Origin of the sequence: Actinoallomurus sp. CA-150999 (assembly GCF_050942425.1) — a bacterium.
Classification (GTDB): domain Bacteria; phylum Actinomycetota; class Actinomycetes; order Streptosporangiales; family Streptosporangiaceae; genus Actinoallomurus.
Genome location: NZ_CP192063.1, coordinates 614,255 through 670,179 on the forward strand (window position 1 = coordinate 614,255; position 55,925 = coordinate 670,179).

The 55,925-nt window shown below is 67.8% G+C and carries 52 protein-coding genes, 2 tRNA genes, 1 pseudogene and 1 riboswitch (2 of these 56 running past the window's edge); of the genes and pseudogenes, 18 read left to right on the plus strand and 37 right to left on the minus strand.

Annotated elements, in window-relative coordinates; translation table 11 throughout:
- The 4 genes from ACQP2O_RS03055 to ACQP2O_RS03070 all read right to left on the minus strand — a co-directional run.
- Positions 1-674: the 5' portion of an MBL fold metallo-hydrolase gene (locus ACQP2O_RS03055; protein ID WP_433179670.1), read on the minus strand. 205 nt of this gene lie to the left of the window's left edge; 674 of the gene's 879 nt are visible here — the first part of the coding sequence; its start codon is at positions 672-674; its stop codon lies off the left edge, out of view.
- Positions 675-686: 12 nt separating this feature from the next.
- A riboswitch (guanidine-III (ykkC-III) riboswitch) is annotated at positions 687-754 on the minus strand.
- A gap of 154 nt (positions 755-908) precedes the next feature.
- Entirely contained in the window at positions 909-1,640 is a 732-nt protein-coding gene (locus ACQP2O_RS03060; protein ID WP_433179671.1) for a S1 family peptidase, read from the minus strand.
- A gap of 308 nt (positions 1,641-1,948) precedes the next feature.
- Positions 1,949-2,626, minus strand: coding sequence for a DUF4232 domain-containing protein (locus tag ACQP2O_RS03065; RefSeq protein ID WP_433179614.1), 678 nt, complete (start codon positions 2,624-2,626; stop codon positions 1,949-1,951).
- Between the two features lie 927 nt (positions 2,627-3,553).
- Entirely contained in the window at positions 3,554-5,224 is a 1,671-nt protein-coding gene (locus ACQP2O_RS03070) for a RecQ family ATP-dependent DNA helicase (RefSeq protein ID WP_433179672.1), read from the minus strand.
- Between the two features lie 284 nt (positions 5,225-5,508).
- On the opposite strand from ACQP2O_RS03070, the gene ACQP2O_RS03075 reads away from it, so the two are divergent.
- From ACQP2O_RS03075 to ACQP2O_RS03090, 4 genes are read left to right on the plus strand one after another with little or no spacing between them, the layout of a single operon-like run.
- Positions 5,509-5,901, plus strand: coding sequence for a dihydrofolate reductase family protein (locus tag ACQP2O_RS03075; protein ID WP_433179673.1), 393 nt, complete (start codon positions 5,509-5,511; stop codon positions 5,899-5,901).
- Positions 5,902-5,908: 7 nt separating this feature from the next.
- Positions 5,909-6,133, plus strand: coding sequence for a dihydrofolate reductase family protein (locus ACQP2O_RS03080; protein ID WP_433179674.1), 225 nt, complete (start codon positions 5,909-5,911; stop codon positions 6,131-6,133).
- A gap of 53 nt (positions 6,134-6,186) precedes the next feature.
- A complete protein-coding gene (locus ACQP2O_RS03085; protein WP_433179675.1) occupies positions 6,187-6,510 on the plus strand; it encodes a YciI family protein in 324 nt (107 codons plus the stop codon).
- The gene (locus tag ACQP2O_RS03090) at positions 6,507-7,748 is read left to right on the plus strand and encodes an RNA polymerase sigma factor (RefSeq protein WP_433179676.1); all 1,242 of its coding nucleotides are present in this window, start codon (positions 6,507-6,509) and stop codon (positions 7,746-7,748) included. Before ACQP2O_RS03085 ends, ACQP2O_RS03090 begins: the two co-directional genes overlap by 4 nt.
- 146 nt (positions 7,749-7,894) lie before the next feature.
- Here ACQP2O_RS03090 and ACQP2O_RS03095 read toward each other — a convergent pair whose 3' ends face one another.
- Positions 7,895-8,779: a hypothetical protein gene (locus tag ACQP2O_RS03095; RefSeq protein ID WP_433179677.1), complete on the minus strand. Its 885-nt coding sequence runs from the start codon at positions 8,777-8,779 to the stop codon at positions 7,895-7,897.
- Positions 8,780-9,155: 376 nt separating this feature from the next.
- Here ACQP2O_RS03095 and ACQP2O_RS03100 point away from each other — a divergent pair, with 376 nt between their 5' ends.
- Positions 9,156-10,487 (plus strand): esterase/lipase family protein, encoded by a 1,332-nt coding sequence (locus tag ACQP2O_RS03100; RefSeq protein ID WP_433179678.1) that lies wholly within the window; start codon positions 9,156-9,158, stop codon positions 10,485-10,487.
- Between the two features lie 89 nt (positions 10,488-10,576).
- On the opposite strand, the gene ACQP2O_RS03105 is transcribed toward ACQP2O_RS03100, so the two are convergent.
- Both ACQP2O_RS03105 and ACQP2O_RS03110 read right to left on the minus strand, forming a co-directional pair.
- Entirely contained in the window at positions 10,577-11,686 is a 1,110-nt protein-coding gene (locus tag ACQP2O_RS03105; protein WP_433179679.1) for a hypothetical protein, read from the minus strand.
- A 151-nt stretch (positions 11,687-11,837) separates the two neighbouring features.
- A complete protein-coding gene (locus tag ACQP2O_RS03110) occupies positions 11,838-14,285 on the minus strand; it encodes an SdrD B-like domain-containing protein (protein ID WP_433179680.1) in 2,448 nt (815 codons plus the stop codon).
- A gap of 654 nt (positions 14,286-14,939) precedes the next feature.
- Here ACQP2O_RS03110 and ACQP2O_RS03115 point away from each other — a divergent pair.
- A complete protein-coding gene (locus tag ACQP2O_RS03115) occupies positions 14,940-15,797 on the plus strand; it encodes a hypothetical protein (protein WP_433179681.1) in 858 nt (285 codons plus the stop codon).
- A 7-nt stretch (positions 15,798-15,804) separates the two neighbouring features.
- Here the strand turns inward: ACQP2O_RS03115 and ACQP2O_RS03120 are convergent, their stop codons facing one another.
- On the minus strand, positions 15,805-17,028 hold the full coding sequence (locus ACQP2O_RS03120) for a right-handed parallel beta-helix repeat-containing protein (protein ID WP_433179682.1): 1,224 nt from the start codon (positions 17,026-17,028) through the stop codon (positions 15,805-15,807).
- Positions 17,029-17,357: 329 nt separating this feature from the next.
- Between ACQP2O_RS03120 and ACQP2O_RS03125 the strand changes: the two genes are divergently transcribed.
- Positions 17,358-18,368 carry a Dyp-type peroxidase gene (locus ACQP2O_RS03125; RefSeq protein WP_433179683.1) on the plus strand — a complete coding sequence of 337 codons (1,011 nt, stop codon included), beginning with the start codon at positions 17,358-17,360 and terminating at the stop codon, positions 18,366-18,368.
- 137 nt (positions 18,369-18,505) lie between these two features.
- Here the strand turns inward: ACQP2O_RS03125 and ACQP2O_RS03130 are convergent, their stop codons facing one another.
- A complete protein-coding gene (locus ACQP2O_RS03130; protein ID WP_433179684.1) occupies positions 18,506-19,066 on the minus strand; it encodes a hypothetical protein in 561 nt (186 codons plus the stop codon).
- 188 nt (positions 19,067-19,254) lie between these two features.
- Between ACQP2O_RS03130 and ACQP2O_RS03135 the strand changes: the two genes are divergently transcribed.
- Complete coding sequence (locus tag ACQP2O_RS03135) at positions 19,255-19,929, plus strand: TetR/AcrR family transcriptional regulator (protein ID WP_433179685.1); 675 nt, start codon at positions 19,255-19,257, stop codon at positions 19,927-19,929.
- A 129-nt stretch (positions 19,930-20,058) separates the two neighbouring features.
- Here ACQP2O_RS03135 and ACQP2O_RS03140 read toward each other — a convergent pair.
- From ACQP2O_RS03140 to ACQP2O_RS03175, 8 genes and pseudogenes are all read right to left on the minus strand, one after another.
- Positions 20,059-20,146: transfer RNA gene (locus tag ACQP2O_RS03140), tRNA-Lys, on the minus strand.
- 415 nt (positions 20,147-20,561) lie between these two features.
- On the minus strand, positions 20,562-21,401 hold the full coding sequence (locus ACQP2O_RS03145; RefSeq protein WP_433179686.1) for a GH25 family lysozyme: 840 nt from the start codon (positions 21,399-21,401) through the stop codon (positions 20,562-20,564).
- A gap of 83 nt (positions 21,402-21,484) precedes the next feature.
- Positions 21,485-21,988: a hypothetical protein gene (locus tag ACQP2O_RS03150; protein ID WP_433179687.1), complete on the minus strand. Its 504-nt coding sequence runs from the start codon at positions 21,986-21,988 to the stop codon at positions 21,485-21,487.
- Positions 21,989-22,147: 159 nt separating this feature from the next.
- On the minus strand, positions 22,148-23,290 hold the full coding sequence (locus tag ACQP2O_RS03155; RefSeq protein ID WP_433179688.1) for an Ig-like domain-containing protein: 1,143 nt from the start codon (positions 23,288-23,290) through the stop codon (positions 22,148-22,150).
- A gap of 136 nt (positions 23,291-23,426) precedes the next feature.
- On the minus strand, positions 23,427-24,524 hold the full coding sequence (locus tag ACQP2O_RS03160) for a CU044_5270 family protein (RefSeq protein ID WP_433179689.1): 1,098 nt from the start codon (positions 24,522-24,524) through the stop codon (positions 23,427-23,429).
- Positions 24,521-25,126 (minus strand): RNA polymerase sigma factor, encoded by a 606-nt coding sequence (locus ACQP2O_RS03165; RefSeq protein ID WP_433179690.1) that lies wholly within the window; start codon positions 25,124-25,126, stop codon positions 24,521-24,523. The genes ACQP2O_RS03160 and ACQP2O_RS03165 overlap by 4 nt, the downstream gene beginning before the upstream one ends.
- Positions 25,127-25,267: 141 nt before the next feature.
- Positions 25,268-25,426 (minus strand): annotated as a pseudogene (locus ACQP2O_RS03170) (response regulator transcription factor); the annotation flags it as partial.
- 288 nt (positions 25,427-25,714) lie between these two features.
- Positions 25,715-25,789, minus strand: a tRNA-Lys gene (locus ACQP2O_RS03175).
- A gap of 917 nt (positions 25,790-26,706) precedes the next feature.
- Between ACQP2O_RS03175 and ACQP2O_RS03180 the strand changes: the two genes are divergently transcribed.
- The 3 genes from ACQP2O_RS03180 to ACQP2O_RS03190 all read left to right on the plus strand — a co-directional run bounded on the left by ACQP2O_RS03180 (position 26,707) and on the right by ACQP2O_RS03190 (position 28,899).
- On the plus strand, positions 26,707-27,159 hold the full coding sequence (locus ACQP2O_RS03180; protein ID WP_433179691.1) for a Fur family transcriptional regulator: 453 nt from the start codon (positions 26,707-26,709) through the stop codon (positions 27,157-27,159).
- A 115-nt stretch (positions 27,160-27,274) separates the two neighbouring features.
- Positions 27,275-28,285, plus strand: a complete 1,011-nt coding sequence (locus ACQP2O_RS03185; protein WP_433179692.1) for an LLM class flavin-dependent oxidoreductase — start codon at positions 27,275-27,277, stop codon at positions 28,283-28,285.
- A 236-nt stretch (positions 28,286-28,521) separates the two neighbouring features.
- A complete protein-coding gene (locus ACQP2O_RS03190; protein ID WP_433179693.1) occupies positions 28,522-28,899 on the plus strand; it encodes a hypothetical protein in 378 nt (125 codons plus the stop codon).
- On the opposite strand, the gene ACQP2O_RS03195 is transcribed toward ACQP2O_RS03190, so the two are convergent.
- Positions 28,874-30,706, minus strand: a complete 1,833-nt coding sequence (locus ACQP2O_RS03195; RefSeq protein ID WP_433179694.1) for a glycoside hydrolase family 15 protein — start codon at positions 30,704-30,706, stop codon at positions 28,874-28,876. The genes ACQP2O_RS03190 and ACQP2O_RS03195 overlap by 26 nt on opposite strands.
- Before the next feature lie 92 nt (positions 30,707-30,798).
- Complete coding sequence (locus ACQP2O_RS03200) at positions 30,799-31,473, minus strand: TetR family transcriptional regulator (RefSeq protein ID WP_433179695.1); 675 nt, start codon at positions 31,471-31,473, stop codon at positions 30,799-30,801.
- Positions 31,474-31,586: 113 nt separating this feature from the next.
- On the opposite strand from ACQP2O_RS03200, the gene ACQP2O_RS03205 reads away from it, so the two are divergent.
- Positions 31,587-32,501 carry an SDR family NAD(P)-dependent oxidoreductase gene (locus ACQP2O_RS03205; RefSeq protein ID WP_433179696.1) on the plus strand — a complete coding sequence of 305 codons (915 nt, stop codon included), beginning with the start codon at positions 31,587-31,589 and terminating at the stop codon, positions 32,499-32,501.
- Positions 32,502-32,507: 6 nt separating this feature from the next.
- On the opposite strand, the gene ACQP2O_RS03210 is transcribed toward ACQP2O_RS03205, so the two are convergent.
- Together ACQP2O_RS03210 and ACQP2O_RS03215 are read right to left on the minus strand one after the other, a co-directional pair.
- Complete coding sequence (locus tag ACQP2O_RS03210; RefSeq protein ID WP_433179697.1) at positions 32,508-33,083, minus strand: snapalysin family zinc-dependent metalloprotease; 576 nt, start codon at positions 33,081-33,083, stop codon at positions 32,508-32,510.
- 108 nt (positions 33,084-33,191) lie between these two features.
- Positions 33,192-34,157: an alpha/beta hydrolase gene (locus ACQP2O_RS03215; RefSeq protein ID WP_433179698.1), complete on the minus strand. Its 966-nt coding sequence runs from the start codon at positions 34,155-34,157 to the stop codon at positions 33,192-33,194.
- 348 nt (positions 34,158-34,505) lie between these two features.
- On the opposite strand from ACQP2O_RS03215, the gene ACQP2O_RS03220 reads away from it, so the two are divergent.
- Entirely contained in the window at positions 34,506-35,006 is a 501-nt protein-coding gene (locus ACQP2O_RS03220) for a ricin-type beta-trefoil lectin domain protein (protein WP_433179699.1), read from the plus strand.
- A gap of 66 nt (positions 35,007-35,072) precedes the next feature.
- Here ACQP2O_RS03220 and ACQP2O_RS03225 read toward each other — a convergent pair whose 3' ends face one another.
- From ACQP2O_RS03225 to ACQP2O_RS03240, 4 genes are read right to left on the minus strand one after another with little or no spacing between them, the layout of a single operon-like run.
- Complete coding sequence (locus tag ACQP2O_RS03225; protein WP_433179700.1) at positions 35,073-37,922, minus strand: ATP-binding protein; 2,850 nt, start codon at positions 37,920-37,922, stop codon at positions 35,073-35,075.
- Between the two features lie 3 nt (positions 37,923-37,925).
- Positions 37,926-38,780 (minus strand): PHP domain-containing protein, encoded by an 855-nt coding sequence (locus tag ACQP2O_RS03230; protein WP_433179701.1) that lies wholly within the window; start codon positions 38,778-38,780, stop codon positions 37,926-37,928.
- Between the two features lie 36 nt (positions 38,781-38,816).
- Complete coding sequence (locus tag ACQP2O_RS03235) at positions 38,817-39,101, minus strand: hypothetical protein (RefSeq protein WP_433179702.1); 285 nt, start codon at positions 39,099-39,101, stop codon at positions 38,817-38,819.
- A complete protein-coding gene (locus tag ACQP2O_RS03240; protein ID WP_433179703.1) occupies positions 39,094-40,566 on the minus strand; it encodes a zeta toxin family protein in 1,473 nt (490 codons plus the stop codon). The genes ACQP2O_RS03235 and ACQP2O_RS03240 overlap by 8 nt, the downstream gene beginning before the upstream one ends.
- Positions 40,567-40,835: 269 nt before the next feature.
- On the opposite strand from ACQP2O_RS03240, the gene ACQP2O_RS03245 reads away from it, so the two are divergent.
- Positions 40,836-43,073 carry a hypothetical protein gene (locus ACQP2O_RS03245; protein ID WP_433179704.1) on the plus strand — a complete coding sequence of 746 codons (2,238 nt, stop codon included), beginning with the start codon at positions 40,836-40,838 and terminating at the stop codon, positions 43,071-43,073.
- A gap of 122 nt (positions 43,074-43,195) precedes the next feature.
- Here ACQP2O_RS03245 and ACQP2O_RS03250 read toward each other — a convergent pair whose 3' ends face one another.
- The 7 genes from ACQP2O_RS03250 to ACQP2O_RS03280 form a co-directional block, all read right to left on the minus strand.
- Complete coding sequence (locus ACQP2O_RS03250) at positions 43,196-44,131, minus strand: hypothetical protein (protein ID WP_433179705.1); 936 nt, start codon at positions 44,129-44,131, stop codon at positions 43,196-43,198.
- A 117-nt stretch (positions 44,132-44,248) separates the two neighbouring features.
- Entirely contained in the window at positions 44,249-45,214 is a 966-nt protein-coding gene (locus ACQP2O_RS03255; RefSeq protein WP_433179706.1) for an SEC-C metal-binding domain-containing protein, read from the minus strand.
- A 45-nt stretch (positions 45,215-45,259) separates the two neighbouring features.
- Positions 45,260-46,414, minus strand: coding sequence for a DUF2510 domain-containing protein (locus ACQP2O_RS03260; RefSeq protein WP_433179707.1), 1,155 nt, complete (start codon positions 46,412-46,414; stop codon positions 45,260-45,262).
- The gene (locus tag ACQP2O_RS03265) at positions 46,408-46,743 is read right to left on the minus strand and encodes a hypothetical protein (RefSeq protein WP_433179708.1); all 336 of its coding nucleotides are present in this window, start codon (positions 46,741-46,743) and stop codon (positions 46,408-46,410) included. The genes ACQP2O_RS03260 and ACQP2O_RS03265 overlap by 7 nt, the downstream gene beginning before the upstream one ends.
- A 68-nt stretch (positions 46,744-46,811) precedes the next feature.
- Positions 46,812-47,252 carry a hypothetical protein gene (locus tag ACQP2O_RS03270; RefSeq protein WP_433179709.1) on the minus strand — a complete coding sequence of 147 codons (441 nt, stop codon included), beginning with the start codon at positions 47,250-47,252 and terminating at the stop codon, positions 46,812-46,814.
- The gene (locus ACQP2O_RS03275; protein WP_433179711.1) at positions 47,236-48,252 is read right to left on the minus strand and encodes a hypothetical protein; all 1,017 of its coding nucleotides are present in this window, start codon (positions 48,250-48,252) and stop codon (positions 47,236-47,238) included. Before ACQP2O_RS03275 ends, ACQP2O_RS03270 begins: the two co-directional genes overlap by 17 nt.
- A 226-nt stretch (positions 48,253-48,478) precedes the next feature.
- The gene (locus tag ACQP2O_RS03280) at positions 48,479-49,327 is read right to left on the minus strand and encodes a helix-turn-helix domain-containing protein (RefSeq protein ID WP_433179713.1); all 849 of its coding nucleotides are present in this window, start codon (positions 49,325-49,327) and stop codon (positions 48,479-48,481) included.
- An 89-nt stretch (positions 49,328-49,416) separates the two neighbouring features.
- On the opposite strand from ACQP2O_RS03280, the gene ACQP2O_RS03285 reads away from it, so the two are divergent.
- The 4 genes from ACQP2O_RS03285 to ACQP2O_RS03300 all read left to right on the plus strand — a co-directional run bounded on the left by ACQP2O_RS03285 (position 49,417) and on the right by ACQP2O_RS03300 (position 51,793).
- The gene (locus ACQP2O_RS03285; protein ID WP_433179714.1) at positions 49,417-49,737 is read left to right on the plus strand and encodes a hypothetical protein; all 321 of its coding nucleotides are present in this window, start codon (positions 49,417-49,419) and stop codon (positions 49,735-49,737) included.
- Positions 49,738-49,812: 75 nt separating this feature from the next.
- On the plus strand, positions 49,813-50,235 hold the full coding sequence (locus ACQP2O_RS03290; protein WP_433179716.1) for an ATP-binding protein: 423 nt from the start codon (positions 49,813-49,815) through the stop codon (positions 50,233-50,235).
- A 77-nt stretch (positions 50,236-50,312) separates the two neighbouring features.
- Positions 50,313-50,897, plus strand: a complete 585-nt coding sequence (locus ACQP2O_RS03295; RefSeq protein WP_433179718.1) for a TIGR04222 domain-containing membrane protein — start codon at positions 50,313-50,315, stop codon at positions 50,895-50,897.
- Between the two features lie 290 nt (positions 50,898-51,187).
- The gene (locus ACQP2O_RS03300; RefSeq protein WP_433179720.1) at positions 51,188-51,793 is read left to right on the plus strand and encodes a hypothetical protein; all 606 of its coding nucleotides are present in this window, start codon (positions 51,188-51,190) and stop codon (positions 51,791-51,793) included.
- 68 nt (positions 51,794-51,861) lie between these two features.
- On the opposite strand, the gene ACQP2O_RS03305 is transcribed toward ACQP2O_RS03300, so the two are convergent.
- The 5 genes from ACQP2O_RS03305 to ACQP2O_RS03325 form a co-directional block, all read right to left on the minus strand.
- Entirely contained in the window at positions 51,862-52,188 is a 327-nt protein-coding gene (locus ACQP2O_RS03305) for a winged helix-turn-helix domain-containing protein (protein WP_433179722.1), read from the minus strand.
- Complete coding sequence (locus ACQP2O_RS03310; protein WP_433179724.1) at positions 52,185-52,637, minus strand: hypothetical protein; 453 nt, start codon at positions 52,635-52,637, stop codon at positions 52,185-52,187. Before ACQP2O_RS03310 ends, ACQP2O_RS03305 begins: the two co-directional genes overlap by 4 nt.
- Before the next feature lie 291 nt (positions 52,638-52,928).
- Positions 52,929-53,348 carry a hypothetical protein gene (locus tag ACQP2O_RS03315; protein ID WP_433179726.1) on the minus strand — a complete coding sequence of 140 codons (420 nt, stop codon included), beginning with the start codon at positions 53,346-53,348 and terminating at the stop codon, positions 52,929-52,931.
- Between the two features lie 257 nt (positions 53,349-53,605).
- The gene (locus tag ACQP2O_RS03320) at positions 53,606-55,897 is read right to left on the minus strand and encodes an NACHT domain-containing protein (RefSeq protein WP_433179728.1); all 2,292 of its coding nucleotides are present in this window, start codon (positions 55,895-55,897) and stop codon (positions 53,606-53,608) included.
- A protein-coding gene (locus ACQP2O_RS03325) for a hypothetical protein (RefSeq protein WP_433179730.1) crosses the window boundary here: on the minus strand, positions 55,887-55,925 show its 3' end. It continues 249 nt past the right edge of the window; 39 of the gene's 288 nt are visible here — the last part of the coding sequence; its start codon lies off the right edge, out of view; it ends in the stop codon at positions 55,887-55,889. Before ACQP2O_RS03325 ends, ACQP2O_RS03320 begins: the two co-directional genes overlap by 11 nt.

Below are 55,925 nucleotides of genomic sequence, written 5' to 3' on the forward strand. Positions count from 1 at the left end.
GTCCGGTGGCCGCAGAAGTCGATCAAGCGATCGATCGTCCGGGCGAATGCCTGCCAGTCCTTGATATAGAGCCGGCCGGGGTAGACCGTGTCGCCGGTGAGGAGGAACCCGGTCCACGGATCGTAGAACGTGACCGCCGCTTCGTGGTGGCCCGGGGTGGCCAGGCACTCCAGCACCCGGCCGCCCAGGTCGACCTGCGTCACGGCATCAAAGTCGTCGGCGAATCCGAAGTACGGCCAGGTGGTGTCCTGCTCCGCGCCGACCACCGTGGTGTCGGGACGATCGGTGAACTGGCCGTCGCCTGCGATGTGGTCACCGTGCGGATGGGTGTGGAGCACCAGCAGTTGGTACCCGTGCCGAGGGTGACGGGCGAGCCAGGAGTCAACGAGCTCGTCGACCACCCGGCGAAGGGGGAAGAACTCGGCGGATGCGGTGGCTCCGGTGTCGATCAGCACAGCCCGGGCGTTGCCGAAGAGCAGGAACAGGAACGGCGCCTCGTAGTCGATCGCCATGTTCTGCCGGAAGATGAACGTGTGCTCGTCGTAGGCGTGGACCTGGATGTCCGGGTCGGTGTTGTGCTTGGCCGACGGCGAGCCGTGAATCCATCGGACATCCAGCGCACGAGGCCGGGGAGTCGCTCCGGTGAAGTCGATCAGGGAGGTGCGGGCACCCATGACGTCTCCTCGAGTGCGTCGTCTTGGCGGGCCGGGTACGGCGCACATCTCGTCCGGGGCAGGCACGTACTAGCCTCCGCCGCGACGGTAGCACGGCACCGAGCGGCTGGACCTCGCTCCGTCGGGTCGGTCGGAGCGCCCATCACAGCCGCGAAACTCAGCGTCGACGGCGGATCGACCATGCGCTGAGGCCGGTCCCCGCGCGGGGACCGGCCTCGGGGGTTGCGCTCTGCCCTATCGCTTCGTGACTTTGTGGATCCAGGCGAGTTGCTGGGCGATCTCCCCGGCCCCGGCCATCTTCTCTCGGTCGGAGCCGTAGAAGACGCCGAGCAGGGTCTCCTTGCCGTGTGCGCCGATGCTCATCACCGGGGCTCCAGAGTCGCCGCCGGCGGGAATCCCGGACACCTTCTCCAGGCAGAAGTCCGTGCCGCCCGGTTCGGCGTAGCCCTCGCAGCGGCGCGCGTCGGACCGTACGACCCGCAGCGTCGACTGCTTGAGCACGGGCGACTGGCAGGTGTTCTCATCCTTGGTGCAGGTGGCACCCCACCCGTACTGCCGCACGATCTCACCGGGGTGGACATGGGCCTTGGCCAGGCGCACCGGGCGGATCTTCATCGGCGAGACCTTGATGAGCATCATGTCAGCGCGCGAGTTCCCCGCCCGCTTGCCCACCGGGCGGACAGTGGTGCCCTTACGCATGTCGAGGTTGCCGACCCGGAACGAGATCCGCTTGTCGGCGACCGCCTGCCCCTGCTCGAAGAAGCAGTGCGAGGCGCTGATGACCCACTGCTTCGTGACCGCCGTCCCGGTGCACACCGGTTTGCCGTCGATGAGCATGCGCACCGCCCATGGGCCGTAAGTGCTCTTTGACCCGCCGATGACAGCCGAGGCCGGCCCGGACGCCATCACCGAGCCCGTCACCAGCAACAACGCGGACACCAACAGCACACGAACGCGACGCGCCATCCGGAACAGCTCCTCTTCTCGGGGCATGGCCTTACTGGTGGTGTAGATACGCGGTCAGATCAAAAAGTTTCCGATTACGCGTAGTTCGTCCTCAACCGTGGGTGTCTGCAGCAGGTGCTACGGCGGCGGCCGGTATCGCCGGAGTCGGTCGCTTGCTCGGTGGGGGTGCGGCAGGCGCATCCGGCGGTGGCGCTCTTGCCGAGAGTGTCGGCGCCGGCGGGTGGCCCGCTCTGACGCGCGCAGGGAGTGGGACCCACGTTCCCGCTCCCTGCGTCCCCGTATGCCTGCCCCGTCCCGTTCAGGGTGGATCAGGTGAAGTTGACGCCGTTCATGGTGGGCTGGAGTGTCCCCAGGGTGAGGCTGTCGCAGATCGGCGGCTGGTAGCCGTCGTCGAGGCCGTGGTAGGTGAGCGGGATCCAGGTGCTGTGCCAGGCGACGCCGAGGTCGTCGGTGGTACCGCCGGGGCAGCCCTTTGTGGTGTGCCACTTGGTTCCGGCGAAGGCCGAACTCCCGGGCCGCAGCGTGATTCTCATACCCGCGCCGGGGAAGTTCACCTGAGTCGCGGGAATCGCGGTGTAGTTGTTCTCCCCGCCCTTCCCGAGCGGCGTCCAGCCGGCCGGCAGGTAGCAGGTTTCACTCGACCGGTTGGTGAGGATCAGCGTGGCAGTCGCCTTTTCCGCTGCCATTTCCCCTTCCAATCCGTTAAGGCCGGGATCTTGAAGCTGCAGTTCGGCTTTAAGCTCGGATCCCATGCAGCTCGGCGTGTCACTCTGACCGGCGGTCGTCGGCCTGCTGCGCGTGCCGCCGCTTCCGGTATTGCGGGAGGAGGAGGTCGGCGCCGACGACGCGGTCGGGGCGGACGACGACTCCGGCGAATTACCCGACGCCGACGCGCTTCCGTTGAAGTTGCAGGCGGTGAGCGAAAGAGCGACCATTCCGCCACCACAGGCGAGAACAGCGGCGGTACGCAGACGCTTGAGCTCCATCGGTAAAACCTCCCGGTTGCTTACTGACTCGGTTAATCAGTTCGATGCCCGGTAATGGCATGGAGGTTCGCCGGGAAAGCCGGATTCCCCGTTTTTTCCGCTGTGACGGATGTCACGCGAACCCGGGAGGCCGGCAAAGAATCTTATTAGCCTCGATGTTTCGTGAGGTCGGTTGGGTCGCGCGGCGGTCTGGACCGACGCTCAGATCACTGAGGAGACCCTTGGAGGCTTCTCGGCGTGGACGAAGCATCGCGGTAAGAACGCAGATGCGGCTGGCCGATGCACGGCCACGGGCTGCCGGCCGACGCGTTGTACCAACGCCAAGGCAGGATTTGAGGTGGCGCTAACCGGGTGTCGTGTGGGGTGATTCCCGGGCCGGACGTCGGGCCGGAGGACGATAACGGCTGGCTCATTAGCTCCGGATCGTCCTGGCTCGGCCGGACTCAGCGCCGGGCGCCTTCTCGGGGACCCGGTCTTCCATGATGGTCACGGCCTGGCCGCGAACGCGGTCCCCGCATGCCCGCATGGGCGTACGCGGGGACCAAAAGAAACGGAAGGGTTTGAGATTGAGATTCACGAATCTGCTGCGCCGGATCGAGGAGTGGCGGGTTCTGACGAGCATAGGTATGTCGTGGATTGCTGACCGCTACCGTCACCGACGGCGGCGGTCAAAGCAATAAGCGAACCTCCGCCTGCAAACGATTGGAGGAGACCGCCCGCCGCTGGCGGGACGAGCCCCGGCGGCAGACGGCCGGAGGTGAACCCTGTCCCGCTCGGAAAGGCGCGCGCCGATCCGCGCCAGATGATCTCCCGGGCGGTGCCGTGACTACTCAACGGCATCTGACCTGGCCTTCTATGCTCAGCGCTCGTGTTTCTGCACCTCCATCAATCCGCGATGGATGGCCGCCTCACTTCATGGCGGGCTGCTCACTGTTCGGCGCCGCTCTCCGATGCGAGTGTCAGCAGGGAGTCGCGCTTGATCGCGACCAGGGAAAGTGTCTTGTAGCCGATCTCCTCGAACAGCACGGTGATCCGGTCGGGTTCGGCGCGCATGACCGTTCCCGGGCCCCATGCCTTGTGCACCACCTCGGAGTGGACCGGGAATGGACCGTCGACCCGCGTCGTGTCGACCGCCCCCGCGACGCAGTTGTCGCAGTTGTCGCAGGTCTTCGTCGTACGGGGCTCGCCGAAGTACTCCAGCAGATAGCGGCGGCGGCACCCGGTGGTCTCGGCGTAGCCGCGCATCATGTCGATGCGCGAGTCGTCCACCCGGCGGCGGCTCTCGTCCAGCTCCATCGCATCGGCCGCGGCCTGCTTGGGAGCGGGCCCCCGCTCGGCGTACCGCAGGTCTCCCCGGCCGCTCACCTCCACCGCCTTGGTGTGCTGGAGCAGGTTCACGAGAGAGGTCAGCTTGGACGGGCCGATGCCCAGCGTCTCGCGTACGGCGTGGGGCTTCACGGTGCCGCCGTGCTCGTGGAGCAGGACGGCGAGCCGGAGCAGCATCTCCTCGTCCGGCCGGCCGCCCGCGAAGAATCGGCGCAGGCCGAGGTCCTCCGACCGGTAGTACAGGACCGCCTCGGACGGCTCGCCGTCGCGGCCGGCCCGGCCGATCTCCTGGTAGTAGGAGTCCGGCGACTCGGGTGGGGCACTGTGCAGGACGTAGCGCACATTCGGCTTGTCGATCCCCATGCCGAAGGCGGAGGTGGCCACGACGACGTCGAGCCCGCCCTCGGAGAACAACGTGTGCACCCGCTCGCGTTCGGACGCCTTCATCCCCGCGTGATATGCCTCCGCGTGCAGCCCGGCCTCGGTCAGCTCTTTGGCGTACGCCGTGGCGTCGCGGCGTGTCGCGACGTACACCAGGCCGAGCCCGGACCGTCCGGCGGCGTCCGCGACGAGCGCGCGCCTCTTGGTGCTCTCCTCGGCGAACCGGCGGACCCGCAGCGTGATGTTGGGCCGGTCGAAGCCCCGGATGACCTGGTGGACGTCGCGGAGGCCGAGCACCTCCACGATGTCCTCGCGTACGGGCGGCGACGCGGTCGCGGTCAGCGCGATCACCGGGGGGTGGCCGAGGCGTTCGATGACCCGGCCGAGCCCGAGGTAGTCGGGCCGGAAGTCATGTCCCCAGGCCGAGACGCAGTGCGCCTCGTCGATCGCGATCAGCGAGGGCCGCGCCGCGGCGAGCCGGTCCACGACATCGGGCTTGGCGAGCTGCTCGGGGGAGAGGAAGACGTACTCGGCCTTACCGGCCCGGATCTGCTCCAGAGAGGCCTCGCTCGAGCCCGCGCGCTGCGCGGAGTTGACGACGACGGCGCCGCCCGCGTTCCGCTCGGCGAGCGAGAGCATCTGGTCCCGCTGCAGGGCGATCAACGGCGAGATCACGATGGTCGGGCCGTCGAGCAACTGGGCCGGGACCTGATAGGTCGCGGACTTGCCGCTGCCGGTCGGCATGACGACGAGTACGTCGTGCCCCTGAAGGAGGGACTGCATCGCCTCCGTCTGCCCGGGCCGCAGCTGCCGCCAGTCGAAGACCTCCCTCGCCGTCCGCTGAAGACGCCGCCGAGCCCCAAGCCGGCTCAACCCATTGCGAATCCCCATCCAGCGCCCTCCCTGACGGCACTCGTCGTTCGGTCCCCAGGACCGAGGCTCGATCATCCAACCAGGTCCGTACGACGGCCGGCGCCGGCTTTGCCGGTGTATGTGCGTCTCAACCGCGCCGCGCGCCGTCGGGCCAGATGGTGCGAACCGGGACGCGGCGCCGACGGGCGTCCCGGAAAGTTCTTCAACGAAATCCGGGAGTCGGTGTCGGATCGGGGCGGTGGTGTTCGTAGCAGGGGTGAGGCCGCCCACAAGGGGCGGCGCCAAGGTAGGGGACCGCGATCATGAAGCTGACGACCATGACTCAGGTCACCATCGATGGAGTGACGCAGGGAAACGGCCACGCGTCGGATGAGGACCGTAGGAACGGATTCGAGCGCGGAGGATGGGCCCGGGGGAAGGGCGACAACGAGACCCACGTGTTCATCAACCAGGCCTACCAGCGCGCCGAGGCGTTCCTGTTCGGCCGGCGGACCTACGAGCTGTTCGCCGCCTCATGGGGGACCTTGACGGTCCAGGACGCCCCTGGCTGGGAGTCCGTCGTGGAAGCGTTGAACACACGGCCCAAGTACGTGGCGTCGACCACGCTCACCGATCCGGCGTGGCCGGACACGACCGTCCTGTCCGGAGACGTCGCGGCCGCCGTCCGAGCACTGAAGGCCCGGCCGGGGGGGTGAGCTGCAGGTGCACGGCAGTGGCATCCTGACCCGGTGGCTGCTGGACAACGATCTGGTCGACGAGATGACTCTGATCACCGTCCCGGTGGTCGTCGGCCAGGGTGCGCGGTTGTTCCCCGACGCGGGCCCGGATCTCGCGCTCGACCTGGTCGAGTCGCGCGTCGACTCCAAGGGCGTGACGATCCAGGTCTACCGGTCGGCCGGGCGCCCGCAGTATGCGCCAACGGCGTGAAGTCCCTGACCAGCGAACCACGCTGTCCCGACACCACAGGAGATGATCTTCAGATGCAGTACCTGGTTTCCGTCGTCGATGACAAGACCAATCCCGGCAGCACGGACAGGCAGCCTGCCATCAGCGCGTTCAACGAGCGACTGATCGCCGAGGGCTACTGGGTCTTCGCGGGCGGACTCGCGGACACCGACGCGGCCACGGTCATCGACAACCGGGGCGAGCAGGCGGTGTTCAGCGACGGGCCCTTCGTGGAGTCGAAGGAGTACCTCGCCGGCGTCTGGGTGTGGGAGGCCCCCGATCTGGACGTGGCGCTCAAGCTCGCCGCCGAGGCGTCGAAGGTCTGCGATCGGAAGATCGAGGTACGGCCGTTCCAGTGAACGACGTCGACGTCCGCGAGGCGATCACCCGGGCCCACCATGAGGAGTGGGCCCGGGTGGTCGCCGCCTTGACCAGGCGTTTCGGTGACCTCGGCATCGCCGAGGAGGCGGCGGCCGAGGCGTTCGCGACCGCCGTCGAGCGGTGGCCGGCCGACGGCGTACCGCCCAACCCCGGCGCCTGGCTGACCACCACCGCGGGCCGCAAGGCCATCGACCGGATTCGGCGCGAGAACAAGCGCGACGACAAGCAGAAGGAGGCTCAGCTGGTGTACGACGGCGACCCGCCCGAGCCGGTCGGCGCCATCGACGACGATCGGCTCCGGCTGATCTTCATCTGCTGTCACCCGGCGCTGGCGATGGAGGCCCGCGTGGCACTGACGCTGCGCATGGTCGGCGGTCTGACCGTGCCCGAGATCGCCCGCGCCTTCCTGGTGGCCGAGAGTGCCATGGGGCAGCGGATCACCCGCGCGAAGGCCAAGATCAAGGCGGCCCGCATCCCGTACCGGGTGCCGTCCGCGGAGGATCTCCCGGCCCGCGTCTCCGGCGTACTCGCCGTCCTGTACCTGGTGTTCAACGAGGGCTACCTGGCGACCGGCTCCGACACCGATTCGGTACGTCACGACCTGACCGCCGAGGCGATCCGGCTCACTCGCCTGATCCGTGCCCTCCTGCCCGGCGACGGTGAGGTGGCCGGGCTACTGGCGCTGATGCTGCTCATCGAGGCGCGCCGCACCGCCCGGGTCTCGGCCGGCGGCGAACTGGTCTCCCTCGACGAGCAGGACCGTGGGGCCTGGGATACGGCGCTGATCGCCGAGGGCCACCGGCTGGTGCGCGAACGCCTCGCCGCTGCCGCCGCCGGGGTCGCTCCGGGCCGCTACCAGATCCTCGCCGCGATCAACGCCGTGCACACCTCCGCCCGCGACATCCGTGACACCGACTGGTCGCAGGTCCTCGCCCTCTACGACCAACTCGTCCGCCTCGACCCCTCGCCGATCATCGCCCTCAACCGGGCCATCGCGGTCGCCGAACTCGACGGCCCGGACGTCGCACTGGCAGCCGTCGACCGGCTTGAGAACACGCTGGCCGGCTATCACGCCTACCACGCCACCCGCGCCGAACTACTGCGCCGGCTGCGCCGCGGTCATGAGTCGCGCGCGGCCTACGACAAAGCCATCGAACTGGCGGGCAACACCGCCGAGACCGCCTACCTGACCCGCCGCCGCGACCAACTGCGGTAGCGCCCACGCGATCCCGATCAAAACCCCGCGCGTGTGCAGGTAAGTGTGCAGAGCCCGGTGGGGTTCGCATATTCCACGCGTGCGCGGCTGGGCTCACCGGCCGGTTTGGTCCACCCGGTCAGGCCATGGATGGCCGGAGGTTAGGTTCAGGACTTGCGGGTGAAGGTGAGGTGGTAGGTCTTACCGGCCTTGTAGTACGGGACGCCGTTCACTCCGGTCACGCCGCCGCTGTAAATGATGGACGGAGCCCACTGTCCCGGCGTCACGTACGCCGTGACGGTTCTCGGCGCCGTGAATGTCGCGAACGAATCCGCGCCCCGCCGGCAGGACGCCCAGGGAAGCATCATGAGAGTGGTGTCCGGCTCCCGGACGGTGCCCTTCAGTACTTTCACCGACAACTTGGCGAACGATGCGTGTGTCCAGGAGAACCCGGGCTCGGACGGGATACCGTAGGTCGGCTTTCCGATCGCCCAGTAGAAGGGGCCCGACCGCGTCGGTGACCACTCGACGGTCGCACTGAAACGGACGCTTCGGTTAGACGTTGGAATGGCATAGTTCGTCACGCCGTCGTAGTTCACCACGCTGTCGTTGTTGGCGATGCTGCCAAGGTAGTCACTGGCGACGCAGATGTCGGCGGAGTACATCACGCGATACGGGTGCGCGGTGTTCGTCGTCATGCTGATCCGCTTGCCCTGGCGGGCATCGAACCGCAGCGTGACGCGACCACCCTTCATGGTGAACGTCCGGCTCCCGATCGTCTGCGTGGCACCGGGGTTCGTGCCGTTCGGAGCGATGACTACGGCCACGCCGTAGTGGCCGTTGGGCAACGTCCGGGGCTTGGCGGTGGAGAACGAGTACCTCCGGTGAGTGCCGGTGTTGACGGCCCACGCGTGGGCGGACGTCACATGTCCCGAGCGGTCGACCGCCGTGATGATCAGTGAACCGCTGGCCGCCTCAGCCGGGATCGCGGTGCCGGCAAGGCAGAGAGATGTCAGCGAGGAGACGGCAGCTGCCCGTCGTGCACGGCCCATGATCGACCCACTTCCGTGATCTTTAGCGCTCAGGCAACCTAGCAGAGCGTTCCGCCGTTTCGCCCATATTTATAGCGATTTCAACCTGGCTGGCCCCACCACGGCCTCGCTCTGCCCCCACCACGAACACCGCAGCTCCGCCCGAGCAGGTGAACCCCAGATCAGGACTGGTAGGGCGCCTGGGACTCGAACCCAGAACCTATGGATTAAAAGCGTGCCTCATGAACCCTCTGGATATTTGTTCAGGTGGCAGACGCATTTGCCCCTACACGTCTTTTCTGAGCTGAGAATCGTTCCCGTTTCCTCGCGCGAACGGTGGACACACTGAGTGATGACACCGTTACAGTCGACCTACGCAGAGGCGGTAGCAGTCCTCATGACACAGGAAGCCAGGATCGACGTCGAGCTGACGTGGAATCAGGCCGAGGAGAAGTCCTCGGCCGAGAAGGTGGCGGAGTTCGCCGGCAATCTGCCGCCGGGGCCGTGGTTCGGCACCCCGACGGGCGTGGCGCACGCCGGCGACCGGCGGCCGAAGCACACCTGGCCGCTGCGGTCCGCCCGGCCGTACCGGCGGGAGATGGCCGTCGGTGAGGCTGCGGTCTACCTCGCCGACGGCCACGACGAACTCGAGCGTCCGTTCATCTTCGCGGACGGCTTCAACTACGGTCCTAGCGACCTGCCGGGGTTGTTCGCCCACTTCAACGCGCCCTACCCGGGCAGTGAGGTGGGCTTCCTCGACCATCTGCTCGCTGCGGGCATCGATGTCATCCTGGTGGGCTTCGAGCAGCGGCACACTCACATCCAGGCCAACGCCGGCGTGGTGATCAGCGCCATCAAGGAGGCCATCCAGCAGCGACGCGGCGACGCGCAGCTGATCGTCGGCGGGGTCAGCATGGGCGGCATCATCACCCGCTACGCCCTCGCCGAGATGGAAAAACAGAACCAGGACCACCAGACCGCGACCTACCTGTCCTGGGACTCCCCGCACAACGGCGCCTGGATCCCGCTGGTCCTGCAGCAGATGGCCTACTTCTTCGAGTCGCTGCCGACGGGGCCCGGGACGGTCAAGAAGGCCGAGCTGATCAGGAGCCCCGCCGCGCAGCAACTGCTGTACGCCTGGATCCCGGACGCGAAGTACGAAGGCCCCGTCGCCACCTCCAGCGAACTGCGCACGCAGTTCCTGGGTGAACTACGCGAGCTCGGCCAGTTCCCGAAGCGACCACACAAGCTAGGCGTGGCCAACGGCGCGGGCAACGGCATCGGCCGCGACCTGCCGCCCGGCGTGGAGGTGTTCAAGTACCAGGTACCGCTGGTCGTCTACGCCCAGGCGAACTTCCAGCCCGACGGCGGCGAGCGCAAGCCGATCGGTGAGATGCGGGCCGCCGGCCAGGTGCGACGGGGCTTCACCTCGTACGTCCCCGGCCTCGACGGCGTGCCCGGCGGCACCCTCGACTCCTTCGGCCAGATCGCCGACGAACTTGGGGCCGACATCCCGGAGACGTACAAGTTCAGCTGCTTCGTTCCCTCGGTGAGCGCGGTCGCGCTGGACTACGACCCGGCCGAGTGGAACGTCGACCCGTACGAGAATGTCGAGGCGGACGGTGTGAAAAGCGCGCTCGATGAGTTCAAGTGCGACAGCGAGAACACCGGGCACAGTCAGGTGACCAAGCCACTGGTCGACTGGATCGTGGAGCGAATCGTCCACTGACGCCAACCGCTGGGAGCATGCGGCCACTTCGGCGGGCTACCGACCCCGGATGGCCGCACTGCCCCCATCGGGAACAACGGAACGCTCATTTATAGGGGTGGGATGGGTGTAGGGAGAGTTCCGGCGCGGATGGCCGTGGCTTGGTGGGGAGTGAACGGTTGCTGGAACAGGCTCTGGTCTTGTTGCCAGGATCGGAACAGGTCCGCTATGAAGTTCATCCGGTCGCCTAGTTCGACCCAGTCGTCGGCGGCGCTGCCCAGCACGGTGTTGGGGGTGCGGTCGATGTCGTATAGCAAGGCCTTGAGTTCGATGTTGGAAAGATGGGTCAGGCCGGGCGGGAAGGTCGCTGCGAGGGTGGCCCGGCCGAGGTCGGCGCCCAGGTGCTGAATGGTAAGGCGGCGGGTCTGCCGGAAGTCGGGGGCGGGCATCCGGAGGTCCATCAGGTGGGCGGTGGCCATGGTCCGCCACAGCTGTGTCAGGCGCTTACGTAGCAGGGGCGAGGCAAGTGGGGAAACCTGCACCGGAACCAGCGCCTCGGTGATGGTCTCTTGCAAGCGGATCTGCTCGTGCAGGCCGACTCGCAGATTGGCCAGCAGGACGTGCTCGGCGCGTTCGGCGGCGTCGCGGGCGCGCATGGCGGCGTGATAGCTGTGCACGGCGGCGATCAGCAGTTCCCGGCCGCCCTGTCCGGTCGCGTCGGTACCCACCGCGGCAACGCAGCGTTCGAGCGCGTGGTCTTGGGCGGTGGGGTCGGAGGCGCCTGTGTACTCCTGGATCAGCTGGGCGTACAGCAACCCCAAGTCCTGGAACACCATGCGGTTACCGATAGCTACATTGTCGCCGACCTGCCGGACGGCGCGGGCGACCAGTTGAGGACCGACCGTCTGGATACGCTCGGGAACACGCTGGGCGAAGGCCGTCATGAGGCGGACCATTCGCGGGATGCCCTCACCGCGGATGAAGCGGCCGGCCGTGCGTGAAGCCCAGGTTCCAAAGCAACACCAGCTGACGTTGTCAGGACCCAGCAGTTCGGCCATCTCGATGGACAGGTCGTGGTACGCCTGGGTGATGCGCAGATTGCGCAGCACAGGGTCGGTGATGGCCGCTATCTCGGCGACCTCCTCCACGGTGACCCGGCAGGTCACATCCCGCGCGGGCGAGGCAGGAGTTGGCCAAGTGCCGGCGGCGTCGAGGGGCATGTGCGGACGATATCCAGCGCGCTTCTCGCCATGATAGTCACTAAAGGTGATACTAAAACTACTCTTTGAGAGCAGCTCGCTGTCGTTTGCGTTGGCGTCGTCTGCCCGCCCGCGCCCACTGGGGATCGCGGGCGGGCAGATTACCCGTCTTTCAGTGTTGTTTCAGTGTTGCCTGGCGCCGACGCTTCCGGCTCACGACGACGATTGCCGTGCCTGCACCGAGCAGCAAGGCAGCGATTGCGATCATCAGTAGCAGGTGGGACATACCTGTGAAGGGCAGGTGACCTCCGGGCCCGCCAGGCTTGCCCGGCTTGGTCGGCTTGGTAGGCGGTGGAGAGGTCGGAGGCGGAGAAGTCGGCGGTGCCTTGAGGATGTACACGCCGGCGTCGATCGTGTGATCAACTTCTCCCGACTTGCCCGGCGCCGTGACAGGTGCGTGTCCGTTGCACAGCTGCCCGGTCTTCGGCGGGATCACATTGGAGTCATGTGCCCGGTTGCTACCGGCCAGCGGGAGCGTGAACCGAAGCTTGGTGGCCGACGGCTGACCCGGCACCTTGCCGGTGTTCGCGGTACACACGTCGAACTGCACCGTGTATTTCGCACCCGGCGTGAGCTGGTAGGCGGCGCCGACCCCACCGAAGTAGTACTCGCCGGCGGCATCGGTCTTGGTCGTAGCGACCTGCTTGCCGCTGGCGCTCAACAGATTGATCGTCGCGCTCGGCAGCGGCACCTCCGCCGGATCCTGGATCCCATTGTGGTCGCCGTCGAACCACACCAGGTTACCGATCTGGATCGGCGCATTCGCCGCCGCATACGCGATATCGCCGAGCCCGCCGGCCTTACCGAACCCGTTCTGGCTCGGACCGACGAACTGGTACCCGTTGGCGGCATGGTTGTTACCGGGCCCTTGACCGGTCTCGATGTTGTAGTAACCGGTCCCGTCAGCGGCGTAGACGTCGGTCGGGTCCATCTCCGTGCTGACGACCCATTGCTGCTGCGGAATGTAGGCGACCGACCCTTGCGAGGCTTCGTTGTGCACCCCTTCGGGCTGGCTCGGTGCGCCGTTGTTCCGCACGTAGTCGCCCGGGAAGTATTCGACGACGCCGCTGTTCTCGCCGCCGTCGGTGGCGTAACTGGCGTGGTTGGGGCAATTTCCGGTGCCTTCCCACGAGTATCCACCGGTGGGCTTGGCGCAGGCCATGTTGATGTCACCACCGGACATGCCCATTTCCGCGGTGTCGATGAGCGGCCGAGGGTCCTGTCCACCCCAACTGAGAACGTCCATGAACCGGTCGCGGAAACCGAGGATCATCGAACCGTCACGGGCGAAGGCGAGGCTGGCGAGCTCGGGCTGCGGATCGACGAAGGCACCGGCGTATTTGAAGTTGTCCCAGGTCAACAGGTTGGTGTTCCACGGGTTCCAGTGCCTGACCCGGTCAGGTGCGCTGTTACCGCCAAAGACGGGACCGCGCTCACCGGTAAGCGAATGGGTCATCACCGTGGCGAATCGCTTGCCGTCGTAGGCGTAGACGACGGCTTTCAGGTCTGCGCGGTTCTGCGTGCTCTCCGCGCTACACACGCCGCCGACGTAGAGCGTGTTGTCATGCGTGGTAAGTCCGAACGGCCGCCAGTCGGTGCGCGCCGCGCAGCCCGGGTCCGGGATGGGCACCGTCGCTTTGGGTGCGGATGCGGTGGCCCTGGTCGCGTTGAAGCTGACCAGGGTCCGAGTCCGTAGGTTCACCGCGTACAGCGTCGAGCCGTCCTCCGACAGAGCCAGGCCGCCGATGCTCTCCTTACCTGGCGCGTTGGTGAACCCACCGTCCTTCTTCATGTTGGCGGTGTCGTGCGGCGTCACCGCGGCGCCCGGCACCTTCGCGAACAGGGTCGGCGCGCCCCCGCCGTTGGCCGGCACGGCGTAGATCGCGTCACCGCCCTTCGGCCCGTACGCGGTGTATCGCCGGGCGAACGCGCCCTGGAACAGCCGGTGCCGGTACCTGTCGTAGGCCAGCGCGAACGTCGTGCCCACCTGGGATTGCGTGTCGATCGTGGCCGGGCACGTCGCGTGGTCGGGACACGTACCCCGAACGTTCGTCCCGAACGCCACCAATGACCGGGTGTCGTTCCCGCCAGGACCATTCTGGATCGGCACGAAGTACCGCGAGTCCGGCAGCGCATAGTCGGCCGCGTCCCAGACCCCGGTGATCACCGAGGCGTTCTTGCCGCCCGACACGTCCACGAACGTCGTGAAGCTGTCGAAGTGGTTTGCCGCCGTCGAGGCCGGCGCCGCCCGCAGATAATTACTGTACGGCGCCGGGACGGCGACATCTACGCGGTAGTGGCCGCCGGTCAGCGCGGTCGACCGGGAGACCACCGCCTTTCCGGTGGCATCCGTGATGCCGGTGACCTGATGGCCGGCCGGGTCGGTGATCTGAACCTTCATGCCCCGCTGCGGCGCATCCATGGTCGCGTTGATCACGCCGGTGCCGAAGAAATCCCTCAGCACCTGAACTGTCAGTGTGCCGTCGCCAGTCGAAGCGGAGGCCGTCCCGGGCGTCGCGCCCATGGTGCTACCGAACAGCAGGAGAACGCTGAAGCCCACTCGCGCCAGCGGGCCCGTACTGCGCTTCCCGGCTGTCCGGTACGATCTTCTACCGAATCGGCCCATAGGCCATCACACTCCCTTGTCAGGTGAACCAGACACCCGCGTCGAACTGCACATCCGCTCCGCGGCCCCGGGTGACACGTCGGCCGCGAAAAAGGGGCCCACCGCTGTTTCCGTGGGCCTGGCTTCATGGTTGTCCTGGAGGTTCAGGCGGAATCCGCCGCGCGTGAGGGCGCCCATGACAATGGGTGAATCCAGGCTGTGGTCGCTGTAGGCGCGCGGGTCAGTAAACGCACGCGCGTTCGTGGCCTGGGGCGGGACTTTGCTCAGGCCTTCCGTGGGGTATGCACGGTAGAACACGGTGCCGATCGGGGTGATGGAAGCGCCCGCGGTGCACCGAATCCCCGCTCCGCTTGCGCGGGTTGCTGCGCAACTCAATCACCGCGTCATCGCCCCCAGCGCCAATCGCCATATGCCATAGGTCAGCGGCGCGTACGCCGTAACTCGATGCCGTCGAACCCTGCCTTTATCAGTCAAGAACCGGACAGGACACGACATTCATCCCGAACCCGTCACGGTTAACGACTCACGGAAACAACGCAGAGTCAGTATGGCCATCCCAAGCACCCACCGAACACAATACTGTACCGCGTGTGCGCCAAGAGTAAGATCGGCGGAAATCAGGGGATGAATGCGCGGAACGTGTTAACGTTGCGCCGCGTGCGGAGCATAAGAACCCAGCAGAGTCACTCGCGGCGCGCGGCCGGTCGGCGCCGATTTCTGCGGCCACGCTGGGTGGCAGCCGTCATCGCCGGTGCGGCTGCCGCGGTGGCCGCGCTCCTGATCGCTAGCAGCGGCTCCGCCCGTACCGTTCCGCGCGCATTGACCTCGGATCAGGCGAACCGTCTGGCGATCACGCGGTTCCGCAACTACCAGGCGGGCGGCCGCGCCGTGACGATCACCGTGCCGGGCACCGGCGGTAGGCTGATCATCACCGGATCCATCGACTACCGCGGCAAGCTCGGTTACGGCGCGGTGCACGGCACCGGGCGCGATACGTCCAGCGACGGGCTGATCGAGTGGACGGCCACCACCGTGTTCGTCCACCCGATGGCGGACGCCCCGGCGGACGCACCGGCATCGCCGCCGGGGTCGGGTTGGTACGGCCGTCCGCTGCGAACGTCCGGCAGTTCGCTGGACAGTTCGCTGGCCATCGCGCTGAGTCTCGGGAGCGACCGGCCGGACAATGCCGAACTACTGCCACAGAACGGTGCCGTCTGGGTTGGGCAGGACCGGTTGAACGGCCATCAGGTGGACGTCATGACCGGGCCGAGCGCCCGCGCCACGTCCGGCACGGCGGATTCCGTGCGCTACTGGATCGGCTCGGACGGCACCATGTACCGGGTTCGCATCGGCGTGGCTTCCGAATCACAGCCGGTGGTCATCGATTTCGACACCCAGAAGTACGTTCCGGTCCGGCCGGTACCCGGAGTCACCCCGACGCGGTAGCCGCCGCTCAGGATGTCTGCACCCGCGCGCCTGCGGCGAGCAGTGACGCCGGCGGCAGCGGGATGCCTGTCGTGTCCGGTAGGGCGGGAACGGCCGGAACAGCGGTGGCGCCCGTGGTGGTGGCGTTCGGGAACTGTGGCTGAGTGCCAGGCGCCGCCACATCGGTGAACGGAATACCGCGAGGTGCCGTCGGCCTCGCCCACGTTCCGGACGGCGAGGACGACCGGGCGGGAAGCGGGCAGGACGCGGTTGTCGCGAGATGGGCCGGCACCGTGGTTCGTAGATCATTGCCGTGCAGGCAGTTGCTCCGTCCCCGCGTGGCGGTGGGGAACGTCCAGCCGACGTCAACGCCGTTGGCGGCGAAGGTGTTGTCCAGGATCTGGTTGCCGTCCGGCGGTATGTCGGCGGTTGCGGTGATCACCAGCCCGGCGTTGCTGTTGCCGGCGATTCGGTTGCGGACGAACCGGTTGTCGGTGCCGCCATCGATGCCGACGCCGATGCCCCACCCGCCGTCGGCCTGTTCGGGGGTCGCCGTCTGCTGGTTGGCCGCGATCAGGTTGCCCGCGATGACGGCACCCTGCTGCGGGAGCAGCTTCTCCTGGTGGTCGGAGTCGGTGGTGAGTCCGACCCGGTTACCGACAAGGCGGTTACCGACCACGTACATGTCGCCACTGGCATTGGTGCCTTCGTAACCGACCGCGTTGAGTTCGGCGATGTTGTCCCGCACCACGACGTGACAGGGCCTGCACTGTCCGACGTAGATCCCCGAGTCGGCCCCGCCTGACGCGTACGAGTGCTCGATGACACCGTCCTGCGCGGAGAACGCGTAGATGCCGTACAGCCCGTTGCGGGTCGCGGTCACGTAGGAGACCAAGAACGATTTCAGGAAGGCGACGGGCTCATCGCCGGTGTCGTAGCCGCCCGACCGCCCCGGCAATCCGGCAACCGCCTTCGCCGAACCGGTGACCAGGACCCCGTTCTGCGTGTTGTTCTCCACGGTCAGGTTCTCCACGGCTACCCCGGGAGCGGCGACGACGATGCCGTTCGGCTGCTGCAACCGCCCGTCGATGACGACCTTGTCCCGAGACTCGCCACGAAGAGTGATGCGAGCCGTGGATATCTTCACCGACTCGTGGTACGTGCCCGGCGCGACCAACACGAGATCGCCGGGCTGAGCCAGAGACACCGCAGCCGAGATCGTCGGGGCGTCGGCCGGCACTTTGATCGTCACGTGTGCACCGGACGGTCGTCGGCCGTGGCTCGATCCGTCATCGTCGGCGCCGCAGCCGACCAGTACGAGTGCCAGTGTGCCCAGCACAGCAACCAACACCCGAGGACCGAAACGAGGCATGGCCGCATCCTGGCACGGACGCCGGCGGGATTCGGTGGTGTCAGGACGGATATGGCATTGTTCACACTGTGCGCATACCCCACTCCCACCCGTCACGCCGCACGTTCCTCAGTGCCACCGGCACCGTGGCGGCCGCCGGCCTCACCGCCGGGTGTGAATCGCGGTCCGCGCGGCCAGACCGGTCCGATGCCCCTGCGCCGACCCCGCCCGTGTCACCAACGGGCCGGTACCAGGCGGGCATCACGCTCCCGCAGCCGGCCCAACCGAACCTGCTGGCCGTGGTGGCCGACGTCGATCATGCCGTGGCTGCCGGCCTGTTGCTGGCCGAACTCGGCCAGAGCATCCGCACACTCACCTCGGGGACCGATACACGACTGCTGGGCCTGCCGCCGGGCGATCTCACCGTGACGATCGGGGTGGGCCCCCGACTGGTGCGCACGGTCGACCCTTCCCTGCCCGGCGCAGCAGACCTCCCACGATTCTCCCGCGAGCAGATCGCCCCGCAGGCACGCGGCGGTGACCTGCTGATACAGATCTGCGCCAGCGACGCCTTGGTAATACCGATCGTCGCTGCCGCACTCCTGCACCAGGCCGGTGACCGGATACACGAACGCTGGCGGCAGTCCGGAGCCCGCGGTTCGAACGTTCCAGTGGATCAGGGCCTTACCGCGCCACGAAACCCGTTCGGTTTCATCGACGGCATCGTGGGCCCCCACACCACGGCCGAACAACAACGCCACCTATGGTTGGCCGGGCCGGCTCCGGTCGCCGGTGGCACCCTTGCCGTACTACGACGCATGGAACTCGACCTGCCGCGGTTCGCCACGCTGTCCGTTGCCGACCAGGAGGCGGTCTTCGGCCGACACCGAGCCACTGGCATGCCCCTCTCTGGTGGCACCATCGCCTCGGGCCCGGACCTCGGCGCCAAAACGCCGGACGGACGCTACCTCGTCCCGGCAGACGCCCACGTCCGCAGAGCGAACGCCAACGCGGTCGGCGTCGGCCTCATGCTCCGTCGTTCCTACGGTACCGACGATCCCGCCCCCGGCCTGCTCTTCATGAGCTTCCAGAACGACATACGAACATTCACCAACACCCTCACCAATATGGATAACTCCGACGCACTGGTGAAATTCACGACCACGACCGCCAGCGGGACCTTCCTGATACTTCCCGGTTTCGACCAACAACACCCGCTTGGTGCCCAGCTCTTCCACTGAACAGGCCGACAACGGCTCGTGCTCGGGGTGAAGGTGGCCGCCTGGGGAGATTCTCAAGGACGCCGGCATCGACCCGGTGCCCGAACGGGACCGGACCGGCCCCGATGACGACGACGTCGTAAGTGTTGCTGTCCATGTCAGTTTCCCTTCGCGGCGCGGCCGAGGCGAAAGGCCGATATGAGGAAGAAGATGCCGCCGGGGATGGCGTAGCCGGCCGCGTTGGTCAGCGTCGGGTTGGCCGCGGAGGCGCCAAGGATGAACGACGCGCCGGCGAGTACCGAGATGGCGCCGCTGATGATCAACGGCCATTGGCCGCCCATCTTGCGGCGCGTGACGCCCACGATCAGCTGAACCAGCCCGGCCACGACGGCCCAGGCGCCCCACACGCGCAGCACAGCCGGGATGCCGGACGCGCAGGCGATGGCCACGCCGATGGCGGTGATCAGGCTGACCGCGATGTTGACGTACAGCAGGGCAGGCGATCCGGTGGCGCGCGACGCGCGAGCGTCGATGACGGCGGCGGCCACGTCGAACATCGGGTAGAGCACGAGCAGGGTGACCGCGAGCGGACCCAGGTTCGAGGCGGTCGTGAACATCGCGAGGGCCCAGACGATGGCGAACGCGAACCGGACGAAGTACAGCCGCCGCAGTGCGGACGCGGTCCCGGAAATGCCGGGCGAAGCAGCGATGGAGCTCATGATGATCCTTCTCGGAGTTTGAGTGACGAGGAGACCGCCTCGCTCGTTCCGGGAAGGCGCTCCCGGCGCACGGGCGCTGCTGACGGCCCATGGTCGCGGGCCGCGAGACAGAACGTTCTACCTCGCATAGCCTGCAGTCCCTAGTGCAAACTGTCAAGACCGAACGTTCTACCTACTAGGGTGGTCGCATGCGTAGCGAATCCGAAGGTCGGCCGTCCGAAGGCCGGCCGTCCGAAGCGCGGTCCCGGCTGCTCCACACGGCCACCCGGCTCTTCTACGCGGAGGGCATCCACGCTGTCGGCATCGATCGCATCGTCGCCGAAGCGCAGGTGACGCGGGCCACCCTCTACCGGCACTTCCCCGGCAAGGAAGACCTTGTCCTCGCCTACCTGAACGAGGTCGACCGGGCCATGCGGGGTCAGGCGGACGAGGCCGTCGCCGCCGGACTACCGGCCGCCGACACCATCCGAGCCCTCAGCAAGTCCATCGCCCAAAGCATCCAGTCCCCCGGCTTCCGGGGATGCGCCTTCCTCAACGCTGCCGCCGAGTATCCCGACCCCGAGTCCCCGGTGCACAAGGCCGTGCTCGCCCACCGCCAATGGTTCCTGGAAACCATCACGGAACTGCTGGCCAAGATCCAGGAGACCGGCGCCGAGCCCGCCGCCCGCCACTTCGTGATGATGCGCGACGGTGCCATGGCCGCCGGCTGTCTATTCGACCCGGTGCTGATCTGCGAGACCTTGCTACGCGGAGTCGAGAGGCTCCTGAAGGTTTATGCCGTCACCGACTACAGCAAACCCGGCCGGAGTGTGGATGGCCTAGCAGGCCAGGAATCCGGTCATGGACTTGGCCGACAGGGCTGAACAGCTGCGGTTCCTCATTCGGGACCGCCCCAACCGCTGCGAGCACCCACGGAGCACCCACGGCGCCAAAACGATCAACACAAGATCCGCCAGACCCAAGAAACCGCAGGTCAACGGCCAGATGAGCGGTAGGGCGCCTGGGGCTCGAACCCAGAACCTATGGATTAAAAGTCCACAGTTCTGCAAGAATTCCTTACTCGACGCGCTACCGCGTCCTGTTTCGCAGTACCACTACGTCCCATTTGGTTCACGTTCGCCATTTCCCTCGCGGCGCATCGACCCTATGCCACACCGAGTGCTGCCGGGCCGTGCCGCGACATACGAGCAAACAGCGAGCAAACAACGTGACCGTACCAGCGGCCGCTGCGACGACTGCGTGCTCGAAATCTCTGACCGTCATACCCTGAAGTCATCAGGGGCCTCCTCTGCTCGTGGCGTCTGGTGACTACAACCCCGAGCATGCGCCCGGCGGAAACCGTCACAGTCGATGAGCGCCCACCGGCACGCCGCCGGAGCCCGACGCCGGTGCGGTGCCGGTCCGGCGTCCGCGCAGGGGCGGGCGGTTCCGGTGTCGGGCTGACGGCCAAGGCGCGTGGCCGCTCCGCGTGGGCGGGAGCGGCCACGCGCATCGCTCAGCGTTTCTGCGCGAGCAGTTTCTTATACGCGTCGGTGTTGAGGACGTCCTGGTCGCCGGGGAACACGCCGTTGTCGGCCCACTGCCAGATGGCCTGCCTGGTCCAGCCGGTGGGCAGGGGGCCGGGTGCGTCGCCGTGGTTGTTGATCCACAGCGGGTGGTCGGCGGCGAACTCGGTGGAGCCGCCGGTGCAGTCGTTCCACCATTCGGTGAAGGTGTTGATGACCGCGTTCCAGCCCGTACGTGCGTGGTATTCGTTCAGGAAGTCGCGGATCCAGCTGGTCATCTGGTCCGGTGCGAGGCCGAAGCACTTGTTGGTGCCGTCGGTGTCGGTGTAGGGGTCGTCTTCGATGTCGAGTACGCCGGGCAGGGTCAGGCCGTCGCCGGTCTGGCCGCCGCCGTTGTCGACGAAGTAGTCGGCCTGGGCGGCGCCGCTGGCCTTGTTGGGGATGGCGTAGTGGTAGGCGCCTCGGACGATGCCCACGTCGTGGGCGCCGTTGAACTGCTGGGGGAAGAAGGAGCTGTGGTAGGTCGTGCTCTCGGTCGCCTTCACGTACGCGAACTCCGCGCCGTTGGCCTTGACCGCGTTCCAGTCGACGTTGCCCTGCCATCCGCTGACGTCCAGGCCGGGGATCCCGTCCGGGGCGGTCGCCGCGCGTACTGACTGGCCGTGACGTGCGGCCGCGCCTCCGGTGTGGTCCTGGTCGGGGTGGGCGAGCCCGCCGCCGGGTCTGGGAGTGGCGGCCGCCGCCGTGCCGACGGTAAGCGCACCGCACGCGAGTGCCGTCCCGGCGGCGAGAGTGGTGACGAGACGGCGCGTGCGCCGAGTTGAACGCATGAAAACGCTCCTTTGTGAGGGAATTTCGGCAGGTTGATCAGGGGAGCGGCCTGCTGGGCGGCTCCCCTGATCAGGTGTCGATATCAGTAGCGGTAGGTGTGGTACGAAACGAATTGGTATTGACCCACGAATCCGCCTTCGACCCTGAACTCACCCGTACGGGTGCTGGGGTTGTGTGCCGCCGGGGTCTCCACACTGGAACGTGTGGTCTTATCGGCGACCTTGGTCACCTTGTGGTGCGGTTTGTCCGAGAAGGAGATGGCGGCCCTAGTCTCGTAAGGCCGCTTGGAGTACTTCGGCAGCTTCACGGTCTTGACCCAGATCGTCCTGCACGAATCGGAGCCCCAGACCTCGAGCGTCCCACCCCGGACATCGTGCGCCTTTTCATCCCCGCCGGTGATCTTGTACTTCGCGAGCAGGCGGCCGGTGTACTTGCCGTGGGCCTTCGCGCACGCCTTTGCCACACTCGTCGCGGTTCCGGGGACGGCAGTAGCCGCGACGGCGGGCAGGGTCGCTGTGACCAGGCCACCGGTGATCAGGCCGGCGATGATGAGGCCACGCACCTGGCGGCGGCTTTTCTCTCCCACAGAACTTCCTTTCTTTTCCGCAGAGCTTCCTTCGAGAAGGTGAGCGCCACAGGCCTTTCGGTGAGTGCGTGGCGTCCCATGAGTAGTTCCGGCCGCTGCCCCTGTACTTACCGGTCCTCCTCAGAAGTGATCGGGGCGGGTGTCGATAGGCGGCGACCTTCAGTGCAGGGCGCTGCCAGCGAGCCATCGGTTCCAGGAGACCGTCCAGTACTTCCAGTCGTCGGCGGACGGCTCATCGGCGAACGGGCGCGTCGTCCCGGTCACGTCCACAATGTCGCCACGCTGAGAGATGTCGTAGAAGTATTTGGCGCCTTCGGGGGTCGTGCGGACACAACCGTGGCTCTCATTCTGCTTGCCGAGGTAGTAGTACTCACCGACGCTTTGGTGCACGTACTCCCCACCCATCGTGATGCGCACCGCCAGGTGGACCACCTCACCCTGGTAGTCGTCACAGCCGGGCTGGCCGTGGCAGGTCGCCGTCATGTGCACGACCTGGGCCTTCTCCTTCGTGAGGTGGATCCCGTTGGTCGTGATGGTGGATTGCAGGTTGCCCTTTCCGGCGCTGATCGGGAATTTACGGACCGTGCCGTCGTGGTTCACCGTCATGTAGTGGGTCTTGGCGTTCGCCACGGTGACGTTGGAGTCACCGATCTTGAAGGACCGGGAGACGTCGCGGACGCCGTAGGTGTCGCGGGCGGCCCGCACGCCGGTCAGGTGCGCGGTGAAGGAGATCTTCTGGTGGGCGTGCCAGTACTTCCTGGTCCGGTAGACCACACGCCGGTCCGTGACCCAGCTCCAGGCGCCTTCATCGCCCTTGTCGCTCTTGACCTCCAGCGCTTTCTCGACGTTCGCCCGGTTGGCGACCGGGCCGGTGAAGTCGACGATGATGGGCATTCCGACGCCGACCTTCTCCCCGGGCATCGGCGTCACGTCCGCGACCCCGACTGTCTGCTTGGCCTTGGCCGTACGGAACGCACGGGTGACCGTGGTGGCCTTGCCCTTGGGGTTCTTGGCCGTGGTGGTGACCTTGTACGACGCGCCGGGCTTGAGGGTCCATGTGGTCTTCCAGGATGTGCGGCCGGCGTTGAAGGTGCCGGCGATGCCGGTGACCGACTCCAGCGTGCCGCCGGACACCGTGACCGTGACGCCCTGGTCCGGGCGAACGTCACTGCCCACGGCGCTGATGGACACCGTCGCGCTCGGCCCGGCGGTACCGTCCCGGCCGCTGGTGTCGGCCGCATTGGCCGAACAACCCGCCGCGGCGGCCAGGGTCACCGTCGCAACCAGATAGGTGAGTTTCATTCGAGGGGGCTCCAGGATGTGCTGCGAACTCAAGTAGAAGGTCAGGGGCGTTCAGAGCCGGGCAGTCTGAACCGGCCGCCGGCAAGGCTGCGGCTCGCCGGGCGCGGGCGGGGTCCCGTACCCGGCGAGCGTCGGCTCAGGGGGCGGTGTCGGTCCATGTGGCCGTGAGGAGCGCGCGGTAGTTCAGGATCGTGCCCGGGCGCGCCGACCTCTCCGACAGATCGGATGGGAGACGGGACACCGCCCGCCCGGTCGCCGGTCGGACCAGCACCGTCTCCTCGGCGAGGAAGGCGCCCGTCGCGGGATCGACGACGATGCGCTGCTCCGTCGACGGTTGGTCGCTCGGAGCACCGTCGCCGAGGGCGACGGCCACGCCCGGGCGCCCGAGCGGGTCCGTCGTGCCGCCCACGCTCCGGATGCCGGGAAGCTCGGCCAGCATCCGGTACGCCGCGGCGCGTACCTTTGCTGAGGCCGGTTCGGACAGGAGGACGTCGTACGCGCTGGAGAAAAGCCACTCGGCGGGGGAGCTGTGCCCTTCGGAGTCGTTCTTCCTCTTCATGAAGTACGTACGGAGCTGGGCAGGATCATCCGGTAGCCGATGTACGTCCTGGACGGAGCCGGCGGTGAAGGTCAACTGGACAGGTAGCCGTTCGGTCTTCCACCGCGAGGCGCCACTCGTCCAAGGGGTGAACGGCGGGGGGAACGTCCATCGCGTGGGTGATCCGGCCCTCTGCCACGCGGCCCGGTCGGCCTCGCCCTGGGGACGCGCGCCGAGCTCGCGAGTGACCTGCCAGGACGGCCGCCGCCCGATCCCGACCCACTGCTTCAGCAGCATCCGGCGCTCGATGACGTAACGGTCGGACGGCCGTCCGACGACCACGGCAGTGCCCTGTTGCTCGCTGGTCAGCCAGTAGCCGCCGCTCGTCACGGGCGCCTTCGCGGTCGAACTCGCGGCGCTGAGGAGGATCTCCCGGGCGGAGAGCTGGACGGGCCGGGACGAGCGGGGCGAGACCGGAGCGTCCGGGCCGCCGGTGACGGTGGCCGCGACCGCCACGGCGGCAGCCGTACCGGCGGCGGCGAGGCCGACCACGAACCACCGGCGGCCTGGCCGGGACGTACGACGACGCGGTCCGGTGAGGTCCTTCTCCAGGCGGCGCAGCGCCTGTGCGGTGGTCCGGGGCGACGGGGGAGGTGGTTCGCGGAGCAGCCCGCGGACCAGGTCCATCTCGTTCATGACGACTCCTCGTTGATCAGTGTGGGGTCAACCCCGCCCAGCGCCTCCCGCAGTTTTCTTCGAGCCCGGTTCAGCCGTGACGCCACGGTGCCGTACTTCAAGCCGAGCGCCTGTGCCACCTGCTCGTAGGTGAGGTCGGCGAGCGCCACGAGCAGGAGCACATCCCGGTCGCCGGCGGACAGCCCGGCCAGCGCCTCCGCGAGCTCGGCCCCCACACGACCCGCGGTCACCCGCGCGGCGACCCGCTCGTCGTGGTCGTACGTCACATCGTCCGCGGGTGTCCTGGCGAGCGCCCGGTAGAACCGCTTCTCCGCCCGCCGGTGCAGGCCGATCAGGTTGGTCGCGATGCCGTACAGCCACGGCCGTACGGCACCGCGTTCGGGGTCGAACCGGTAGCGTCGGCGGAACGCCGCGAGGAACGTCTCGGCGGCGATGTCGTCCGCGGCGTCCGGACCGAGCCGGCGGGTCACGTAGCGATGGATCTCGGCGAAGTGCCGATGGAAGATCTCGGCGAACAGTTCAGGCTCATGCCACGACTCTGCGATCACCGCCGCGTCGCCGAGCGGGGCCGCCGCGGCGTTCGCTGCGTGGCTCACGTCCATGTGAGGTCCTCTGATGGGGGACGGGTCGCCTTGTTCTCAACCGAAAGCCGGGCGACCCTTCACGCCATCGGGACGCGTGGTCGTCGTGGCGCAGGTGGTCCCGCGGCACCCGCTCCGGTCGTCTGCCCGTGCCAGGGGCGGTCAGGAGGAGCCGACGACGATGAGGCCGGACTCGTAGGCGGCGATGACGGCCTGGACGCGGTCGCGCAGGCCCAGTTTGCTGACCACGTTGCTGACGTGGGTCTTGACCGTGTGCTCGCTGAGGACCATGGCGGTGGCGATCTCCGCACGGACGTGACCGGCATCAGCCGAACCCGCCCGACTCCAACGGCACGGCACCGGCCATGCCCTCCCGTGAGCTGATCAGACTCATAGCCCCAAGATCTTCCAGGCGTCTCTGACAGTGCCCGCCGGTACTACGCCGCGTTGCGGCGACTTGGCATCGCCAGATCGCATAGTTATGCATCGGGATGCACATCCCTGATGGAGAGGGCGCATAAGATCGCGACAAAAGAGCACCGATGCCCACGAAACGATCATCGCAAGATCCGCCAGCGGCAAGAAGCCACAGGTCAGCGACCAGATGAGTGGTAGGGCGCCTGGGACTCGAACCCAGAACCTATGGATTAAAAGTCCACAGCTCTGCCATTGAGCTAACGCCCCGCTGCTCACGAGAGTACCGGAGGCACCGTACACCTTGCGCGAGGAATATCGGCTGCGGGAGGTGCTCGATGCCGCCGAGCGAGCCCAGCGTGGCCAGGGCGGGGACGCCGGATGAGTCGGCATCGATCGCTCCGTCACGTCGTACGGCCATGTGGTTCCGAGGCGGCCGCGGACGGCCGGGGCGTGGAGGGGCGGCCGGATGACCCTCTGTCGGCTTCGCCGGTTGCCCGGTTCCTGACCGCCGCGTCTCGCCCGCACCCACGGTCGGCGCCGCCTTACGGCGGTGCGCGATGCCGTGCGCCTGCGGCGTGTTCAAACCTCGTTCTTCGATAACGCCGAAATCGGCGCGTTAAACTCCATGGCAGATCATCAACGATTAATTCATCGCGGCCATCGACGTAATTGTCAAGGGAGTTCACTGGGCGGCGCGGAAGGTGCGATCTTCTGCTGCTCTTCTATCGTGAAGGTAATGCTGTACGACTCGCCCGAGCCCTCGCCGTCGACCGCATCACGCCGGATCCGCGGCGCCTCCGCCCTGTCGATCTCGCCTGAATCTGCTGGTCGGAGCGGGTTTCGGCGCCCTCAAGTGCGAACGTCCGCGGGCTGACCCCTCCCCCAAGAGGTCTACCCGCGGACGTTCACTTTCGGATGGCCCGGCTAGCATTCAGGATGCTCGCCTTTCGCATCGCGTCCCCCGATGAATCCCCCAATTCAACCGCGACGCTCTGGCCGTTGTGTTGGTCTGTGTTCTCGTACGAGGTTACGTACACCGCCCGCTGTATTCCACTCACTGTCGATGACAGTTCACGTACACCCAGGGATGACCCCCACGAGCCGCCCGACGACGGGCGGTCGGCCGGATCGGTTGGTACGGTGCGGGGAACCGACACGCAGACCGACCGGCCGGAGTGCTGCCCATGACCTCGCATTCGACCGCCCGCCCTCCGCGACAGACCTCGGCCGTCGGCCGGGGGACACGCGTGCGGGGCACCCGGCAGGCCGAGGCGCTGGGTCAGGTTCTCGCCGACCTGCCGGAGTTCCGCAGCGCTCAGGACATCCACGCCGAGCTGCGCCGGCGCGGCGAGCGCGTCGGGCTGACCACGGTCTATCGGCATCTCCAGGTGCTCAGCGAGGGCGGCGGCGTCGACACCCTGCGCGATGAGACCGGTGAGACGCTCTATCGCCGGTGTGAGAGCAGCACCCACCACCATCACGTGACCTGCAGGTCGTGCGGGCGCAGCGTGGAGGTGGAGGGGCGCGCGATCGAGCGCTGGGCCGAGCGCGTCGCCGCCGAGGCGGGCTTCACAGACGCCGATCACACCGTTGAGATCTTCGGGCTGTGCCCCGACTGCACCGCCGAGCGCGCCTGATCCGGGCGGTGTGAGCGTGCCGGACGGCGATCACGCCGACTCCGTCCAAAACGGCGCTCACCACGAACGTTGAACATTCCGCCGCCGCCCCGCGACTCCTGCCAGAGTGGGGGAAGTGCGGTTTGGAATGTTCTTGCTGGCGGCGCGGTTCCCCGGGCAGAGCGACGGCGAGGTGCTGTCCGCCACGGTCGAGGCGGCCGTCGCCGCCGAGCGGGCCGGTTTCGACGACGTGTGGCTCGCCGAGCATCACTTCATGTCGTACGGGATCTGCCCCTCTGCGATCTCCCTCGCGGCGTACGTCCTGGGCCGTACGGAGCGGATCGCGGTGGGGACGGCGGTGAGCGTGCTGTCCACCGCGCACCCGGTCGCGCTGGCCGAGCAGACCGCCTTGCTGGACCAGGTGTCCGGAGGCCGCTTCCGGCTCGGCGTCGGGCGGGGCGGCCCGTGGGTGGACCTGGAGGTGTTCGGCAGCGGGCTCGCGCGGTACGAGTCCGGCTTCGCCGAGAGCCTCGATCTGCTGCTGGCCGGACTGACCCGTACCCGGCTGTCGGCCGCCGGGCCGACCTTCGCCTTCCGCGAGGTGCCGATGGTGCCACGCCCTCGGACGCGCCCGTACCCGCCGGTCGTCGTCGCTTGTACCTCGGCGGCCACCGCCGCGCTCGCCGCCGAACGCCGCCTGCCCATGCTGCTCGGCCTGCACATCGGCGATGACGGCAGGCGCGCGATGGTCGCCGAGTACGCCGCGAGGTCCGCGGACGCGCCGGCGGACCACGTGGCCGCCGCCATGGCGTACGTCGCCGACACCCGGGCGGAGGCTCGGCGGACGCTGCGCGCCGAGCTGCCCCGCTGGCTGCGCCCTGGCCTGGCGGGCTATGTCCCCGTCGACGACCGGCCGTACCGTCCCCGCGACCCGGACGAGTACGCGGAGCTGCTGTGTCGCATCCACCCGGTCGGTACGCCCGAGGACTGCGTGCAGACCATGGCGGCGACGGTCGAACGCACCGGCATCCGCCACCTGATCCTCATGGTGGAAGGCGCCGGCTCCCCGGTGCGGACCCGGGAGAACATCGCCCGCCTCGGCGCCGAGGTCCTGCCCCGCCTACGCACCCGGTTCCGGGACCGCTGAGCACCCGGACGCCCGCCGTCCGAGCGCATTGTGGCTACCTCGATACTGACCGTATTTGTTGCTCTCTGTCATTATTCGTGCACGGGGAGGGGAAGATGCCTGGACGCGAAGCATTTCTGGCAATGGCCAAGACCCAGGTCGGTCCGCGGAGGCGGGCGGACGGCAGCACGGCATACGGCGACTGGTTCGCCGAGATCGTCGGAAATCGGTATCACCGTACCGGTGACTTCTGCGCCATGGGCCTGCTGTGGTGCGCCTGGAAGACCGACCAGGTCCTCGCCCTCGGCGGCGCGGACCCGCGGTGGGCGCGGTTGCCGACGTGGTGGGAGCACTGGCGAGAGATCGGCCGGTCGACGAGAAAGCCGGCGCGCGGCCGGATCGCCTTTTTCGATTTTGATTTCGCCGGAGAGCCCGGGCACGTCGGCGCGGTGCTGCAGGACAACGGAAACGGCTCGATCGTCTCGCTCGAGTTCAACACCCTGAACGGCTGGTGCGCCATTCGGGGCCGCCGGGTGTCCGACATTCTCGGCTTCGGCGATCCGGCCTGGCCGGAAGCGCGCGTGCCGCTCGTGGCGAGCGCGCCGAGGGTCAGCCGAGCGCGCGGTCGAGGTTGAACGCGGCGCTGATCAGGGCCATGTGGGTGAACGCCTGCGGGAAGTTGCCCTGCTGCTCTCCCGTATGGCTGATCTCCTCGGCGTACAGGCCGAGGTGGTTGGCGTAGGTGAGCATCTTCTCGAAGGCCAGCCGGGCCTCGTCGAGACGTCCGGCGCGGGTGAGCGCCTCGACATACCAGAAGGAGCAGATGGAGAAGGTGCCTTCCTCACCGGTCAGACCGTCGGGGCTGGCCTGTGGGTCGTAGCGGTAGACCAGCGAGTCGGACACCAGGTCCAGGGTGAGCGCGTCGAGGGTCGACAGCCACTTGGGGTCGGTGGGGGCGATGAACTTGGCCAGCGGCATCATCAGGATGGCGGCGTCGAGGACGTCGCCGTCCTCGTGCTGGACGAACGCCCGCCGCCGGTCGGACCAGCCGCGCAGCATGATTCGCCGGTAGATCGCGTCACGGCACTCCCGCCAGCGCAGGAGGTCGGCGGGCAATCCGCGGCGGTTGGCCATGCGGATGGCCCGTTCGATCGCCACCCAGCACATCAGCCGGGAGTACAGGAAGTTCTTGCGGCCGCCGCGGGTCTCCCACACGCCTTCGTCGGGCTGGTCCCAGTTGCCGCAGACCCAGTCGACGAGGGAGCAGACCGCGTCCCAGGCGCAGCTGGGGAGGGGCTTTCCCCACTTGTCGTAGAGGTACATGGAGTCGATCAGGGCGCCGTAGATGTCGAGCTGGAGCTGGGTGGCGGCGGCGTTGCCGACGCGTACGGGCGCCGAGCGCCGGTGGCCCTCCAGGTGGGGAAGCTCGAATTCGGGCAGGTCGGTGCGCCCGTCGATGCCGTACATGATCTGCAGCGGACCCGACGGCCCGTCATCGCGCAGGTCGACCCGCTCGGACAGGAAGGTCATGAACGCCTCGGCCTCCTCGGTGAAGCCCAGCCGCAGCAGCGCGTAGACGGCGAACGCGGCGTCGCGGACCCACAGGTAGCGGTAGTCCCAGTTGCGTGCGCCGCCGATGCGCTCGGGCAGGCTGGTGGTCGGCGCGGCGACGATCGCGCCGGTGGGGGCGTAGGTGAGCAGTTTGAGGGTCAGCGCGGACCGGTGCACCATCTCCCGCCACCGGCCGCGGTAGCGGGACGACGACAGCCAGCGCCGCCAGTACGCCACCGTGGCGGTGAACTCCTGCTCCGCCTCGGCGTGCGGGCAGCCGCGCTGCGTGATCTCACCACCGACCCGGTCGAGGGCGAACACCGCGCACTCGCCCTGCGAGAGCTTGAAATCCGCCCACACGTCCCGGTCGTCGGACTCGAGCGGCACCGTGGAGGTCAACGCCATCGACAGCGCGTCGGATTCGAACAGCGCGGTACGGCCCTGCGCCCGTACGGTGTGCGGCCGGGTGCCGTAGCCGAACCGGGGGGCCACCCGGGCCCGGAACGGGATGGTCCCGCGCACGCACATCACCCGCCGGATCAGCCGGTGCCGGTCCACCTCGCCGACGTCGCACACGGGCATGAAGTCCTGGATCTCGCCCACCCCGTCCTCGGTGAAGAACCGGGTGATCAGCACGTTGGTGTCGGGGAAGTAGAACTGCTTGGTCCGGGCCGGCGCGATGGAGGTGAGCTCGAAGCATCCGCCGCGGTCGGCGTCGAGGATCGCCGCGAAGACGCTGGGCGCGTCGAACGACGGGCAGCAGTACCAGTCGACGGTGCCGCGGGTGTCCACCAGGGCCACCGTCTGGAGGTCGCCGATCAGCCCGTGCTCGGCGATCGGCGCGTAACGAGAGGGCCCGCCGGGGCCGTGGTACATCGTCGGTTCGGCCATCGCAGCAGCCCTTTCCCCCGAGGACCACGCCGTGGTCCAGGTCGCTGACCTGCCGATTTCCACATTAGACGGCCTCGACGCACGCATGCGGCTCAGGACGCCGTACGGGCGAGGGCCCCGGTGATCTGAGTGGCCAGCACCTCCTCCAGGGCCGTGGCGAAGTCCAGGCGCAGCGCGGCCAGGGAGGGGTCGGCCTCGTAGGCGGCCAGCATGCTGTCCGACGGGCAGGTCTGGACCCACAGCGCGCCGATCAGCACGATCGCCGCACCGCACGCCATGAACGCCTGGTCGCCGAGCTCGGGCAGGTGGCGGCGGACGAGTTCGGTCATGGCGGTGAAGTTGTCCAGGCTGGCCCGCTTGTAGCGCGTGACGGCCTCGACCGAGACGTTGTGCTCCAGGACGCCGGCCTGGGCGCTGAGCAGGTCGCAGAACACCCGCTCGGGCGCGAGGGAGCGGGTGAGCGCGGCGGCGAGTTGGTCGCCGCGCCGGCGGGGTGTGCCCTGCGGGTCGACGTCGGCGGCGAGTCGCTCGGACAGCCGGCCGATCCACTGCTTCCACGCCTGGTCCAAGAGCTCCAGGAGGATCGCCTCGCGAGACTCGAAATAGCGCAGCACGTTGGACTTGGCCAGGCCGACGCGACGGCTGAGCTCGTTGAGGCTGACCTCGTTCACGGCCATCTGGTCGAGCATCGCGGCGGTGGTGTCGAGGATCGCCTGCCGCCGGATCTCCCGCTGCTCCTCGCTGCGCGCCCGCTTGAACGTCGTCATGACCCAATCCTACGAACCGCCGGTCTCTTGACAGTAGACCGCCGGTCTCTTATGTTGGTGGTGTGTAACAGACCGATGGTCTCTTGATCTACCGATCGAATCCCGGAGGGGTCATGAACGAGAAGTGGACCGCCGAGGACGTGCCCGACCAGCACGGCCGCGTCGCGGTGATCACCGGTGCCAACACCGGCCTCGGCTTCGAGACCGCCAAGGTCCTCGCAGTACGGGGCGCGGCGGTGGTGCTGGCGGTACGGGATACGGACAAGGGCAAGCAGGCCGCCGCCCGGATCGCCGACGCCGCCCCCGGCGCGGACGTCACGGTCCAGCACCTGGACCTGACCTCGCTGGACTCCATCCGCGCCGCGGCGGACGACCTGTGCACCGGCCACCCGAAGATCGACCTGCTGATCAACAATGCCGGGGTGATGTACACGCCGAAGCGGACCACCAAGGACGGGTTCGAGCTGCAGTTCGGCACCAACCACCTGGGGCACTTCGCGCTCACCGGCCTCCTGCTCGAGGCGATACTGCCGGTGCCCGGCTCCCGCGTGGTGACGGTCAGCAGCGTCGGCCACCGCATCCGGGCCGAGATCGACTTCGACGACCTGCAGTCCGAGCGGTCCTACAGCCGGATGGCGGCGTACGGCCGGTCCAAGCTGGCCAACCTCATGTTCACCTACGAGCTGCAACGCCGGTTGGCCGGCAAGGACGCGACGATCGCGGTGGCCGCCCACCCGGGCGGCTCGCAGACCGAGCTGGGGCGCAACCTCCCGGCGCCCCTTCGCGTCCTCGAGAGGGCCTTCGGTTCACTGCTCGCCCAGAGCGCGGCGATGGGCGCGCTGCCCACCCTGCGGGCCGCGACGAGCCCGGAGGTCCAAGGCGGCCAGTACTACGGCCCGGACGGGTTCGGCCAGACCAAGGGCCACCCGAGGCTCGTCGGGTCCAGCAGGCAGTCCCACGACGTCGCGGTCCAGCGCCGTCTGTGGGCGGTCTCGGAAGACCTGACCGGAGTGACGTTCCCGGTCTGATCGCGATCAGGGGGCGTCGACGACGTGGCCACCGGTGAGCCGGGTCGCCGCCGAGCTCGCGTAGTTGGCCTCCACGGCGGCACGCTCGGAGGCGTTGGGGGTGGCGTTCGTACACGAGACGCCGCCGGTCGAGCCGGACATCAGCGACGAGCAGGGGCCGGGCTTGTTGTCCGGGAGGCCGAGGCTGTGCCCGAGTTCGTGCGCCGCGATGCGGATCGTGTTGTACCCCTCGTTCACCGCCTCCCGGCCGAACCACACCGTTCCGCTCCCGCCCGGGCGGACGGGGCCGAGCGTCGACTGCGGCCAGCCGTCGAAGGCGACGATCCGGATCTCGGCCCTCGTCCCGGCCGTGGCCTCGACCAGGCGGACGTTCTTCACGCTCGCGTTCCAGGAATTGGCGCCGGCGACCACGGCGCTCTTGAACTCCGCGGCCTGGCTGTCGTCGTAGTGGAGAGTGATCGTGGCGAGTGCGGCCTGCTGGTGGGCGGCCGACGGCGAAGCGCTCGCGGCGGGGATCAGGCCGGCCGAGAGGGCGAGCGTGCCGGTGCCGATCAGGGCGGAGGCGATGGGGCGGTACGACATGGCGGGGGCCTTCCTCCGGCGGGACATATGTGTCCCGGAACAGGTGGCCCGAGCCTATGTGCGTAGGAGTGCCGCAACAAGAGTGGTCATGTGGCGAAAATCGGACAGTCATCCCTTGTCGCCGGTCGGCCCCTGCATATTCGCGGTGAGGAATTCCAGGATCATCGGGACCAGCTTCTTCAGGTCCTTGGTGAAGTGCTCGCCGTTCGGCTGGATGTAAGTGGTGGCGACCGTGGGCGGCTTGACCAGCTTCACCAGCGCGTTCATCCGGTCGACCTCGTCGCGGGACCGTGGAGACCCGCCGGAGATGAGGAGCAGCCGGAGGTCGGGCCGCGTCCTCTGGAGGATCAGATCCGGGCTGTTGGCCTGACGGCCCTTCTTCGACCAGTGCAGCTCGGTGTCGGGCTGGAAATAGCCGCCCCACGAGACGACGGCCTTGAAATCGTCGGGGTGCTCGGCGGCCAGCTTCACGGCGCAGAAGGCCCCGGACGAGGCCCCGGCCGTTCCCCAGCCGTCGCGGCTCGTCATCGTCCGGAAGTTCGCGCGGATGAAGGCGGGCACGTCCTCGCCCAGCCACGTGCCCATCTTCGGCTTGCCCGGGATGTCGCTGCACTCGGTGTCCTGGCGCGACGACGGCTGCAGGACGGGCATCACCATGATGAACGGATGGGCCTTGCCCATGCCGTTCAGCCGCACGTCGTCCTCCTGCGCCGGCAACACCTTCGGATTGGACCAGTAGTTGTAGCCGGAGCCGCTACCGCCCGTATGAAGGATGACGACGGGGAACCCGGTCTTGGCGTACCGCGGATCGTTGTACTGCGGTGGCAGCCAGACCCAGACCTTCCCGGTCCACCCGGACTTGGCCCCTTTCAGCCGCGTCATCAGAACCGGCCCGGCCGACGTATGGCGCGCGACGGTGAAGTGCGCCCGGGGACCGGTCGGCATCGCGACCGCCGGAGCGCGCGACGCCGGGGCCGTCCCCGCCGCCGTAGTGGCCCGGGGCGGCTCCGCGCTCTTCGCCGACGAACCGGACCCGCAACCGCTCAGCACCGCGGTGAGCAGAAACGCCGCCACGACGGACACCACCCGCGGCGACCCGCACCGGTAAGCCACCCGATCACTCCCGAGCCAGGCCGCGCATCGGCCTTCGAAGCCTCCACCGTACTGCCCGACCCGCATCGCCTGAAGATCGACCCGGTCGGCGAGATTCTCCCCGGCGAAGCCGGACGTCTGGTCCTACCTGCTCGTGGTCACGTGCGACCGGAGTGAGGCAGGGGTCTGTGTTGCATCGGACCCGCATAGGGCCAGAGTCCCATTTTCACGGTAAAAGCACCCTTCGCGCGGGCGCCGCGGTTACTCTCCCGCGAAACGATCATGGTCCTGGTGGACGTGAGCCTCCGGACGCCCCCGAAGGGAAATCGAGTGAATCTCAAGCAGGTGACCTTCGCTCTGGCCGCGGCCGGGACGACCCTGGTCGGCGCGGCCTCCGCCGCGTCGGCCGCTCCCGCCTCCGACGTTCACGCGCAGACGGCTTCTTATCAGTACAAGAGCGTGGCATCGGGCAAGTGCCTGGACACGAAGACGAACGCGGGCAACCAGGCCGTCCGCCGGGTCGCGTGCCACGGCCGAGGCCACAAGGACATCAAGCACCAGCTCTGGATCCTCGACAACAACAAGACGCTGCACAGCCTGATCAGCCCCGGCAACTGCCTGGCCCTCAGGAACAGCCAGTTCGTCATCTCGAAGAAGTGCAGCTACAGCGACAAGACGCAGCAGTGGCAGTGGGTCAGGCTCGCTAAGAACAAAATGTCGCTGAAGAACGTGAAGACGAAGAAGTGCCTCGCCCTCAACCACGATCCCTACCTGCTCGTGGTCAAGTGCAACAAGAACGCCAAGGGCGACCTCTGGACCCGGTCCTCCTGAACCGCGGCGGAGGCGGTCTGCGGTAGGCCGGGCGAGCGGCACGGCCCGGACGACCGTCGCCGACGGTCATTCGGCGGGCGGTGCGTAGAAGCGGATGAGACCGCCGATGTTCGTAAAGTCGGCCACGGCCTCGGTGAGGCGTTCGGCCCAGTCGTCGTCGGCCCGGCGGGCACCGACCGCGCTCTCGATCGCCGAGGGCGTGGCGGTGCCCCACAGGGCGGCGTCGCGGCCGGCGACGTCACGCTGGTCGCGGTCCCACCAACGGGACACGTGCTCGAGCTGGTCGGCGATGCCGTCCCCGGGAATCGGTCGCCCGTAGACCTGCTCCCAGCCGCCGCTCCCGGGATGCCGGCCGGCATCGGGCGTACGGCGGTGGGCCGCCTGGAGCTCCTCCAGGACGAGGCACCATCGGTACGGGGCGGCGAACCACTGTGGCTCTTCGCCGGTGCACACCCGTCCGCCGTCCAGCCGGCCGCGGAGCACGGTGATGAGGTGGTCGGCGAACCGGCCCGGGTCGCCGTTCGTGGCGATGACCGACGCACGGGAGGCCACGGCGGCGTCGACGGCGTGGGAGAGGGTGCAGTCACGGCGCCGGTCCGGCAGCGCCCGAAGGGAGTCCAGGACCGCCGCTCCGGGGACGGGGGAGCCCCAGCCGGTCAGATGCGCGGCGGCGGTCAGCTCGGCCCACAACACCACAGGCGGGTGGTCGGTGAGGACGCGCTGGGCGGTGCGCATCTCCCGCAGCGTGCAAGGCGCGGTACGGCAGTCAATGCCGCAGGTGCCGCTGCGGGAGGTGACGAGTGCGGCGGGGGAGGCGACGACGGCCGTGCGGGTGCTCTCTGTTCCCGTCCCGTCGGGCATGCGGACCAGGTGCGGATAGTCCATGCCGTCGCTGAACACCGCGCCCTCACCCGGCCGGAGAGTGACCAGGAACTGGGATTGGGCGTCGGTGATGTTCATGGTCGCGCCGACGGCGTCCCGGTCGTCCTTGGCGGGCAGCCGGTGCACGATCTTCACGGCGGTGTTCTTGATGACGTCCGGCACGAGCTTGGACGGGATCTGCTCGGCCACGATCAGACCCTCGCCGTACGCGCGGATCTCCGCCAGCAGCCCGGCGAACATCTCCACCGCGTGCGCGGCCGGCCCGGACTCCTCACTCTTGCGCAGCAGCCGGTGGGCCTCTTCGAACACGCTCAGGTGCGACAGGCCGGTCGCGACACCGCCGCCCGCGCGTTGCCGCATCCGCAGGTACTCCACCAGGCGGACGAGCACGGTCCCCATGAGGAACGCCTTGTCGCGGTCGTCACCCACGTCCTCGATCTCGAAGACGACGTTGCGAGAGAGCAGGCGCTCGAAGTCGATCGGGTGGCCGCCTTCGAAGAACCGGCCGGTCGTGCCCAGCCGGAGACTGGACAGCCGGACGCGGATGAACCCGCGGACGTTGTCGGTGATCTCCTTGCCGTACCCGATCTCGGTGACCACGTCCTCCGCGGCGGCCTGCAGGTCCGCCAGGGTCGGGTAGCGCGGCGCGGTCCCGGGCGTCCGGGGCTCGCCGAGCGCCAGGTCCCAGCCGAGCTGTTCGTAGCAGCGGGTCAACGCGGCCGACAGCACCTGAGGGAACGGCTCGTCGGACTCGAACGCCGCCAGGAACAGCGCCCGTACGAGGTCGGCGTGGGTCTGCAGCGGAAACGCCCGCCCGTTCGGATCTGTGGCCGGCTCGAGCGGATTGATGCCCGCGGCGATGGCGTCCACGTCGCCGGGCCGGATCGCGATGACCTCGGCGTCGGGCAGGCGAGCGGCCATCAGCCGGTATTCGGCCTTGGCCGGTTCGACCACCAGCCACGGCAGCCCGGCCCGGGTCGCCGACTCCAGCAGCCCGCGTACGGTCTGGGACTTGCCCGCACCGGTGGCGCCGCACACGAAGGTGTGCCGGTTCAGGCTCTCCAAGGGCACCGACAGCGTCCCGACATCGGCGCGGTTGCGGTCCAGGACCCGGCCGAGCGGCACACCACCGGAGGCCGTCTCGGGAGTGACGTCGAACTCCGGCCGTACGGCGAACCGGACTCCCGGCACCTCCCGTACCGGCGGCCGGGCCAGCGCCGCGACCAGCCGGGACCCGGCCTCGAACGGCCACGCCGCGCCCACCTTGGTGCCGTCCCCGTCGGGCAGTGGCGCGAGGGCGTACGGCAGGCCGTCCAGGTCCGCCGACGCGCAGACGAGCGCGGCCACCCGGGCCGCCGCCTCGGGAGCGGTGCCACCGGCCAGGAGATGCACGCGCCACAGCCCGCTCGTCGCGGCCTGGCGGAGTTCGCGATGGCGACGCTCGAGCCGGGCCGCCTCCACGGCGTTCTCCGGCGAGCGCTCGGCCATCGACTGAGCCGTGTACGCGCCGTCGGCGACCTCATCGGCCAGCCGACCGGCTTCGGCTGCGGGGACGGGCTCGGCCAGTAGCAGCCAGGCGAACGGCTGCGTCCACACGCTGAGGAGACAGTCCTCCAGCGACGGCCGCGCGCCCTGCGCCGCGTCCGGCTGATCGTCGGTGAGCAGGCCGTCGGTGATGCCGCCGATCCGCGTCCAACACGGCAGATCGCCCATCACGTCGGCGACGGCACCCGGTCGCAGCATCCGGCCGCGTCCGCCCACCGGCAGGTTCACCGCCGCGCCGCCGGAGCCGTCCTCGGTGATCAGGCTCTCGCCGCCGACGTACACCTCCACGGGCCCACCAGCGCTCGCCCGCCGCCAGCCGACGAGCACCGCTCCGCTGCCGTGGTACGCGGACACGAGCGCCGCCAGCCGCTGATCACGCCCTTCGTCCCGTCCGCCCGACTCGGTCTCGTCGGTGAGCCGGCGCCGCGGCACCTCGACCAACCGACACGCCGACATCGTCCGCGCCCGCTCCCACACCGATGCCGCCATCGCTCATTCACCGGCCCCGCTGGCCGGTGCCGCCCCGGTTGCCGTGGCGACAAGCCGTGCGTAGACCTCGGGCGAGGTGGTGTGACAGCCCAGGCGATGGCCGGTGAGCCGTCCGTGGTCATCGCTCGAGCCGGTCACGGCCAAGTCGAGATCGACGGCGAGGTCGCGCAAGTGATCACGCGCCGCCTCGTCATGATCGGTGTGGTCGACCTCGACGCCGAAGAGTCCGGCGTCGGCCAGCTCGGCGATCCATTCGTCGCGGATGACACGCCCACGCTTCGATGCCTTGGGGTGGGCCAGGACGGGCGCTCCGCCCGCGGCACGCACGAGTCGGACCGCCGCCATCGGATCCAGGGCATAGCGACTCACATACGCGCGGCCGCCCGGAGCCAGCCACTCGGTGGTGAACGCCTGCACAGGCTCGCTGATCACTCCGGCGTCGACCATGGCCCGGGCGATGTGCGGCCGTCCGACGACGCCATCACCGGCCAGCGTGGCCACCTGCTCCCAGGTGAGCGGAACACCGAGCTCGACGAGGCGTTCGACGACCTGCCGCCCTCGACGCTCCCGCGCCTCCCTGATCCGCTCACACTCCGCCGCAAGCTCCGGATCGGCCGGGTCGAACAGATAGGCGAGCAGATGAATGCTCATGCCCTCACGTCGGCAGGAGAGCTCCATGCCGGGCACGAGCGTCAAGCCAGCCGGCAGCGCCGCCGCCGCGGCCGACAGGCCGGCGACCGTGTCGTGGTCGGTCAAGGCCAGCACATCCAGACTGGCCTCACCGGCCCGCCGCACGACCTCGGCCGGCGGCTCCGTTCCATCGGACGCGTCGCTATGGCTGTGCAGATCTATCCGCATTCAGCATCCCCGTGTACCCGTATCCCGACGGTCCGTTCAGGAACCCGGACGCTGTTGCTGGCTCTCGGCGACCGCGTTGGCGAGAGCGGCGTACTGCTCCTTGGTCAGCTCATGGCGTATGTAGGCCACCGCCACCTCATCGAACGATCCTTCCAGGAAGGGTTCCGGATCTTGTTCTTCCAGCGCGAACGCTTCCCGTGCGTCGGCGGGGGACGCCACTTGACGGTGCGGCCATTGACGTTGCCGGAACCTTTCGGCGACCTCCTCCAAGCTCATGGAGCCATTACGGAGCTCAGCGAGCAGTTCCGTTACCTCACTCATCTTTGTTCCCTTCTGAGCTGTCGCTTGACTCCAGCAGCATAGGATCGCGGCCGTCGACGGAGTTATCGTAGATCCTCCATCTGTCGAACTGTGGTTTCAATTCTTCGAACACGCCGCGATTCACGCTGCCCCATGTGGGGTCGGCGTTGGCGCGGATGACGTCCGGCGGAACGAACCTGCCGCCAAGCCCTTCGCCGTTACGGTAATCCTCCAGGCTGTGGCGATGGCGTGCCTCTGCCCGCTCGATACTCTTGTCCACAGGGATGTGAACAAAAACCCCTTCGACGTTGCTGTAGTCGGCGTCGCGCAATTGCTGGATCCGCTTGGCGGCAGAGGACTTGGACGACATTGTGATATCCCAGATCATATTCTTTCGATCAGCATATGCCCTACCGGCAAGTAGTCCCGCGACCTGCGAAGATTCCTCATGGACAAGTGCGGAACACTCCATCGGAGCAAGCCCTCCAACCGTCGGTATCATCCCTCGCTTTCCCAAAGACTCCTTGATGTCGTCGGGGTTGATCGTAAGGAATTTCGAGCAATCGATACCGGCGTGATCCTCCAAAGTAGTGGACTTGCCGGCACCGCCAAGCCCGCCCGCGATGATCGCTTGACCATCGTTCGGCACGTCGGCAGCCGCCGAATACAACTCGTCAACGATCTGCTGATGGACCTCGATACGATCCGGGTTCCAGGCCGTGCGTTCTGGATTAATCGTGTGCTTGACGTCCGTCGATTCGCCCTGCTCAAGCGCCTCGCTCACCGTCGATTCGACGTGACGGGTGTGCTCGGCGTACGTGCGGTCGTCCAGCGGCTCACGTCGCTCGCCTCTGTCCGTCGGTTGGAAGATCGTGCCAGCCTGCGCATCCTTGGGCTGTTTCGCCGGTTCGACGATCTTCTCGGACTTATCTCCGGGGGCTTCTTTGACCTCAGGAGTCTTCTCGCGGTCGAGAGCTCCGAGGAATTCACCAAGGCCTCTTTTGTCGGCCAAGCCTTCACGGTGGTCATCCACCTGGCCCGGGGCATCGCTCGGCCCCTCGCCCGCATCGCCTTCGGATATGTCGGCATCCTCGGCTCCGCTCTGCGGAGTTGCTTCCTCGGCGGCAGGATCATCGCCTTCCGGCCGCACCGTATCCGCAACCGAGGGCTGATCATCACGATCTTCGCCACGTTCCGATTCAGCGGACTCGGTGTCCCCGGTCGCGTCGGGTTCCTCAGACGAGGACGGTTCATCGTCAAGGGCGCTGGGATCCGCTTCTCCGGCGCTGTCGTCGGCCGGTCGGCCGGTTTTCGTACCGGCCGGGCTCGCGTCGTTTTGATCGCGCGCGGTCTCGTTGGCTGCAGCCGCACCGGCCCGGCTCTCGGCGCGACTGGGGAAACCTTCCGCGCCGGGTCGATCGGGCGGAGGCCGCCGGTCGGTGACTGCGGTCTCCTCGGCGATCTCGGTGTCGCCGTCAGTCTCCATACTGCGATCAGCGGCCATCGGTCAGGCTGGTCCCTTCACCCACCACGAGCTGACCATCCACATTCTTCCTCGACAACGTGCCCCTGTGACGCGGTTGCCGTGCGCAGCGACCGTGGGTCAGGCTATTGAGGGCGTTGCCCAATTGGAAGCAGCGGTTCCAACCAGAAGTAGTGACAAGTCCGCTATCGCTCTGCTTGGGTAGTTCTTTCGGGGCGGTCAGACATGTTGTCAAGACCGGGATGTTGTGGAGGCACGGGGGTTTCAGGGGTATGACTGTCGAGCCCGTCGATCGTCAGTCGCTACTGGAACGGCGCTCGTTGCTGTTCTCTCCGGACCCGCGGCTGGGCTGGATCTTCCGTGACCGCCGGGCGTACTCCGTCCAGTTCACCGAGCCGCCGCCACCGGCGGAGCAGCTGCCTCAGTACCTGAATCAGCAGGTCACCGCCACACGGGAGGTCCTCGACCGGCGTCGTCGGCGCGCCCTTCCGCTGAGCGTCACGGGCTTCGTCATCCTCGCGTTGTTCTCCGCCTACTCCGTCAACGACCACGAGTGGGGCAAGACGTCGATCCCTCTCGGGTCGTTCGTGCTGGCCCTGATCTGTCTGGTGCCCGGCGTCGTGCTCACCGGGATCGCGGCCACCGCCCGGCGCAACGCCCGAGACGCGTACGAGACGGCCCGCCGCCGTGCCGAGGAGACGTACGGGGCGGCGATGCGCGACTGGCAGGCCCGTAGACATCGGCATGAGAGCACCGAGCACTACCAGGCGAACACCCGTCCCGAATGGGGCGCCGTGCCGCGTCCGCTGGCCCGCACACGGCTGGACGTGTTCGGCGGCACGCTGTGGAGCTGGGAGGCTCTGCTGACCACGTACGGCAGCTCGGCGCTGTACACCGGGCCGCTGCTGGTCATCGACCTGTCGCGCGAGATGGTCTGCGGCGAACTCGCCACGCTGTCCCGGGCCGCCGGCATCGACGTCGACGCCCAGCTTCTACCGGCGCAACTCGCCGCCTCGACGCTGCTGTCCGGCCTGGAGCCGCAAGACCTGGTGGACGCGATCGTCGAGTCGATGTACGGAGGATCACCGGACGCCGCGCGCGCCGATCGGGCCATGGACGACCGGATCCTCATGAAGATCTGTGAGGCGCTGGGTGACGACGTCTCCCTCGCCCGCATCGGCGCGGCGCTGCGTGCCCTCATGGGCGAGCCCGACGACTCGGCGGCCCTGGAGCGGGATGAGCGGCGCCGCATCGCCAACGAGTTGTTCAGCGTGGAGTACCGCCGTCAGGCGCACGCGAACCTGTCCCGCATCGAGTCGTATGTCCACCCGCTCGAACAGCTCGGCACGCAGCCCGAACGCCGCAACTCCGGCTACCTGACGTGCATCGCGCTGGACAGCAACGCCCGCAATGTCCGCTCGGAACTGCTCACCGACCTGATCGTGCAGTGGGTCACCCACCGCGTCGCAGCGTCCGGCAGCCCGCGTCCGTCCGTGTTGGTGGCCGGCGCCGACGAGTTGGCCCGCCGTCACCTCGAACGCCTGTCCGACGCGTGCGAACGCCGTGGCATCCCGCTGACGTTCCTGTACCGGCGGCTCCGCGAGACCGGAGGGGAGATGATCGGGGGCGGAGCGGTCGCGTTCATGCGGCTCGGCAATCACGAGGACGCCACGCGCGCCGCCGACTTCATCGGCCGCGACTACAGGTTCGTGCTGTCCCAGATCACCAAGAACGTCGGCGGCAACGAATCCCACACCGAGTCCGACACCGAAGGCGAAGGCGACTCCGACACCATCAGCCTGTCCACCTCGATCGGCACGTCCACCAACTGGGGCACGACCCGATCGTCGGGCGTCACGCGATCCGGCGGCGGCCCGTTCGGCTTCTTCGCCGACCGCTCGACGAACACCGGCGACTCGCGTACGCGGGGCGGCGGCACCAGTGAGACCGACACGCACGGGGAGAGCCGCTCGGTGTCCCGGAACTGGTCCAGCGCCTACTCCTACGCGGCCGGCACGAACTGGAGCGACGCGGACACCACCCAACGGGTGTACGAGTACGCGGTCGAACCGGTCACCCTGCAGCACCTGCCCGACCACGCCCTCCTGCTCGTCGAGACCCGCCACGAAGGCGGCCGGAAACTCACTCCGGTCGAATGCGACCCGGCCATCGTCACCCTCGACCGCGTCACCACCACCCCCCTGCCCGACCCACCACCCCGGCAGCCCTCGGCCGTGCCCGGCCCGCCGGGCTGGGCCACACCGTCGGCCGTCGAACCCCCACGCGAGCCACTGCCGTACGCCCCCGGCCCGCCGCCCGGCTACCAGACCGGCCCCCAGCCCCCGTCGGAGGATCAGGACTGGCGGCCAGGCCAGGTCATGCCGCGCACCACCCGATCACTCAGAGACCCGTCTCGCCAGAACCCGCCACCTCCCGGCAGCCGCCCACCCGGTACGGGAGACGACGACCGACCAGGCCCGCCACCCCTGTTCGGCCACGGAAACGGATAACCCGTGAACGGGAATCCGGCCAAGCGACCGTCGCGGCGACTTTGCCGCCATCGTGGTCATGTTGCCGCCGTTGTTGACGGGTCGATGACCGACTTGCCGGGCTTGGCGCGTCAACGCCGACGTCAATGTGGCTGATCGATCCAGGTCGGCCGGGGGAGTAGTCGTTTCTCGTCTCCTGGCAGGGCGAAGAGGCGGAAGTTCGAAGCGCGCGATCGGGACGATGGCACGATCGAGATCGACGTCCGGCCCGCGACCGTACGGAGAGTCGGGAGGTCGCCGGATCCCGCCCGCGCCAGGTAGGCCAAGCCCTGCTGCAGGAAGTCACGTGGCCCCGGGTCGAGGTGGGCGGCCCAGGAGGGATCGTCCTCGCCGCGCAGCCGGCAGTAGCACGCCAGGGCGTAACCGAACTCGGCCTCGGTGAGGTATCCGAGTCTTCCGTAGCCGTCGTTCCGGGCGCCGTTGAGGGAGCGCTCGTTCAGGTAGCCGCGCGGGCGGACGGACCAGCCGCGGTCGGCCTCCGCGAAGTGCAGGGCGGCGTTGGTCGTGAAGATCCCGAAGCCGAGGAAGACCGTCAGGAGGTCGGTTAGGCGTTCCTGGTCGCGGCGGGCGGCCGAGATACGACGCTCGCCGAGCAGCCGTACGTGGCAGAGCTCGTGCGCGATGATCGCCGTCAGGAACGCGGGATCGGCGGCCTCACGGACGTCAAGGCCGATGACGGCCCGGCCGTCCTCCTCGTGGTAGTGACCGACCGCACGCCGCCGACCGTCGCCCTCCGACTCGTCGAACAGGCGAAGGAAGAGCTCCTGTGAAGGGTCGACCGCCATCAGGTCGCGGACGCGGAACAGCAGTGCCTCGATCTGCTCCGGGGAGGCGGTGTACGGCTCGGGAAAGAAGTCGCGCGCCGGCAGCGCCACGTCGCGGAGCGCCGCTTCATCTCCGAACTCATCGGCGAACCACCGCATCGACGTCTCGATCCACGCCTGCACGGCCGGCCCGACGGGACATCCCATGGCCGTGCCCGAGGACCAGGGAGGTGCGACCGGCCGGTCGTCGTCCATCGAGCCTCCGTAGGAACGATCGCTACCGCTGCATGCCGCTCCATATGCTAACGCGGCCCATCGCGCTTTTCATCACTCCTGGAGCTACCTCCCCAAATCTCCGCTCTTTGGGGGTGGTCATCGATTGGCCGGTGACCCGCAGCACTTCTTGTACTTGCGCCCGGAATCGCACCAGCAGGGCTGGTTGCGCTCCGGCGGCCAGTGGAGGGTGGAGGCTTCTTCCTCCACCCGGTCCTGGAGGTACTCCATGCGGGTCTGCTGGTCTTTCGGGTCGCGTCCGTGCTCGTCGCCGTATCGCAGGAGGTCGTCGACGGTCGTCGGGAGGATCACGAGATTGGTGACGCCGCCTTCGTGGCAGGTCTCGCGCCATCCGCGTTCCACGCGGCGGAAGTAGGACGTCACGTCGTCGTCTTCGGGGTCGTCCACGTGCACGAGACCTTCGGCGAAGGCGCGCTTCACATCGGAGCGGACGAAGAACGACCCGACTCCGGTGGAGGGGGCATGGGACGGCCCGCCACGTTGTGCGACGCGGTTCAGCGCCTTCGTCATGTCGGCGTTACCGTCGACGGCAAGCCGATCGAATTCGTCGGGTGGCAGCCCGAGGGCCTTTCGTACGCGGGCGCGTCCGGCCAACTCGAGGTCGAAGGAGCCGATCTCCGGCTCGTCCTCGTCGCCCGCCTCGGAGAAGAAGTCTCGGCACGCCACGTTGTACCAGGTGAGAGCCTTCTCCAGCTGTCCCTGGGCTTCGAAGAACTCCGCCATCAGCGACGCGGGGCCGGGGAGGGGCCGTCTCTTCTCAAGACGCGCGATCTCGGCCCGCGCCTCGTCCTGACGGTCGACTTCATCCAGCACGTGGATCTTCTCGACGATGGCGTACTGGGCGTCGTCCTCCTCTGCCGCCGTCGCGGCGATCTTGTCGTAGATCCGCAGCGCTCTATCGGTCTCGCCGGCGTCGGCCCACTGCCCCGCCATCTCCAGCAGGATCTCGTCGCGTTCGTCCGGGTACACGGCGAGATCCCGTTCGAGGTCCTGGGCGTGCTTCCGGGCCTTCTCGCGATCACGCTGCGTCGACGACGTGTTCATATGGGTACGGTAGCGAGCCCGGCCGCCGGACCGGCGCGCATCGCGTCACGTGGCGAGGGTTCTTCGCAGACGCTGCGCGCGGCGTATGACGAGGGGCTGGACGGAGAGCAGCCGCGTGACCCGGTCGGTGCCGGTATGACCCGCCTCGATCGCGGTCTCCAACGCTGCCAGGAGCTGCGGGCCGAGCCCGGCGTCCACTACGGCCGCGTCGGCCAGGAACTCCGTACGGTCGGTGGACGGGCGTGCCAGGGTGGCACCGACGAAGGCGATGCCGACGGGGATCGCCAAGACCACGACGAGCAGCGCCACGGCGACGGTGAAGACGGACGACACCAGGAATCCGAACGGCGTGTGCCACCGTTTCGCGATCGCCCACATGCGGCGTACGGGCTGCCAGATCCGGGCGAGCAGCCACCACAGCGCCCGTACCGGCAGGGTCAGAAGCGTGTAGCAGACCACAGGAACGGCGTGCAGGCCGAGGTGGTGGCCGAGTTCGTGGACCAGCACCGCCTCCATCCGGTCGGCCGGCAGTGTGTTCACCGCGTAGGACGTCATGACGACGGTCCGGCCGGTGACGGCGGGCGCGTTCACGCCATCCGACTCGGCGATCATCAGCCGGTACCGCCCGGCCGTGACTCCCAGCCGCTGCAGCGCGCGGCGTGACGGCTCGGCGAGACGGCGGTGCTCCTCGGCGGCCGGATCACGGTAGCCGTACCAGGCGCGCTGGATCGTCTCCCGCGACCAGGTCGCCACCACCGCACCGAGCACCCAGGCGGCGAACGGCGCCAAGGCGCCCCAGACCGGCCAGACGAGGTGCAGCCCGTACGCGATCGGCGCGACGATCGCCAGCGCGCCGACCGCCGCGGGTATCAGCATCAGGACGCTGACCGTGACCGACACCAGGTTCGATCGTGTCGGCCGGGCCGGGCCACGCTCGATCGAACCGCTCGGTGGCAGACCGCCAGAGTGCGGCACCACGGCACGGCCGGGGGCGGACGGCCGGGGCGGTACGGTCACACCCGGTCCGTACGCGGCCGGCCGGCCGTCCTGCGGCCGCACCGGATGTACGGGAGCGGCGGGAGCCTGGCCGGCCGACGCGGCACGAGTGCCGGCGGTCCAGACCCGGCCGTCCCAGAAACGCTCGAACGGCTGCCCGCCCGGATCCGGATACCACCCGGCGGGAGGCCCGCCGGTCACCATGGCACCGATCCCTTCACCGGCTCTCCTCGCGTCCCGGTGACGTAAGGAGGTCGCCGAGGGCCTTGATGATGGTGTCCGTCGCTCCGGAGGCGGACTGGGCCGACGGGCCGAGGGACGAACTGCGCGCGCAGGTAGTCGAGGAACGAGCCCCGGCGGGTCTTGGTGAACAGCCGGGTGCGCTCGGTGGTGGACAGCTCGAAGAGGTCCCAGACGTCGAGATCGGCCGCGTTGTGGAGGTAGGCGACACCTCGGACGGCGTCCGGATGCTCGCTCAGCGAACCGACGAAGTCGGCGATGTGCTCGCAGTAGCCCTGCAAATCCTCATACATGTCGCATGTTCAATCGGCTTGGTGTGCCGGTTCTGCCGTAATTTTTAGGAGCGGCTACCTGAGTGTGCTCAATTGTCTCCGGTGAGCCATTCATCGGCGAGCTCACGGGCATCGCCTAGGAAGTCGTCTAGCGCCTGACCTGTGAGACTAGCGTCAACGATAAGTCCTGTGAGAAGAAGGATGAAATGGCGGCCCCTTATCTCGGGAGCGACATCATCGATGTCATCGCCAGTAGACACGGCCATGAGGAGATGCTCGGCGACCTGGGGGTCGATGGATTCAGCTAGCCGGTCAGACCTCGCCCGCGCCTTTTCGACAAATTCGACGACCTCGGACCTGTTGCCGTCCTTGAATTTCTGCTCCGCCGCCCTAAAGAATGCTGCAGTGACAAGAGCGAGATAGCCCTGACGCATCGTTGGGTCAAGTCGCTCGTACACTCGCTCATGAGTGTCCAAGTCGCCTGTCAAGACGGCGCGCAACGCCGCCACCTGATCAGCCGTAACCTTCATTATCGTTCCTCTCCTTGATCTTCTCTCGACCCCAGCGGAACAACTCGGTACCGACTATACCTAGGGCAAGTAGCGATGACGCCGCACTTCCGGGATCGATCCCAGAGTGCTGGGCATCGGATGCTACGGGGCCGCTATCGACCTGCGTCTCAGCATGGCCTGTGGGGCGTGGACCGAAAAAGTCGGCCGTCGTACTGGTGTACTCCTTGACCGCATCTTCTGCGTCGTCGTAGTGCTCGAAGAGGCTCGCGCGGAAGTTCTTGCCCTTGGGTTTTTCACCGTCGTCTGCGTCGGCCAGCTTGTCGCCGGCGGGCAGATCATTGAAGCTGTCTACGCCGTCAGTCCACTCAGCGTCTTTATCCCTGGCAGCCTGCTGGGATGAGTCCTTCCGCCCCTCGGCCTTGTCACGGTCCGGAGCGAATGGGTCGATCTGCTTCTTAATTGACTCATCGTCTAGCTTTGACGAAGCAAGTTCGTGCTTGGGCCCGGACGCGGAGGCCGAATCTTTGATAGCACCGTTATCCTGCTGGCTGAGCTCCCGGCTCTTAGCGCGGGCGTCCAACTCCTCGGCCAGGTTCGAAAAGTCGCCGCTAGATGGCTTCTGTTCCAACGGAGACGCATGCGTTCCCGTGTCCGGGGGTTTGTGCGCGTCATCCTGTCGGTGGTCGCTGTCTGGCATCGCGCCTGTGCCGTCCGACTCTTTCGAGCCGTCCCGGGAAGGACTGCCCCGACCCTCGCTACCTTGCTCACGCTCCTGCGCCGTCTCCGCGGTGCTCGGACCGTCATTGGCGCCGTTGCTCTCATCGGTTGCCTCGGCGGCCGACTCGACGGGCTTGCCGCTTGCGTTTATCGCCGCTCGGTGAGCGTCGGCACTGTAGGGACGTCCCGGCTCACCTGACCGGTCAGATGGCGGGCGGTGCTCAGGCTGACTAGGAGGGTCGCCGCCCTCGTCAACGTTGTCGGGCTCGTCGGCGTTGCCGCTGGTGCGGTCGATGCCCACGCCCTTCGTCCTTCCCGCCTTGCACGCGAACCCTCTTGGACAATGTGGGCACTAGGTAACCGCAGCACCGAACAGATCGTCAATGCGGGCGTTGTCCGAGCCTCGATACTTAGGGACTACCTAGCCACCCTGACGCTCTGCGTCAGGACGGCGACCTCGACGCACTGGTCACCTTTAGTGTCGGACTTACCACTCCTGCGCCATTCAAGCCGTGAGATGTCAGGCTTCATGTCCGTATCTCCCTGATTGTCCTCTTGATCAGAGTAACGGAGGCGTCCCGGTCCAAGGAGACCTTGGCCGTGCTCAAGAAATCCGCGCGGAAGCCGGCCACCTCCTGCGCGTCATGGAAGTACCGCTCGCCAGCATGGCCTTCACAGAAGACCACGTCCGGATCGGCCGGTTCAGGGAACGTGAGTATGACGTACGGGTAACCGATTCCGGCGTGGATCCCGGCAACGTACGGAAGGATTCGCAGGTCGACGCTGGGCAGCGTGGCCGCATCGATCAACGCCTCCAGTTGCGCCGTCATCGCCTCGCCGTCTCCCCCAGGTCGATGCAGTGCCGCCTCATCCACGAGTGCATGAAGTTCGAGAGGAGCCTCGGTATCCCGAAGCCGTTCTTGCCGCTTCATCCGTACGGTGATCCGCCTGTCTATCTCCTCTGGCGTGATCGTGTGGTTGGACGCGAGGATGACGGCCCTGGTGTACTCCGCTGTCTGAAGCAAACCGGGCACGATGCTCGGCTGGTAGTTGCGGATAAGTGATGCTTCGGCCTCGAGTTGGACGTACGGGCCGGGGAGGACGTCGCGGTAGGAGGACCACCAACCGCCGCGTTTGCGGGCGTTGCGCCCCAGGTCGATGAGCCGGTCACGGGTCTCCGCGTCGACCTTGTACAGCGCCAGGAGTTGGCGTAGGTCGCTTATGCCGATCGAACTCTGCGCGTTCTCGATTCGGACGATCTTGTAGGCGGAGGCGTCCAGGTACTCCGCGACGGCCTCCTGCGAGAGGCCGGCCTGCAGACGGAGGGCTCGCAGTTCGCCGGCCAGCCGACGCCGTAGGACGAGTGACGCGCTCATTGTGGTCCCTTCACTTGTGAGATCACGGTTCTTGGTCTAGCGTGCGACCGAACACATACTGTCATGATGCAACTACAGAGTGGTGTCAAATGGCTGAAAGCGGTGTCTCGGGCAAGCACGCCCGAGCAGATCTTCAACCGGGTGATCGGATCCACTACCTGGAAGCGCTCGCGGAGCGGCTGCGGGGAGAAGGGTGGTACGCCCGGGTCGTCTCCTCGGCCGGAGAGACCGCGTTAGTACGGGTGGTGAACCCGTCCGCCGCGCCTCTCAATGACGACATCACGGTCGGTCCGGATCAGGCGGGGCTGTGGTGGTTCCGCTGGTCGTTCGGGGTCCGGATCGCTCACGTCGACAACCTCGACATCGCCGCCGCCCGCATCATCCAGGTTCTCGGCTGCCCAGGCCGCTGACACACCCTCGCTGTGGCGGCCGGGACTTCCCCAACGACCTGGTCGCCGCGGCCTTCACCTCATGGAGGTCACGCCATGTTCACCGAGAACGACACCCAGACCCCGAACGAACAACGGCAGTGGTCCTGCCGCCTGGACGAAGACCCCGCCGCCGTCATCACCGCCCGCACCCTGGTCGCCACCGTCCTGACCGGCTGGGACACCGACCTCATCGAAGACACCATCCTGGTCACCAGCGAACTGGTCACCAACGCCCTCACCCACGGGACCGCACCGGTCACCCTCACCATCACCGTACGGACCGAACCCGAGCCGACCGTCATCCTGGAGGTCGCCGACGCCTCACCCGACCTGCCCGTCCAGGATCTCCCGGGGGAGGTCGGCCACTTCGGACTGTGGATCGCCGAAGAACTCGCCCGCGTCACCCTTCACCCCACCACGACCGGCAAGACCGTACGCGCCGAGTTCGTCCTCTTCGATCCACCGGCCACCCGGTGATCCGGACGTGTCACGGGAACCGCAGCAGCCCGGCCCATCATCTGATCCCGCAGATACCTATCGTGAGGACGCTGTCCATGGCCGACCATCCACAGCTCGGCGTCTACGATCTCGCCTACATCTGCGGAGGCCCGACCCGAGTGGTGACGGTCGCGGTACTCGCGCTCACAACCGACAAGCAGATCGCGATCTCACGCGCACTACACCGGGTTAGAGTCGTCCGACGCGAGCCCCGGGACGAGGTCGAATCGGCCGTACTCGCGGTGATCTCCGACGCGGGCAGGCCGCTCGGCGCGCTGACCGCCGCGGCCGCCGGCAGCGGTGCCGTCGTCGCGATCGCCGAGGCTCTACGCGAGCAGCGCGTACTGCCTGGCTCGCCCTGGAAGATCGGCCGGATCATCCATGCTGGCCGCCTGCGCCGGCGGCTACGCGCGAACCCGGCGGACGGGCTCGACCGTGTCGCGATCCTCGGACCGGCAGGCATTCTCGACGCCGCGCTGCGCAAGGTGTTCCAGACCCCGGATCCACAGTTCAAGGTGCCTGATCTCAAGCTGCCCCGGCTGCCCGACCGGAACGACCGGCGTTACGATCCGAACGCGGATGCGCACACCGCCGGCCAGCTCTACATGTACAGACCAGGCGGCACCGGCTGGGGCCTTTAGGAGCTGCGCCGGTCACCCTGACCGTCACCGTACGCGCCGAGCCGACTCACCGCGCTGTTCAGCAGTGACGAGGGCGCTCGCGCCGTACTGGCCGACCGGCCGCCTCGACTTGGAGCGGGCTCGTGCGGTCGTGATCCGGCGCGGTGGCACGTCATCGCCCGGCCCCCCGACGACCTTGTGTCAGAGGTGTTCATTGAGGGTGAAGGTTCTTCCGCTTCAATGAACACGCCTGACGCCCCGCCCTCGACCCGCCCGAGCGGTTCGCCCGAATCGCTGACATTCGTCATGGGGTGCCCCGAGCCGACCGCGCCCTGGCCACTAAACTCAAGGTCTACTTCCGCCCTCGACACCGAGATCGCGGCCACCGGATGGCAGCCTCCCAAATCCTTGACTACCGCGGCCAGGTCTTCATCAACTTCCGGGACTACACCTTCGACGATCCCGCCGCCCACGGCTATCGCTGGGTCGACGGCAAACGATTCGACCTGCGTTCCCCCGCTGTCGATGACATGACGCTCCTGTCCGCTGTCATCCGGCACGACCAGTTCCGCGACGACTACGCCGGCGGCGGCGTCGACCCACAAGGGACTCGCCACGGCCCCTACCAGCTGGAACACATCACCCCCGAGGCCTTCGAGCCAGTCGACGGACCAACCTCGACCGCCATGCTCGCCGCCTGGGCCGACCAGCACGGGGAGGTCCCGGAGCAACTGGCCGCCACCCTTTTCCGCGAAGTCTTCGAGCCCGTCCGGCAGGCCACTGGCCGTTACGGCCTCAAAAACCTCGGCCGAACCGCGTTCCACGACTGGGGTGGAGTAAACACCGACTTCCACGAACTCATCCTCATCGACCGGACCGCCGGCAGTCTCACCCTGATCGTGGCCGCCGACGACTGACAGGGCCCGCATCAACGATCCAAGTCTCATCCGCCAAGAGGGCGGGGCGTGGAAGATGACGCTGCGATCTACTGTGGATGGACGTCGTTTCCGGAAGCCGACCGCGCGCGGCTGACCATTTGCCGCAGGGCCTCGACGTGGCCATCGAAGGCCGTCCGCCCTTGTGGGGTGAGAGTGACCAGGGTGCGGGACCGACGGCCGGCGCCTTCCTTGCGGACCTGGGCGTACCCGGCCTGGGCGAGGGTCGAGACCTGTTTGGAGAGCGCGGAGTCGGTCAGTTCGAGGCTCTCCTTGAGGAAGCTGAACTCCGCCCACTCTGTTGCCGCGAGGAGCGCCATCAGGCTCAGCCGGGTCGGCGGATGGATCAGTTCGTCGAAGCCGGCGGGGACGGTCATGCCGTCCCCTGGCGCATCAGCGCCCGGTACAGCGGTTGGCCGGCCGCGATGAGGACGACGACCAGTACCCCGATAAGGGCGTGCCGCAGTGGGAGATCGATCCGGTCGACCAGCAGGATCCCGGCGCAGGAGAGGGTACCGCTGACGAGCGCAAAGCCACCGAGGACGGCCCAGAACCGGCCGGTCACCTGGGACCGGTGCATGACCGCCTTGCTGCGCTGGCCGGCGCGGGTGAAGCAGACCAGGGCGGCGACCGCGGCGACACCGAAGAGGCTCAACTGCAGGGCTGGGGGCCCCGGAAGATCCAGTGCCGCGAAGCCGGCGATCATCGCGAGCATGCCGGTGGCGTCCCAGCCGCGGTGACGGCCGCGGGATGCGCCGTCGATGGCCTGGTTGCGGCGTTTGGTGATCTCCGCGAGCTCGGCCTGGGCGTCCTCGAAGTGGTCCATTCCGACTCCTCCACGTTTGACTTGCCTGGCAGGAAAGCTAACACTCTACTTTCCTGCCAGGCAAGTCAAACGAGCTCATGCCATCATCGGGAACGTCACCGGCCCTGGCTGCCGCGCAGCGTGTCGAGCGGTCAGGTGCTGGCTCCCATGGGCCTCGCAGTGAGGGGGCGAGGCCACCGCCGGCGGCCGCGACCGTGGTCATCAAGGGCAAGGTGAGCCCGCGCGTTCCCGGGACGCCGACCGGTGGGTGTGCCCCGCCGGCCGGCACCGGCGTCGAAGAACGCGAGAACGCTAGGCTTTGAATTTGATATGTGCGGCCTTGATGTTGTGGCCAATGTGATTTGCCGTGGTGGAGACGCGGAACGTTTGCTTTCCGTGAGGATTCTTGATCCACCTGGAGAGGTAGCAGAAGTGTGACTTCGTCACGTTCTTGCATAGTTTACTCTTGGTGCCGCTTGAAATGGCGGAGAGATCCATGGCGACTTCTGCTTTGCGATTGCAGTAGACGGCGCCGGTGATGTAAATCTTGCTTCCGGAGGGGCTGGCGTCGACGTATGTGCGGCACTTGATGCTGTACGTGTAGCCGACCTCCGTCCACGGCCCCCATTGCTGTCGAGCCGTCGTGGAGATGGCGTTCGCCGGAGCAGTGATACAGGTGACGATTGCGGCACTCGCGCAAACCGTCGCGGCGGCGTTTCGAAGCAACTTCATTGAATGATCGTCCTCCCTGAACAGTTGACTCCGTCAAATAACGGAGACGGGGAAGAACCTAGCGCATTCGATCGAAGGATTATCGTGATTTATGCCGTTCGGCCTGGCCGTATTTGGTCAGCCCAAAATGTGAATGTCAGTGATTACCACGATGCGGGCGTGCGGGCAGTACGGGCAGTACGGGCAGTACGGGCCCTACGATCCGGACCCGCGCGCACGCGGTTTGATCACCTGTGGGTGCGGCGTTGCCGCTCTGGTCAGGAGAGCCGCCGTCTGATGTGCTCGTACAGGTCGTACTTCACGCCTGGATGAGTCCAGGCGAAGCCGAGGGTGCAAGGCCGCTGGTCGAGCCTGCGCAGCGTCATCTCCACGAGTCCGCTATCGGGCGCGTCTCTGGGGAATCGGGTCAGCTTCTTGACGGGGTGCGTTCCCACGCCGATGACGAACGGCGTGAGCGACAGACCGTTCACGGTCATCGTCACCTGGACCGAGGCCCCGGTGCACCCGGTCGTCTTCAACTCACCGGAGAGGGATCGGACCGGCAGACCCCTGATGGACAAGCCCCATGCCTGCTTCAGTACCGCGTGCAGCGTTGAATCGATCGGGAGGCTCCAGCGGAGAGGAAGATCCCGAAGGCATATTCCCGGACCTTGTGGCCCGTTGGGGTCGGGGCCGCCGCCGACCCCGCACACCAAGTGCTCTCGGCTGGCGGGCCTGTCGCCGGAGCGATACTCCAGTTGTCCGGCTCCGATACGGCCCCCGACGGAAACGTACATGACGAAGATCAGCGCGAGGGAGATCGCTCCTGTCGTCACGAGGACAGGCCACCACCAGCGCTGCGGTCGCCCCGTGTTCTCCGCATCCGCGTCGTCCGGCGGATCGGCCGACCACGAAGCGCCGCTCAGCTGCTCACGTAGGCGAAGGTTCCGGAACCGGTATGCCGAACCGGTCAGGCGCAGCACACCGAGCCGATGGGCGTCCTCGAGAAAGACCCACAGCCGCCAGGGGAGTCTGCCGGTCAACGCGTACCAGGTACGAGCCATCACGTACGAGCCCCAGCTCGAGCCGAGCAGTATCCCGCAGCCGAAACCCAACCCGGCCGCGGTGCCGAGATGTCGAGCGACCCGCGGAGTCACCCGGACCATGTCGTCCAGCCAGTACGCCGAAGCCAGCCGCACGATTCCAGTGCCGACGGCGCTCACCAGGATGGTCACGATCGCGCGCCGACGCAGCGTCGATTTCGGGCCACCGTACGCCCCGCCGCGCTCGTCGACGAGCAGGGTGTACAGGCCGGCGGCGATGACCACCCCGCAGCCGAACCACACGGCCGCGATCGCATCCACCAAACCGAAGCACCGGTAGAAGAACCAGCCGAGCAGACCGCCACACGGTAGGGAGAACGGCAGCGCCATGAGCGGGGAGAACACCTGCTTCCAGGCGAAGTCGACCGTGTCCCGGGCGCGCATCCGCAGGGCGATGAACTCCAGCCATCGCCCGGCCAGGCGGGACCGGTAGCGGCTTCCGGAAGCCTCCGAATAGATGGTCGGTATGTAGATCTCCAGCAGATGACGCTCGATGGCGTCCTGAGTGCCGAACCTCGCCGCGTCCAGTAGTTCGGCCGGCTCCTTCGCTCCCGACCGGTAGGCCGTACGCGCCAGATACAGCATCAGCGGGCTGCGCAGTGCACGGGCCGGCGGTGAGTCCGGCTCACGCAGCAGCCGCTCGAAGACCGGCTCCCACTGATCGTCCCGTGATGGGGATGACGTGCGCAGGAACGTCACCGCGGTGCTCGCCGCGACCGGTTCGAGTTCCACGACGGCGGCTCGGGTGAGGTATTGGCCGCTGGTCAGCACGGTGCGTTCGTACTCGGTGCCGCGACACGTCACCAGCAGCGGCACCCCGTCCGCCACAGCGGTGTCGATGGCCTCGATCGCGGGTGCACGCAGCGGCGCGGGGAGCTCGTCCAGGCCGTCCAGCACCGGCATGACCCGTCGTTCCTCGATCAGCCGCGCCGCCATGCGGCGGCCGTGGTCGGCCGCGAGATCAGGGCAGAGGGCCCGGATGCGCTTGGCCATCCAGGCGCGCAGCCCGACCTTGGGTCGCCAGGATGACAAGGTCAGCAGCACCGGCACCGGGTCACCCGCCTCGAGGTCACGGACCAGGTCACGGGCGAGCAGCAGCGCCAGCACACTCTTGCCCGACCCGGGCGCGCCGAGCACCACGAGCTGGCGCCGCGGCAGGCTGCGGATCAACGCGGCGATCTGGGTGACGTCACCGCCCGGCCGTGTCTCGCTTCGGGTGACCACCGTCTCGGGTCCCTGGACGGGTCGTCCGGTGGCCGACCACCGTACGGCGATCGGGTGGGGCCGCGTGAGCTGCTGGCGCCCTACCTCGGCCTCCAGTTCGGATCGGACCTTCGCCGCCAGCAGGGCGGCGGCGGCATCCAGCTCCGGTTCCGCGGCCACGTTCACGACCTGATGGACGTCTCCGCCCACGCGCGCATCGCGGACCGTCTGGTGGACGTGGACCGGCCGCCGCCTATGCGCCATCGCCGCCCGTACCTTGCGACTGGTCCAG

Bases quoted from the DNA above. Each gene is read 5' to 3' on its own strand.
- ACQP2O_RS03060 (WP_433179671.1), bottom strand. From the start codon at position 1,640: ATGGCGCGTCGCGTTCGTGTGCTGTTGGTGTCCGCGTTGTTGCTGGTG.
- ACQP2O_RS03065 (WP_433179614.1), bottom strand. From the start codon at position 2,626: ATGGAGCTCAAGCGTCTGCGTACCGCCGCTGTTCTCGCCTGTGGTGGC.
- ACQP2O_RS03070 (WP_433179672.1), bottom strand. From the start codon at position 5,224: ATGGGGATTCGCAATGGGTTGAGCCGGCTTGGGGCTCGGCGGCGTCTT.
- ACQP2O_RS03075 (WP_433179673.1), top strand. From the start codon at position 5,509: ATGAAGCTGACGACCATGACTCAGGTCACCATCGATGGAGTGACGCAG.
- ACQP2O_RS03085 (WP_433179675.1), top strand. From the start codon at position 6,187: ATGCAGTACCTGGTTTCCGTCGTCGATGACAAGACCAATCCCGGCAGC.
- ACQP2O_RS03095 (WP_433179677.1), bottom strand. From the start codon at position 8,779: ATGGGCCGTGCACGACGGGCAGCTGCCGTCTCCTCGCTGACATCTCTC.
- ACQP2O_RS03100 (WP_433179678.1), top strand. From the start codon at position 9,156: ATGACACAGGAAGCCAGGATCGACGTCGAGCTGACGTGGAATCAGGCC.
- ACQP2O_RS03105 (WP_433179679.1), bottom strand. From the start codon at position 11,686: ATGCCCCTCGACGCCGCCGGCACTTGGCCAACTCCTGCCTCGCCCGCG.
- ACQP2O_RS03130 (WP_433179684.1), bottom strand. From the start codon at position 19,066: ATGAGCTCCATCGCTGCTTCGCCCGGCATTTCCGGGACCGCGTCCGCA.
- ACQP2O_RS03135 (WP_433179685.1), top strand. From the start codon at position 19,255: ATGCGTAGCGAATCCGAAGGTCGGCCGTCCGAAGGCCGGCCGTCCGAA.
- ACQP2O_RS03145 (WP_433179686.1), bottom strand. From the start codon at position 21,401: ATGCGTTCAACTCGGCGCACGCGCCGTCTCGTCACCACTCTCGCCGCC.
- ACQP2O_RS03155 (WP_433179688.1), bottom strand. From the start codon at position 23,290: ATGAAACTCACCTATCTGGTTGCGACGGTGACCCTGGCCGCCGCGGCG.
- ACQP2O_RS03160 (WP_433179689.1), bottom strand. From the start codon at position 24,524: ATGAACGAGATGGACCTGGTCCGCGGGCTGCTCCGCGAACCACCTCCC.
- ACQP2O_RS03165 (WP_433179690.1), bottom strand. From the start codon at position 25,126: ATGGACGTGAGCCACGCAGCGAACGCCGCGGCGGCCCCGCTCGGCGAC.
- ACQP2O_RS03180 (WP_433179691.1), top strand. From the start codon at position 26,707: ATGACCTCGCATTCGACCGCCCGCCCTCCGCGACAGACCTCGGCCGTC.
- ACQP2O_RS03190 (WP_433179693.1), top strand. From the start codon at position 28,522: ATGGGCCTGCTGTGGTGCGCCTGGAAGACCGACCAGGTCCTCGCCCTC.
- ACQP2O_RS03195 (WP_433179694.1), bottom strand. From the start codon at position 30,706: ATGGCCGAACCGACGATGTACCACGGCCCCGGCGGGCCCTCTCGTTAC.
- ACQP2O_RS03200 (WP_433179695.1), bottom strand. From the start codon at position 31,473: ATGACGACGTTCAAGCGGGCGCGCAGCGAGGAGCAGCGGGAGATCCGG.
- ACQP2O_RS03205 (WP_433179696.1), top strand. From the start codon at position 31,587: ATGAACGAGAAGTGGACCGCCGAGGACGTGCCCGACCAGCACGGCCGC.
- ACQP2O_RS03210 (WP_433179697.1), bottom strand. From the start codon at position 33,083: ATGTCGTACCGCCCCATCGCCTCCGCCCTGATCGGCACCGGCACGCTC.
- ACQP2O_RS03225 (WP_433179700.1), bottom strand. From the start codon at position 37,922: ATGGCGGCATCGGTGTGGGAGCGGGCGCGGACGATGTCGGCGTGTCGG.
- ACQP2O_RS03230 (WP_433179701.1), bottom strand. From the start codon at position 38,780: ATGCGGATAGATCTGCACAGCCATAGCGACGCGTCCGATGGAACGGAG.
- ACQP2O_RS03235 (WP_433179702.1), bottom strand. From the start codon at position 39,101: ATGAGTGAGGTAACGGAACTGCTCGCTGAGCTCCGTAATGGCTCCATG.
- ACQP2O_RS03240 (WP_433179703.1), bottom strand. From the start codon at position 40,566: ATGGAGACTGACGGCGACACCGAGATCGCCGAGGAGACCGCAGTCACC.
- ACQP2O_RS03245 (WP_433179704.1), top strand. From the start codon at position 40,836: ATGACTGTCGAGCCCGTCGATCGTCAGTCGCTACTGGAACGGCGCTCG.
- ACQP2O_RS03250 (WP_433179705.1), bottom strand. From the start codon at position 44,131: ATGGACGACGACCGGCCGGTCGCACCTCCCTGGTCCTCGGGCACGGCC.
- ACQP2O_RS03255 (WP_433179706.1), bottom strand. From the start codon at position 45,214: ATGAACACGTCGTCGACGCAGCGTGATCGCGAGAAGGCCCGGAAGCAC.
- ACQP2O_RS03260 (WP_433179707.1), bottom strand. From the start codon at position 46,414: ATGGTGACCGGCGGGCCTCCCGCCGGGTGGTATCCGGATCCGGGCGGG.
- ACQP2O_RS03265 (WP_433179708.1), bottom strand. From the start codon at position 46,743: ATGTATGAGGATTTGCAGGGCTACTGCGAGCACATCGCCGACTTCGTC.
- ACQP2O_RS03270 (WP_433179709.1), bottom strand. From the start codon at position 47,252: ATGAAGGTTACGGCTGATCAGGTGGCGGCGTTGCGCGCCGTCTTGACA.
- ACQP2O_RS03280 (WP_433179713.1), bottom strand. From the start codon at position 49,327: ATGAGCGCGTCACTCGTCCTACGGCGTCGGCTGGCCGGCGAACTGCGA.
- ACQP2O_RS03285 (WP_433179714.1), top strand. From the start codon at position 49,417: ATGGCTGAAAGCGGTGTCTCGGGCAAGCACGCCCGAGCAGATCTTCAA.
- ACQP2O_RS03290 (WP_433179716.1), top strand. From the start codon at position 49,813: ATGTTCACCGAGAACGACACCCAGACCCCGAACGAACAACGGCAGTGG.
- ACQP2O_RS03295 (WP_433179718.1), top strand. From the start codon at position 50,313: ATGGCCGACCATCCACAGCTCGGCGTCTACGATCTCGCCTACATCTGC.
- ACQP2O_RS03305 (WP_433179722.1), bottom strand. From the start codon at position 52,188: ATGACCGTCCCCGCCGGCTTCGACGAACTGATCCATCCGCCGACCCGG.
- ACQP2O_RS03310 (WP_433179724.1), bottom strand. From the start codon at position 52,637: ATGGACCACTTCGAGGACGCCCAGGCCGAGCTCGCGGAGATCACCAAA.
- ACQP2O_RS03315 (WP_433179726.1), bottom strand. From the start codon at position 53,348: ATGAAGTTGCTTCGAAACGCCGCCGCGACGGTTTGCGCGAGTGCCGCA.
- ACQP2O_RS03320 (WP_433179728.1), bottom strand. From the start codon at position 55,897: ATGGCGCATAGGCGGCGGCCGGTCCACGTCCACCAGACGGTCCGCGAT.